This window comes from Gloeocapsopsis sp. IPPAS B-1203 (assembly GCF_002749975.1).
Lineage (GTDB): Bacteria > Cyanobacteriota > Cyanobacteriia > Cyanobacteriales > Chroococcidiopsidaceae > Gloeocapsopsis.
This window is the reverse complement of record NZ_PEIG01000007.1, coordinates 115,344-173,014: the sequence shown is the minus strand read 5'-3', so window position 1 is coordinate 173,014 and position 57,671 is coordinate 115,344. Positions and strand designations below refer to the sequence as shown.

Below are 57,671 nucleotides of genomic sequence, written 5' to 3'. Positions count from 1 at the left end.
GCTGCATCAAGTACTTGATCCTCACGCATTCTTTGTAAGACTAAATTCCGCCGTTGTTGTGCTGTTGCTAAATTTACTGCTGGCGAGTAACGGCTTGGGGCAGGGGCTAAACCCGCAATCATTGCCATTTCTGGTAAAGTCAGCTCGTCTACTGGTTTACTGAAATACACCCATGCAGCATCTGCAACGCCATACGCACCCTCGCCTAAATATACTAAGTTGAGATAGCGCTCTAGAATCTGTTCTTTGGTTAAATTTGCTTCTATTTTCTGCGAGAGCCGAATTTCTTTCAGTTTGCGCCAAATTGTGCGATCTTGATTTAAAAACAGAATTCTGGCAAGCTGCTGTGTAATCGTACTACCACCTTCCACAACGTTGGCAGAGCGCAAGTTAGACAGTGTTGCCCTAGCAATTCCTTGGTAGTCGATCCCATTGTGTTGATAAAAACGGCGATCTTCTGAAGCAATAAATGCTTGCACTAATGGCTCAGGAATTTCTGCTAGCTTGAGTTGTTCGCGAGTTGCTGGTCCAGTTTGTTGCAGAATAGTACCATCGGCAGCTTTAATCGTTAGAGTTTCATCTCGTACCACCGTAAATAGTTCTGCTGTTTGAGGCAAACTTTGCTCAATAGAAAACCAAATTCCGCCTAAGGCGATCGCACTACCCCCAATACCAATAAACCAAAGCGAACGACGATGTTGCGGGTGCTTTCCTGTAGATGAGGACACTAGTTGCTTGATCTGAGTCACAATTTTGGCAATTTTCCGGCGGGGAAGTTGCTGACGACTTGGAGTTGTCTTAGTTTTTTTTGCTGGTTCAGTGTTACGGATTGCTTCTTGTTCCTTAAACCAGGGCATATTTGGCACGTTACTTCCTCGCTTCACTCCATTTCAAATGCAGCCCATTTATTAGTTATTTTATTTTTTGTCTATTTTACGACTTGATGGAAAGCAACGTTGTGAATCGAGCAACTGAAACTGAGTTTTCGCTGGTGGAGTAGAGATCAAGAAATCAATATCAAAACGCACAGCAGCTAAAAATCAGAAATTCATTAGCCCCAACTTTACCGGTGATTAGTGGCATGGTTAGAGTTGAGGTGAATAGATTTGATCTAATGAGTGACAGGATAGTAGAAGTTGAAGACACATGGTTTATGTGCGATCGCACTGGGAAGTAATTTAGGAGACTCTCGCAATACCGTAGCAGCTGCATTAAAAAGTTTAAGCGCTACGCCTCATATCACTTTAATAGCTCAATCAAGCTGGTATCAAACCGCTGCTGTTGGTCCACCACAACCAGATTATATTAATGGCTGTGTTGTGTTGCAAGTACAAATGGCTCCACAGTTAATACTAGAAATTCTATTGGATATTGAAGCTCAATTCGGTAGAATACGGCGAGAACGCTGGGGACCGCGATCGCTCGATCTTGACTTACTACTTTACGACGATTTCATTCTTGATACTCCAACACTGCAAATTCCCCATCCACGTATGCGCGATCGCGCCTTTGTGTTAGTACCTTTAGCAGAAATTGCTCCGAATTGGATTGAACCTGTATCCGGTAAAGCGATCGCCCAACTCGTTCAAGAGGTAGACTGTTCTGGTGTTATTCGTCTTTGAAATCGTATTAACGAGTTAAACATAATTATTGATCCCCTCGCCCCTAACCCCTCACTCCTAGCCCCTCGCTTATGCCCCCAGGTAAAGAACCTCCACAACTACTCAGACAGCATCTCTACTATCGCGGACGCAAATTTGATTTTGAAGTGAGTCGTCTGCGCCTCCCTAATCAAGCAGAAGGAGACTGGGAATGCATTCGTCATCCAGGAGGTGCGCTAGCTGTACCTATCACCCCAGAAGGTAAGCTGATTCTTCTCAAACAGTACCGTTTTGCAGTACAAGGACGACTTTTAGAGTTTCCAGCAGGTACCGTAGAACTTAACGAAGATCCTTTTAAGACAATTCAAAGAGAAATTCAAGAAGAAACTGGCTACCGCGCTCACCAATGGCAAAAATTAGGACAATTTTTCCTAGCTCCAGGGTATTCTGATGAAGTCATTTATGCTTTCTTAGCACAGGATTTAGAATTACTAGAACAGCCACCACATCAAGATATCGATGAGGATATGGAAACTGTACTGATGGCTCCACAAGAATTAGAACAAGCCATTTTAGATGGCGAAGCAGTTGATGCTAAATCAATTTCTAGCTTCTTGCTGGCAAAACCATTTTTGAATCAAATTTAGCATCAATCTTGAGAAACTCGGCACACGACACCGCAGCTATATAGAAAATAGCTTATTTCATTGGGTAAAACCTAATTTTTATTGGTATGAGTCCACGAAGGTGGACTTCGTTTTTAAGCCGCGACTGAAGTCGCCAGGCTAGGCTGTACATAAAGGAGATGATTATGAGCCTCAAGTGGCTGGAATGGTCACAAAAATTGCAGGCGATCGCGCAAAATGGACTTACTTACAGTCAAAGTCCCTACGATAGCGAACGATACCAGCAAATACGTCAAATTGCAGCTGATATCATGGCAACTTACGCTCATGAAATACCAACATATGTCTGCGATTTATTTAGCAAAGAAGAAGGTTACGCAACTCCTAAGATAGACGTTAGAGGTGTTGTCTTTCATAATAATCAAATTCTTTTGGTTAAAGAACGCGAGGATGGCTGCTGGACATTGCCTGGAGGATGGGTTGATGTAGGAGAATCACCCAGCAATGCAGTTGTGCGTGAAGTGTACGAAGAGTCAGGTTATCACACACAAATTGTCAAACTATTAGCAATATACGATCGCAATCATCCGCGTCATCGACATCCACCTCTACGACATCACGTCTACAAACTTTTTTTTCAATGTCAATTAATTGGTGGTAGCCCAGCAGAAAGCACAGAAACATCAGAAGCAGCCTTCTTTGCAAAGCAAAATCTTCCAGAACTTTCACTCACTCGCGTTGTTCCTTCCCAAATTGCGCGTCTGTTTGAGCATTATCGAAATCCTGATTGGCAAGCAGATTTTGACTAGATGTTCGATGTTCTTGCAGCTAGTAAGATACTCATCTCACAACCAAGATCTGAATCAACCCAATTAACTGATGCTAACAGCATTTAAACTATTAGTACAAAAGAACTATTTTTAAATCCTAATGTCTAATTTAACTTTATTCTGGCACCGTCGTGATTTGCGTATTTCAGACAATACCGGACTAGCCGCCGCAAGCAAGCATCAAAAAGTCGTTGGGGTGTTTTGTCTCGATCCCAACATTCTAGAACGCGATGACGTCGCTCCCGTGCGCGTAACTTACATGATTGGGTGTTTACAAGCCCTACAACAGCGATATACAGAAGTTGGTAGTGAATTACTCATTCTTCACGATCACCCCGTACAAGCGATTCCCAGGCTTGCCACAGCGTTGAATGCTCAAGCTGTATTCTGGAATTGGGATGTTGAGCCGTATTCTCAAGAACGCGATCGCGCTGTGATGGAGGCTCTAAAAGAAAAGGGCATTCAAGTTTTACACGAAAACTGGGATCAAATTCTCCACACTCCTGATGAAATTTACACTGGTTCTAACCAGCCTTATACTGTATTTACTCCTTTTTGGCGCAACTGGAGCAGTAAACCCAAAGCTGAACCTGTAGCAACTTTACAAGGTGTCACAGGGTTAACATCAGCAGAACAAGAAACTGCGCAGCAAGCAGGAGTTATTCCACTTCCCACAGCTAAAGATTTAGGATTTATTTGGGATCGCGATTTAATCATTGCCCCAGGCGAAATTGCAGCGCAGGAAAGGCTAGAAGAATTTACCTACAAAGCGATTACTGAGTACAAAGAACAGCGGAATTTTCCTGCCATTGATGGAACATCTCAACTCAGCGCCGCGCTCAAATTTGGTGCAATTGGCATTCGCACAGTGTGGGCGGCAACGATCGCCGTATTAGAAAATAGCCGCAGTGACGAAACTGATACAAGTATCCGCGCTTGGCAACAAGAACTGGCTTGGCGGGAATTCTACCAACACGCAATGTATCACTTTCCTGAATTAGCAACAGGAGCTTATCGCGAAGCTTTCAAAAATTTTCCTTATGAAAACAACGAAGAACTTTTTCAAGCCTGGTGCGAAGGTAGAACTGGCTACCCAATTGTCGATGCAGCCATGCGTCAGATGAACGAAAGTGGCTGGATGCACAACCGTTGTCGCATGATTGTGGCAAATTTCCTTACTAAAGATTTGTTAATCGATCCGCGTTTAGGGGAAAAATACTTTTATCAACGACTCATTGATGGCGATCTCTCAGCAAATAATGGTGGCTGGCAGTGGAGTGCATCCAGTGGCATGGACCCCAAACCTGTACGCATCTTTAACCCTGCAAGTCAAGCTCAAAAGTTCGATCCTGAAGGCGAATATATTCGGCAATGGGTGCCTGAATTACGCTCGGTAGACACCGAGTATTTACTCAGTGGCAATATTTCTGAACAAGAAAGAGAAGCTCTCGGCTATCCGTTACCAATTGTGGATCACAAACTGCAACAAAGACAGTTTAAAGCAATTTACGCACAGCAAAAAGGGTACTCGGTAATTGGTTAAAGGGAGATTAATGATGACTAATGCTCAACTGGCAGTAAACTAAAATGCAGTAAAACAACTACCAATTACCAGTTACCATTTACCATTTACCAAAATGCCACGAGGATTAAAGTGAAAGTCTTAGTTATCGGTAGTGGAGGGCGCGAACACGCGATCGCTTGGAAACTATTGCGATCGCCACAAGTTGAACTCTTTTGTGCGCCTGGTAATGGTGGGACAGCAATGCTAGAACGCTGTCAAAATCTGCCTTTGAGTGTTGAAGACTTTGATGGTATCGGAGAATTTGCGCGATCGCATAACATCGATCTGGTTGTCGTTGGTCCTGAAGTTCCTCTGGCACTGGGAATCACAGATTACTTACAGCGCCAAGGAACGAAAGTGTTTGGTCCAACACGCGCTGGCGCACAAATTGAAGCAAGTAAGGCGTGGGCAAAAGCTTTAATGCAAGAAGCAAAAATCCCCACGGCAAAAGCCGTCATATTTCATCAAGCTGCCGCTGCTAAAGATTATGTAAAATCCCAAGGAGCACCGATTGTTGTCAAAGCTGATGGTTTAGCTGCTGGTAAAGGTGTCACAGTTGCCGAAACTATTGATCAAGCCCACAGCGCAATCGAAGCCATTTTTCAAGGGCAATTTGGTAAAGGGGAATTTGTCGTCATCGAAGAATGCTTAACTGGTCAAGAAGCCTCGGTTTTAGCTCTCACTGATGGTTTAACAATTCGCCCCCTTTTACCTGCACAAGATCATAAACGCATCGGGGAAGGTGATACAGGGGAGAATACCGGCGGCATGGGAGTGTATGCGCCTACACCCATTGTCACCTCAGATTTAATGGCAGAAGTTGAAGCAAAAGTTTTACAAAGCGCGATCGCAACTCTCAAAAACAAGGGAATTGACTATCGCGGCGTACTTTATGCTGGTTTAATGATCAGTCCCAACGGGGAATTCAAAGTTTTAGAGTTCAACTGTCGTTTTGGCGATCCTGAAACTCAAGCAATTTTACCGCTCCTCGAAACACCTTTGGAAGATTTATTACTTGCTTGTGTAGAACAGCGATTAGCACAAATGCCTCCCATCGCTTGGAAAACAGGTGCATCAGCTTGTGTGGTGATTGCTGCAGGCGGCTATCCTGGAACTTATGAAAAAGGAAAAGTCATTACTGGTATTGACTCTGCAGAAGCATTAGGCGCAAACGTTTTCCACGCTGGAACCCAACTTACATCCCTCACCCCTTCCCTCGTCACAGATGGTGGTCGAGTTTTAGGAGTCACTGGAACTGGTGATAACTTTGAACAAGCGATCGCTCTTGCTTATCAAGCAGTTAATTGCATTAAATTTGAGAAAATGTACTATCGGCGTGATATTGGCTACCGAGTCAAATCAAAAGCTGTTAATTTTTAGTTGTTAGGTTTTAACAGAAGCCACCACTAACAACTTACAGAAGATGCTAGCTTTACTGCAGAAAATTCGCGAAGCGATCGCCCATTGGTGGTCAGAGTTTACACTCCAGACTAAGCTAATGGCTGCTGCCACGTTGGTGGTTTCATTGATCATGAGCGGTCTAACTTTCTGGGCAGTCAATACCATTCAACAAGATGCCCGTCTTAACGATACTCGCTTTGGTCGCGATCTTGGTCTGTTGCTGGGGTCTAATGTCGCCCCTCTAATTGCTGAAGATAATTTGACAGAAGTCGCCCAATTCTCACAACGCTTCTATAGTAGTACCTCAAGCGTGCGCTATATGCTCTACGCTGATGAGTCTGGCAAAATCTTCTTTGGCATACCTTTCTGGGATTCGGAGGTGCAAAACTCATTAACTATTGAGCGCCGCATTCAACTGCCAGATGACTACGCTGCCAATGCAGAATTACCAATGGTGCGGCAGCATCGTACGCCTGATGGTATTGTGACTGATGTTTTTGTGCCTTTAACACACAATGGTACATATTTAGGTGTTTTAGCAATTGGTACAAACCCCAATCCTACTGTCATCACATCATCTAATCTCACGCGGGATGTCACGATCGCCGTATTTATTTCAATTTGGGTAATGGTAATTCTCGGTGCGGTTTTCAATGCGCTATATATTACTAAACCAATCAAAGAACTACTTGTCGGAGTCAAAAACATTGCTGCGGGAAATTTTAAGCAGCGGATTGATTTACCAGTTGGTGGCGAACTTAAAGAGTTAATTTTTAGTTTTAATGAAATGGCAGAGCGTTTAGAACGCTATGAAGAACAAAATATTGAAGAATTAACCGCACAAAAAGCAAAGCTTGAAACACTCGTTTCCACAATTGCTGATGGTGCAATCTTGCTCGACACTGATATTCATGTAGTATTAGTGAATCCGACTGCAAGACGAATGTTTGGTTGGGATAGCGCACCTGTAGTTGGTAGTAATGTTTTGCATCATTTGCCGCCAGTACTACAGATGGAATTATCACGTCCCTTGTATCAACTTGCATCAGGCGATCGTGACAGTGCTGAGTTTCGCATTTCTCTCAATCAACCTACAAGTCGCACAATTCGGATTCTTTTGACAACAGTTCTCGATCAATATCGAGAAAGCCTCAAAGGTATTGCTATGACGGTGCAAGATATCACTCGTGAAGTCGAACTTAATGAAGCTAAAAGTCAGTTTATCAGTAATGTCTCACATGAGTTAAGAACACCTTTGTTTAATATCAAAACTTATATTGAAACCTTACACGACTACGGCGAAGATCTCGATGAAGAACAGCGCCGTGAGTTTCTTCAAACTGCTAACAATGAAACTGATCGTCTGACACGTCTCGTTAATGATGTTTTAGATTTATCGCGTTTAGAATCGTGCCGCATTTATCATTTTGATGCAGTAGATGTTGCTCAAGCCATCGATCAAACTCTGCGTAATTATCAATTAAATGCTAAAGATAAAGGTATAGAATTAATTCAAGAAATTGAGCCAAAGCTACCTCCAGTATTAGGAAATTATGACTTATTACTGCAAGTGTTTACTAATCTAGTAGGTAATGCTTTGAAATTTACTAATGCAGGTGGCAAGGTTGTGATTCGCGCTTATTTACTAGAGAGCATTAAATCAAAACACAATGTATCTCTGCTTAACCCTCACCCACTCACAGGGAAAGTTCGTATCGAAATTTCAGATACAGGGATGGGAATTGATCCCGAACATCAAGAGAAAATTTTTGGTCGTTTCTTTCGGGTAGAAAACCGCGTTCATACTCTTGAGGGAACAGGGTTAGGACTATCAATTGTTAGAAACATCATTGATAAGCACCATAGCAGCGTACACTTAGTCAGTGAGGTTGGCATAGGTACAACGTTTTGGTTTGATCTTGCTGTGTTTCAAGAAGCAATTTTAGAAAATTCGTCAACCGTGACAGCAGATGACAATTAGCACGAGGGTTAGGCACGGTGAATACTGAAAATCAAATTAAAGTAGGCTCATTGGAATGGTTTTATCGAGAAACTAAGCCGAGTCAGAGTTTAAACAAGCCACCAGTGCTTTTACTGCATGGTATTCCTGCCCAAAGCTACATCTGGACAGCAATAATGCCTACTCTGGCAGAAAAAGGTTTTCGCGCGATCGCTCCTGATTGGATTGGGTTTGGCTTTTCTGCTAAGCCCGATCGGCGTGATTTTGCTTACACCCCAGACGCTTTTGTCACTGCTTTTACTGAATTCATCCAAGCATTGGAAATTCCGCGCTTTTCCCTAGTCGTGCAAGGTTTTTTAGGTTCTGTTGGTTTACAATACGCCTTACGCCATCCTCAGCAAATTGAACGCTTAGCAATTCTTAATGCACCCGTTTCTCCAAGTGCCAAACTACCGTGGAAGCTAAAGCAATTAGGACTTCCTTTTATGGGCGACATGCTAACACAAGATCCACTTTTAGTTGATCGTACTTTAGAAGGTGGTAGTCGCTATCAAATAGGCGAGAAAGAACTCAATGTTTACCGCAAACCTTTTTTGACAAGTTCTGCTGCTGGGCGATCGCTTTTGGCTACTGTACGCAATCTTCAACTCCAATCATCACTCGCTGAAATTGCATCCGGCTTACAACAATGGCAACAACCAACGATGGTTATCTGGGGAGTAAAAGATCCTTGGCTGTCAATAACTGATGTCCAGGATACTGTCGATTCTTTAAACAATGTCGAACTTGTCCAAATACCTGAAGCAGGACACTATCCCCAAGAACATTGGTCAGAAAAAGTTGGCGATTTACTACAATTATTTTTGCGTCGTGCCACTTGATGTGTCTAGTAGTAGTTCGAGCTTTATTAATAAGTCCACAGAGGTGGACTTATTTTGTTTAGCTGTGAATTTATTTGCTTAGTATTTATGACTAAGTGCTTTGTGGAGAGTTGGTATAACAGCTACAAAGTATTCATTGTAGAGCTTCATTGCTTTTCAGTTACAGTTATTCCATTTTATTCCTATCACTTAGGATAGATTATTTCTTTTTCAAAGTTCTTTTCTTAATCAAATCTTTAAACAATTCATACAAAAAAACAATATTTTTTTATTTTTATCTTCAAAATGCTTGTTAAATTACTATTGATTATATGTATAAGCTTCAATAAAATCTCATTGTAAAGCACACTGATCTCAAAGGTTATCTAACTCAATAGATCGCGCTTACAAGAGTTTGGCGCTAAAAATTCTGTCTTCATACAGGCATTTAACTGTTTGCTATTAGCTTCTCTCATTTTTTTAAAAATTTGAGAAATATTGATCTACCTATCCGAAAAATAAAAGATGTCGTACAACTTAAAGCTATTAGAAAGCTTTAGCTCAAATATTCCTAATAGTTCTCTTACTTCAGAGCCAAACTTATCAGTAATATCGCCCAGTACGACTTCAGAACTGGCTGAGCCATTGATCCGTGCCAATAATAGATCGAGTCGTTCTGTAACTTATTCTCCTACTGACCTCACCAATCCAATCGAGGCAAGCGCCTTTCACAATAATGATTTATTAACTCAGATGAGTGTCAGTCAGGAAGTTCAAGAAATTCCACATTCAACATTTGATAATTATCTATATGCTACAAGTTACCCGCCAGACGGTAGTAGCAATCCATTAAGCACTACAAGCATTAATCCTATTTTTACTAACTTTAGTGTCTTTGATGCTTCTGGAGATAATACTGCCACTAGTGTTTTTGAAAGTGGAGCTTTACGCCTCAGCTATAACTTAGCAAACGCAGTTTCTTTATCAAATGTCCGCTTAGAGGTACTAAGAAGCGATCGCGTTGTCTCGACTCTAGGATCTTGGAATCAAGCTAATTTATCTAATGAGTTAATAAACCTTGCCAGCTTTTCCAACTTTACTGGAGGAATTTATCAACTGCGTGCAATTGTTCGCACTAGTAATGGTCAAGAGTTTTCTTCTGCGTCTCAAGCAATGAAGGTACTGTCTTGGAATCGGACTAATGGCACTTTTGCAGGTGAAACCATAAACTACACAGCAGAGTTGGGCACAGGTGCCGTCATTATAGGACGAGGTGGTACAGACACGTTGAATCTGTCTGGAATTTCTCCCTCTCATATCACAAGTATCAATGGCATGAGCCTTGCTGCTTTTAATCCATTGTCTGGCTCAACGACTAACCAAGCAGTTTTTGGAGGGACAGCCTTCGATTACATAAATCTTGCTGATGGTCGAGAAATTTACTTGCAAGGTATTGAGAGACTGCGCTTTACGGACTCCTCAACCTTTGAACTGGAAGTACGCACTAACGATACCTTCTTTGGCTCTCAATGGAACCTACACATATCTGATGTAAGTAGCGCATGGCGCTTTACTCAAGGAACTAGCAACGTCTTACTAGCTTCTTTAGATACAGGGATTTTAACAGCAGCTGGTGCTGCTGGAGGCATTGCTGATATTTCAACAAATCGCTTGATTACTGATCCTAGTGATGATGACAACTTCAACAATTACGGACATGGACATTCTGCGATTAGTATCATGTCTGCAACTGCCAACAATGCCTCTGGTATTTCAGGAATTAACTGGAATAGCAGTGTGTATGTAAACGATGTATATCGAGGTGTATCTCTACAGCAAGCAATTAGAGATACGATTAGCTATGCGCGGGCTAGGAATCAAAAAGTAGTTTTCCAAGGTGGAATTCAAGGTAATTGGTTTAATAGTGGCGGTACGCGAGAGCAACTTGAACAATTAATTCGAGATAATTCTGATGTTGCTATCTTTGCTATTGCAGCGGGTAATGGTGGTCCTGGTGGAAATCTTTCTGATCCTAGCTATTTAACTAGTGTAAGCGGCGTTGCTCAATTAGAAACGACGCATAATAATGTAATTTCTGTTGGAGCACTTAGGAACACAAGTGCTACGACGACAATTAATGGTTTGACAAATGCTGTCTCAGTAAATATTGCTAGTTACTCTAACCGTGGTTCTAATTTGACACTCATGGCAGCGACAGATTCTCCAGCAATGGACAAGTTGGGTAATATGCGCTTTTTCGGTGGAACATCGGGTGCTAATCCTAATGTGGCTGGAATTGCTTCCTTAGTATGGAGTGTTAATTCAACCTTGTCAGGAGGACAAGTACGTCAAATCTTAATAGACACAGCAATGGACTTAGGAACGCCTGGTAGAAATAATACTTTTGGTTATGGATTAGTCAATGCTGACGCTGCGGTGCGTCGCGCATCAGCACTACAGCGTAGTTCTGACTTAGCTAGTCTTTATTCCGGTCGTTCGATATTTGTGTAAAAGGAAACGCGATCTATGCAGGAGTTTTTGAACGTCCTGGCACTTATACAATATCAACACTCGTAATGTTCGCGTTAGATTAAAACCGAGCAACTGCAACTAATCTTAAGAAAACAACAAGCCCTCTCAAAAGTTAATAAACTCCAGCAATTTGCGACCAAGTTGTCAATATAAAAACACTTAAAGTAACAATTGCTAACGCTCCCTGAATTAAATTTCCTACTAAAGAACCGACAACAATTCCTACTCCAGCTTTAACAGCTAATCGCCAACTACGTTGATAAAAATATTCGCCAATAATTGCACCAAGTAAAGGTCCGAGTAAAATACCAAGTAGAGGTCCGCCGAAAGGTAAAGTTGGTAATAAGCCTAAAAAACCTAAGATTAAACCAATAATTGCACCTATTTGCCCCCACTTGCTTGCACCTGCGCGTTTTGCCCCCCAATAACTTGCTAAAAACTCAATTCCAATACTTGCAAGTAGGACAGCGATCGCCACGACGAGTGGTACAATAATGCTACTTAAAGAGCCTTGTACAACTCCCCAAATAATAATTGCCATTAAAATTAAACTGGTTCCAGGAATTCCTGGAACCACAGCCCCAATTACGCCAACAATCATCAGAGCAATTAATACCCAATACAGAATTAACATAATTCATCCAGAGACAGCAGCGGTGTGGTTTGTATTGTTTTTTAGAGTGACACTCAACTTATCTGCAATTCCAGCAATCCAACTTTCGTCTTGCTTAGTATAACTACGAGGCGCATTAGCCGCTAGAACTAAAGCTCCCTCTTGACCTATTGGTTGTACAATGACACCTTGAGTGTTCTCTGGCAAATAGTCAAACTCAATTTTTCCTGGATATATCTTTAAATCAACCAAGTATACAGGTTTGTGCTTGTCTAGCACTCGTTGTAAAATCGCTCCTGGTTTGACTTCTGATTTTTTGCCTAGAATTCCGCGCCGTAATAACACTTTACCTTGATAGAAGACGATGAGCGATCGCGTTGCTGTATTTGTTAATAGCAAGTGCGATGCCCAAGCTAATTCTGTTGCGACTGCTTCTGGCAATTGTGCTATTTCAAACCCTTCTTGACCGATTAAAGTGACGATATCAGGCGATCGCGGTGTAATTTGCTGCCACAGTAAACCAGTTAGAATTAACCCAGCACTTAAAATTATCCCTAACGCATCTGCGCGTGCTTGTGAACCGTTCAACTCCGGCGTCAGTAAACGGTTGATTAGCAATAATATTCCTCCCAATCCACCAACAATAATTGGTAGCAGCCGGAAAAATCGATGTTGATCTGGTTTAACCATCATACAGCTATTAGCAGTTAGCTTTTACCTTACTCCTCTCCTGGTTCAATGATGCGTTGAAAAAGATAACCTGTCCCCCTAGCAGTGAGAATCAGTTCAGGATTGCTTGGATCGTCTTCTAATTTAGCTCGCAAGCGGGAAATATGAACGTCTACTACGCGAGTATCTACGTGTCTTTCTGGAGTGTAACCCCAAACCTCTTGTAAAATTTCTGACCGAGAAAAAGCTTCTCCCGAACGGCTTACAAGTAGCTCAAGTAGGCTAAATTCCATTCCTGTTAACCGAATTCGTTCGTCTCCTTTGTAAACTTGGCGCTTGTTTGTATCAATACGTAATTGACTAACATGAATCACACCGGAACTTGGGATTCCTGTCACACCTGTTTTATCTACTCGCCGCAATACAGAACGAATTCTTGCTTCGAGTTCTTTAGGAGAAAACGGTTTGACAACATAATCATCTGCACCTAACTCTAGCCCAGTGATGCGATCTGCGACATCTCCTAGGGCTGTTAGCATAATAATTGGGACATCTGATTCCTTACGCAGCTCTTGGCAAACTCCATAGCCATCTAACTTGGGCATCATGACATCAAGAACAACTAAGTCGGGTTGAGCTTTGCGAAATGTATCTAATGCTTCTTCCCCGTCAGCTGCTGTAACAACGTCATACCCAATCATGGACAGTCGAGTTTCCAAAATACGACGTATGCTTGCTTCGTCATCCACTACCAAAATTTTTTCTTTATGACTTTCCAATCTTCTTCGCGCTCCTTAATTGGATTTTATGAAACTTAATTTTTAGTACCATTAATTTAAGATTCTACCTGATTTGTGTATTAAAAAAGAGCGAATTTTCTGCTAAAAATTGATTTTAATTTTTTTTAAACTTTCAGTTTTCTAAACATATTTTAACACTTAGTAAATAGCCAATGCCGAAGCCTCGAACTTATTACGTTTGCAATGAATGTGGTGCAGAGTCTCCTCAGTGGTTTGGTAAATGTCCTGCCTGTGGAACCTATAATTCTTTAGAAGAACAAATTGAGTCAACAACATCAGCAATACCTAGTCGTGCCGGTTTACAAATTAGCCGAAGTCATCACAAATCTGCAGCAAAACCTGCCAAGCCAAGGGCATCACTTACTTTTGCTCAAATTAGCGATCGCCACGTGACACGCTGGATTTCTGGCTATGGTGAACTTGATAGAGTGCTAGGTGGAGGCATTGTTCCTGGTTCTTTAGTTTTGATTGGGGGAGACCCTGGAATTGGTAAATCAACTTTGCTTTTACAAGTTTCAAATCAACTCGCACAAAAGTATCGCATACTTTATGTTTGTGGAGAAGAATCAGGACAACAAGTAAAACTTAGAGCTTCACGTTTAGGAGTATCAAATCTAGTTAATGAGCCAAATAACAAAGAAGCAAATAGCAATTTATCACAACACAATGCCACTGCCACTGAAATAGCGGTTGGTGCAGATTTGTATGTATTACCTGAAACTGATCTTGAAGAAATTTTAAGAGAAATTGACTCGCTTAAACCGAATGTTGCCGTAATAGATAGTATTCAAACAGTTTATTTTCCTACACTGACTTCGGCTCCTGGTTCTGTTGCACAAGTCCGCGAGTGCACTGCGGCTTTAATGCAAGTTGCCAAACGTGACGATGTAACAATGTTGATTGTTGGTCATGTTACCAAAGAAGGAGCAATCGCTGGACCTAAAGTTTTAGAACACTTGGTTGATACTGTTTTATATTTTGAAGGCGATCGCTTTGCTTCACATCGGCTGTTGAGAACTGTCAAAAATCGGTTCGGTGCAACGCATGAAATTGGCATCTTTGAAATGATTGATAGCGGATTGCGCGAAGTTGCAAATCCTTCTGAATTATTTTTAGGTAATCGCGATGAACCTGCACCTGGAACTGCAATTGTTGTTGCTTGTGAAGGTACGCGCCCAATTGTTGTCGAGTTACAAGCTTTAGTCAGTCCTACAAGTTATGCTTCTCCTCGTCGTTCAACAACCGGTGTAGATTACAACCGTTTGTTACAAATCTTAGCAGTATTAGAAAAACGAGTCGGCATTCCGCTGTCTAAGTTAGACACTTATGTTGCTTCTGCAGGTGGTTTGAACGTTGAAGAACCTGCCGTCGATCTAGGAGTCGCAATTGCTGTTGTCGCATCTTTTCGCGATCGCGTTGTCGATCCTGGAACAGTTTTAATTGGAGAAGTTGGTTTAGGTGGACAATTACGGGCTGTTTCTCAAATGGAACTCCGCTTAAAAGAAGCTGCTAAGCTTGGTTTCAAACGTGCCATTGTTCCTAAAGGACAAAATCTTCCAGACGTTAATTTAGAAATTGTTCCTGTCGCTAAAGTTCTCGACGCCATAATTGCGGCTATTCCTCCACAACACTTACAAGACTCTCTGCTACTTGATGATGATGAGCAGTAAATACAAACTTTAGACTCTAAGGAAACCAATGAAGAGTAACTTTGTTACAAAGTCTCCTCCTTATAAGGATAAGGAAAAGTTAACTTTTGGTTATGACAAGGTTAACAAACCTGCAATATACTAAGTAGTACTGGTAAAAATCTAACAATTAGAGTGACGGCGATCTAACAATTTATAGGTGAGATCCGTATTGTTGTTTGCTTGACTTGATGTTAGATAGATAAAGGCGTTTAGCAAAATAGGATCTGCGATGGTGAACCAATCTGATTTTCTCTATCCGCGCAGTCGCTACTATGGCAAAGTCAAGCCGGAGAATTTGATTTTTAATGCCAATCTCCAAGAGTTTGCCCAGCGCGTTAGCTACATATGTAATCTAGAAACTGCTGGGAAAATGTCTCCTGAAGAGTCATACAAACAAATTCATGCACTTTGGAAGGATCTCAAACGCACGAAAAAGCAACTGGGTGTTGGGGAAAATCCTTTTCAAGATGATTCCGAGAATCCTTCAATATAAATTAGTCACGATAGAATGCCAAGGTTTAGCAAATCAAGCTAGCTAAGTTCCGCGACGATACTTTGGTATAATAATCTTGTAATTGGCGCGTAGCTGCTCCCCAGCTCCAGTGTTCTGCTTCGGTACGGGCATTCTGACGAATTATTTCTCTTTGCTGTTGTTGTTCCAGTAAGCGCTTGGTGGCAGCGATCGCTCCTTGATTATCGTCATCAAGATCAAATAAATAACCGTTGACATCTGAAGTGACAATATCTGGAATACCCCCTGAATTAGCTGCTACAACAGGGCATCCTGCAGCCATTGCCTCCAGTAATACTAATCCCAATGTTTCTGTCCGAGAAGGAAAAACGAAGGCATCCGCAGAAGCAAACGCTGCAGCCAAATCTTTTCCAGTTAAATAACCTACAAAATGAGTAGGTGTTTGGGCAAAGTACTTTTCTAAAGCGCAACGATGTGGTCCATCTCCTACTAATGCTAAACGAGCTTCTGGAATCGCCAGTAAGATTGCTTTAATGCGTTCAATTTCTTTCTCTGCTGATAATCGCCCAACATAAAGTAACAAAGGACTTTCTGGATGACCTTGACTGAGATGCGATCGCATTTCTCTGCTTGCCAAGTCAGGATGAAATAATTCTGTATCTACACCTTTTTGCCACAACGCTACTCGCTCGATACCATGTGCAGCTAATTCTTGCATCATAGCGGTCGAAGTACATAAATTAATTTCCGCTTGGTTATGACCTGTTTTGAGTAATTCCCATAAAAAGCCTTCGAGCATTCCTAAACCATAATGCTGTAAATATTGTGGCAAATGCGTATGGTAAGAAGCAACCAAGGGAATTTTGAGGGTTTTGGCGTAAAATAACCCAGCTAAACCTAAAACTGCTGGATTAACAACATGAACTAGATCCGGTTGAAAGTGTTCCAACGCCTGACCAATTGCAGGTCGAGGTAGCGCCAGTTTTAACTCTGGATACAGTGGCAAGGGAAAGCCTGAAATACCGTGTACTTTAGCTCCCTTATATTCCGCAATTCCACCATCAGGTGCAAACACCATGACTTGATTGCCATTACGCTGGAGATGATCAATGGTATGGCTTAAGCGCGTGACAATGCCATCAACCTTAGGCAAAAAGGTTTCTGTAAATAGGGCGATTCGCATATATTAGAGGCTAGGGAGTAGGGGCTATCAGCTAGGGAGAGGCAAGGATTAGTCAGTATTCTGACTTCAGGAAACCTAACTTCTCACCTAGCGTCTATCGCCGCCAAGAAACTTTAGGCAGAATTTGGTTGCGGTCAACACGATGCTGATACTTGACTGCAAAGTTAAGTAACGAGTCCAGCAGTGCTTCTGAAAGGTAATGCGGCTGCAATCCTAGGTTGAGTAAATTTGTGTTTTTAGCATTAAAGTAATGTTCTTCTTTTTCAATTCTGGGATTGTCTATGTTATTGATGTCAACACTCAATCCTAGTGATTGTCCAGCTTTTTTCACCATCAATGCTAAGTCCCCAACACTGAACTGTTCAGTAAATTGGTTAAACACGCGGAATTCTCCCGCTGCTGCTGGATTAGCGATCGCAATTTCTACACAACGTACAGTATCTCGGATGTCCAAGAAACCACGAGTTTGACCTCCTTGACCGTAAACTGTCAGCGGATGACCAATTGCTGCTTGAATGCAAAAACGATTGAGTGCTGTACCAAAAATACCATCGTAGTCTAAGCGGTTAATCAGCAACTCGTCCATACCTGTTTCTTCGGTCAACACGCCATAAACCACACCTTGGTTTAAGTCAGTTGCTCTTAATCCCCAAATTCGACAAGCAAAATGAATATTGTGGCTATCGTGAACTTTACTGAGATGGTACATACTACCTGGTTGTTTTGGATAAGGTAGTGTGTCTTTACGTCCGTTGTGTTCAATTGTGATATAGCCTTCTTCAATATCAATGTTTGGCGTACCATATTCGCCCATTGTTCCCAATTTCACCAAATGGCAGTCAGGAAACTCCCGCATAGCGTACAACAAATTCAGCGTACCGACGACATTGTTGACTTGTGTCAAAACAGCATGTTCGCGGTCAATCATAGAAAATGGAGCAGAACGCTGTTCGCCAAAATGGACAATTGCGTCTGGTTCAAACTGATGCAACGCCTGATTGAGAAAATCGTAATTGTTAATATCGCCAACAAACAAGTCGATGGATTTTCCCGTCAAATCATGCCATCGCTGTAGCCTTTGTTTTATCGGCGCAATTGGAGTCAGGGTTTCCACACCTAGTTCCAGATCCCAGTACCGCCGTACCAGACTATCCAAAATGCCAACTTCGTACCCTCGATTAGAAAGGTATAGTGCGGTTGCCCAACCGCAATAGCCATCACCACCAATAACCAGGACTTTCATCTTCAAACTGTGCTAACTCGCTGATCTTCGCTAAATCTATCAGGTTTGTGACCCCTATAAACCAAATTAATGCGTAACTGACGATCAAAATCGAAAAGTGCCGTTTACATCAGCAGGTTTCTCAACTGCAGCAAGTGCTGTCAAACTGCCATTTGGCGGCTAAGGGTCATGACTTATGATTAAAAGTTTGAATCATCAAACTTTTTTACACATAATTCTCTAACTTTTACCCTAACTATTTCCTTGAGCTTAAATATTAAGATATATAACAATATTGACGTCAAAACGTTTTACTGTCTTGACAACTAATGATAGAGTCGATAACGTGATATACATACCCGGGTAAGACCACTCAAGAGTTATATGCAAGCTAAGCAAAAAGTTACTTTGTATTTGTCGCCGGAATTGCATCGAAAATTAAAAATTCGATCCGCAATAGACTCAGAGCCAATGTCCGATCTTGCAGAAAAAGCAATCGTTTTTTACCTCAATCATTCCGACGTGGTTGAAGAAGTGGAAGCAAAGCATGGTAGAAACTATCGGCTATACCATTGCCCAGAGTGCGAAACACCGCTTGTGATGCGTGACGGTGAGATGGCTCCGGTAGGCGAACAACCTGGGATCAGAGAAGAAATCCCTGTGGAGCAGGTACCTCAAGTAGGAGCGAGTCCACAAGGTGAAGAACTAGTACCCTGTTAGGGGTTTGAAGACCGAGTAGTTAAAATTCCAGATTTTTGTCTGCATCAACTTAAGGTTCCAAGTAGGTCGACGGCAATGAAAGAAGAGCTAAACGTCTTAATACAAGCTCAATACCCTCTAATCTACCTTGTAACCTCCGAGGAAGAACGGGCTGAGCAGGCAATATCGACAATCGCCCAAATGCGACCACAACGGCGAATATTTGTATGGACAGTTACCCACGGTATTGTTGAGTATGGTCAACCCAGGAACATAACACAGCATAATACTGTATCACCTGAAGCAGCTGTTGAGTGGGTAATTCGTCAAAGAGAAGCAAGTATATTTATTTTCAAAGATTTACATCCCTTTGTTGACTCACCAGCAACAACACGATGGTTAAGAGATGCGATCGCGAGTTTCAAAGGCACGCAGAAAACCATTATTTTAATATCGCCGTTACAACAAATTCCTATTGAGTTAGAAAAGGAAGTCGTCGTTCTTGATTTCGCACTTCCGGATATGACAGAACTCAATGATGTTTTGTCACGACAACTAGAACAAAGCCGCAATCGCAGGCTCAGCACCGAAGCTAGAGAAAAGTTACTGAAAGCAGCGCTAGGTCTAACTAGAGATGAAGCAGAAAAAGTTTACCGCAAAGCGCAGGTTTATACTAAAGGTCAGCTAACTGAGAACGAAGTAGATATCGTTCTATCGGAGAAAAAGCAGTTGATCCGCCGTAATGGCATTCTAGAGTTTATTGAAGAAGACGAAACTCTAGAAGCGGTGGGAGGCTTAGAAGAACTTAAAAGATGGTTAAAACAACGCTCTAATGCTTTTACAGAAAGAGCGAGAGAATATGGATTGCCTCAGCCTAAAGGGATGCTGATTCTAGGAGTACCTGGCTGCGGTAAGTCGTTAATTGCTAAAACGACATCTCGGCTTTGGGGCTTACCTTTACTCCGCCTTGATATGGGTAGAGTGTACGATGGCTCTATGGTAGGAAGATCTGAAGCGAACTTACGTAATGCGTTAAGAACAGCCGAATCAATTTCACCAGCTATTCTCTTCATAGACGAACTCGACAAAGCCTTTGCTGGTGGTACCGGTTCTGCTGACTCTGACGGCGGTACATCTAGCCGAATCTTTGGTTCTTTCCTCACCTGGATGCAAGAGAAAACCTCTCCTGTATTTGTAATGGCAACTGCCAATCGAGTAGAACGTCTACCAGGAGAATTCTTAAGGAAAGGTCGTTTTGATGAAATTTTCTTTGTCGATCTCCCCAATGCCGAGGAGCGTAAAGAGATCTTCCAAATTCACCTTGTTAAGCGTAAACGAGATATTTCGCGATTTGATCTTGAGCAACTTGCAAAGGTTGCTGATGGATTTTCTGGTGCAGAAATCGAGCAAGCGTTGATTGCTGCGATGTACGAAGCCTTCGCTCAAGATCGCGAGTTTACGCAACTTGACATTATTGCTGCGATTAAAGCTACGCTGCCACTATCACGTACCATGACTGAGCAGGTAACAGCCCTAAGAGATTGGGCAAGGCAGCGCGCACGACCCGCAGCAGCCTCCGTCGCTGAATACCAGCGTATGGAGTTTTAAAAGCTTTCTCCTGCTACCAACAGGAGGAAAGGCTAGCAATTGCTAGCAGTTAGTTCAAAGCCGCAATGACAACTTCCCAAAACCAAAGCGGCATCTTCTGATCCCAAACGTTGTTTTTCTCAATCCCTTTAGGAGGAAACCAGAATGTCTCACTTTAGCACCCTGCGCACCAAAATTACCGATGTAGAAATCCTCAAAGCTTCCCTGCGCGATCTAGGTATCACCACCAAAACAGAAGCAGATGTACGTGGCTACAATGGTCAGCGCGTCCGTGCTGACTTAGTTGCAGTATTAGAAGGTGAGTATGACCTCGGTTGGTCTCGCAATAGCGATGGTTCTTTCGACTTAATTGCTGACCTTTGGGGCGTTGCTAAAAAGCACAATCAAACTGAGTTAATCAACTCGATTAATCAAAAGTATGCTGTCAACAAGACCTTAGCTGAAGTTAAACAACGCGGCTTACAAAATGCCAATGTTAAGTTGGTACTGCAATAAATTGCACAACGCGTTCCCAAGCATGCGGGTTAACCCAAGAAAACACAGGTTAGCCCTTTTTTGCTGTATATTCCTTTAGCAATAACTAAAAAAGGGTAGGAAGTTTCTACCCTTTTTATATGTCAAGTGATAACCACTAACAACTAAGCTAGAGCTAAATTGACTTAATTGCTATTTTTTCCCTGTCAAAGCTTCTAGGAAACTCTTTGACTTTTCTTCAACTGATGTTGCCTGAGCATTTTCCGGACGACTCATTTTATCGGCATCAGCAGCACCTTGAATTTCATTGAGACCTTCATTGGCTTTAACTTGAGTGTCTTTTCGAGAATAGGGATCGTCCATTGCTGCTTTTTGGGCTTCTTTTTCAATTGATGTAAGATTTGCCTCACCTTGTTGAGGTGCGCTAGGAGCAGCCTTTGGCTGTGGAGTGTCACTTAAAGCAGGTGCAGCGCTTGAGAATACTAAAAAAACGCAAGCACAGATAGCCATCAAAACACGAACTGGACGTAAAGCAGAGAATTTAAAACGAATAGAGCGCATACCAAGTTTCTCCTGGTTGTAGCGATTGACCATTACTAGGTTATTAACAGGATAAGACTAAGCACAATCCTATACAACTACTAGTAGTTGTATCTTGAATTGTTTCTTTAGATACATCTACAGCAAGATAGATATGTTAATCAGCGAGTTGCAGCCTAGAAGTTAGTTAAGAACTCTACTCTAGGCAACAAAGGGTCTTGCACAATACCTACGCCGAAAAAACCCCATCTTTGAAGTAAACTACCGATTTGACTTTCAGCAACTGATTCTACAGCAAATTGGTTCGCTACGTCTGCCCCGTGAGTATTAAGATAGCTGAGTGCATCAAAATCCTCGCGAAACATCAACAAATAACCGTTTTCTGCACTACTTGTACTGGTAACACGGGGGTGGGCGACAAGATAGCGTCCGTCGGCTCTAGAGCGGATGAGATAATATATTTGCGACATAAGCGATACTCAGGAGCTATCTTAGGCTGTCAAAGTATTTTTGACTCTTAACTCTAGATTGGTTTAATTTATATTTTCTAAGCGAATTCTTGGATCTACAGCCTTCAGCAAGAGGTCTGCCATTAAATTACCGACAATTAGCATGACAGCACCCATAGTCAAGCTTGCCATAACTAAATACAAATCCTGTGCTAAAACGGCTTGGAGAATAAGTCGTCCCAAGCCAGGCCAATTGAAGAAAAACTCCGCAATAAATGCACCACTTAATAAACTTGCTAGTTCAAACCCCAAAATTGTAATGAGTGGATTGACTGCATTGCGTAAGGCATGAACATAAATAACGCGGTTTTCTGGAAGTCCTTTAGCACGGGCAGTTTGAATATAGTCTTGTCGCAAAACATCTAATAATTCGCCTCTAGTAATGCGCTGCAAACCAGCAAAACTGGTAATACTCAAGGCAATAGTTGGTAAAATCATGTGCCAACCAATGTCTAAGATTTTTCCCAACGGAGAAAGGTCAGCATGGTTAATACTCGTCATTCCACCAACAGGGAAAAGTGGTGACGTGTTTTGGGCAAGAATTAAAAGTAGCAGAGCAGTAATAAAGCTCGGAAACCCTTGTCCAGTATAACTAAGAACTTGTAAGAGACGATCCACCCAGTGATTTTGTTTGACAGCGGCAATAATACCAAGTGGAATAGCGATCGCCCAAGTCAATATCAAAGAAGCGATTGCTAGTAACAAAGTTGCACCAATACGCTCCCACAATAACGAAGCGACAGACCGCTGATACACAAAACTTGTGCCAAAATCACCTTGCGTAACTATTCGCCACAGCCAGCGCCCATACTGCTCAACCCAAGATCGATCCAAGCCAAATTGCTGGCGTAGTTCTTCAATCCGTTCTGGTGAGATTTGAGGATTTTGCCGCAGTGTATCGAGATAATCACCAGGAGCAAGTTGAATAATAAAAAAAGACAGCGCTGATGCCAGTAATAGCGTTAGTAGTGCCTGTAATAGACGCTTAATAACATAAACAACCGTTTCACTATCAACTAACCTATTCAGCCAGCCCCAGCCTGTAATCGAAGAACCCCTACTCAAAGTCATATCGCAATCCGCAGTTAGTTAGCCTGAGTGAATTTAAAACAATATCGTTCGTGCTATCAATATTCAACGAGTGAAAAGACTGGTACACTATCAGGCAACTGTTTCCGCCCTTGTAAATCTCGTAGCTCGATAATAAACCCAAAGCCAATCAATTGGCAGCCGATTTGTTGTACTAATTTTGCGGTTGCACTTGCAGTTCCTCCAGTAGCCAGTAAATCATCAACGATTAAAACTGGGCTACCTGGCTGTAAAGCATCTTGATGCACCTCAAGCCGATCCATCCCGTACTCTAGTTGATACTCTACAGCATGAACCGAAGAAGGCAATTTACCAGGTTTACGCACTGGAATAAAGCCAGCACCTAATTTATAAGCTAAAGGCGCGCCAATAATAAAGCCACGCGACTCCATACCTACAACATAATTTGCTTTCAGCTCTGCTGCTAGAAACTTGTCAGTTAGGGAGTCAATTGTGTAACGCAATCCATCTGCATCGCGCAAAAGAGTTGTAATATCTCGAAATAAAATTCCAGGTTTAGGAAAATCGGGAATATCACGAATTAGGGACTTGAGATCCATAAGCGTGTTGCCAAGGTAAGTTAATGTAAAGTGGCATTTGAGAATCGTTAACAAGAGCCAACTTCTTTTATTAAGTAGGACGAAGTTGTTAAATATAGGTTCTGCTAGCTTAACGCCATCTACTATGGAGGAGTTCAATCAAAGCTGTAGTCCTGACTTGTAATTCTTCAATAGTGCCTGAAAAATCGTACACTAGATATCTAGATAAATTTGAATTCTTGCTGACATTTGCAGTTTAGTAGACGATTCTAAAACTGAGAGCTACTAAATCTCGATTTAGATTGTGAACTGCAGGAGACAAATCTTAAGTCTCCTATCCAATTGTTGGAAAGTTAGGATCTAATTGACTCAAGATCCGTCAATTCAACCAGTAGGGGAATTTTGCCCCCGTGCCAAAAGTGGACGTTTTGTCCTGTAATTTGGCAATCTAGTGGAGGTTTGTATGCCAAATTTCCTCTTCACCCGAGATCGCTTGTTAAAATGAATGCTTCTGTGAGTGTAGTACCAATAGACACTGCTGCTATCCAGTCAAATCCGTTGATTTTGGATTATTTACCTGAGCCACCTATTGAAGAAAAAGGGTGCCCGCGTCGCACCTGTTTGCAAATTGACTTGATTTTACTAGCAATTGAAGCTTTAGAAATAGGTGGTTCTGAAGCTATTCTGGATGTAGCACGAGAACTAGAACTTCAAGAAATCATCAAAAATCGGGTGAATTTGTGGCGAATGCGCAGTACAAATTCATTACGAAGAGCACATACACGCCGTCCCTTAAGAATTGTTGAGGCAAAAGCTCTTGTTGTCATTGCCTGTCACCTGGCAAGACGCTTGACAGTTCTACTACGGCAATTATTGCTGGCTTATCAACAAATGAGCGATAAGCAAATTCCCCTTGAACAAAACCTGCGCCTATCGCACTATTTAGAACGCTTTCGGGCACATTTTCGTAGTCGCATGAACCCTCGACGCTCAGGAGTCTTAGCTTACAACTCAGATGAAAAATTAAATGAACTCGCGCTAAATTTGTTAGCTCAATTACTCTTTTGTACTGGTACTGCTGGAACTCAAAGACTTTGGATGAGTTTGTTTGATGGGGAAGTAGAATGACGACAATTCGACGTAAGTACAGTTTGCCAAATTGCACTCTATTCGTAGAAGGTTTGGGCGCTCCAAGTGAGCAATCTCCTAGTGTCAGACCTGTCATATCTATGCTTGTGAATGCAGAGTGTCATATAGCAGGTGCTAAACCTTTGACGGGAGGAAGAGATTTCTTTGAGGGATTGGTTAATACTGTCAGCGGTTACGCTCAAGAATTTTTAAGTAAAGTTCCACATCCTGAAGCGCATAGCAACTCAGGTTTAGTGCAATTGCAACAGATTGATCGCAGCCATCATCGGTTAGTCGTCCACTCTAACGAATCAAATCCTAGCTCAGATCCAACTCAAGCCCCTGTCGCAATTGAGTTAACGACAGTGCAACTGTTTGATTTAGTAGAAGCCGTCGATCAATTCTTTGCAGATAGCCAGACTATCCCCACAATGTCATTGCAGCTTGCTCCTGTATCTAAGCGCTACGCTGGACATACGCCACAATTAACTAAACAAGCAGTACCAGCAGCTATCGGAGTTTCGAGTTTGGCGCTGGCTGCGATCGCTTTCTTTTTCGTCCCCATTCCCGAAGTTCGACGTCCCGAAGAACCTCAACCACAATCAAGTTCGAGTAGCAATCATTTAGTGAGTGCGATCGCTGATACTGAACAAATCGCATCTGCACAACAAAAGCTCTACAACCGTATCAATCACCTTTGGAATCGCTCTGTACAGCAAGATTTGGTCTATCGCGTGAGTGCCACAGCTAACGGAACAATTGTAGGATACAGATCTATTGATGCAGTCGCTAATGATGCAATTGAGCAAACTCCACTACCTGATTTACTTATTTATCCTGTGACAACTGCAGATGCAGTTCAAGAAGCGATCGCGCAGTTTCGGGTAGTGTTTGGTCGCAATGGAATATTGCAGGTTACTCCCTGGCAAGGCTAGTACTTACTGTTGACGCATATAGTTACCCCATAACTGAGCCGCTAGCGCACTACTACCTGTAGTTGGTGAACTGTTATCATTACCTAGCCAAACCCCAGTAACAAGTTGTTGGCTAGGAACAAAGCCAATAAACCATAAATCTTTGTTGTCGTCAGTTGTCCCTGTTTTACCCGCAGTAGAGACTCCAATTGCCGCACTTCTTCCTGTACCCCGCTGTACTACACTTCGGAGCATAGAAGCCACAACATCTGCGACATTAGGCTGGATTGCTGGGACATTAGCATCATTGCTCTGCTCGAAAGAATAAATAACTCGGCAAGTTTTTAAGTTTTCGCGATCGCTACAATCACTACTATCCAGAATTCGACTAATCAAGTGCGGGCGATTCCATACGCCATTATTAGCAATTGCCGCAAATGCACCTGTCATTTCAAGAACAGTTGTTTCGCTTTGCCCTAACACCAATCCAGGTACAGGATTTAGTGGAGATTCGACTCCTAACCTCCTTGCCATCCGCACTACCCGATCTAATCCCACATCTTGAGCCACACGCAAAGCAACTGCATTTTCTGATAAAGCTAAACCAGTGTACATATCAACACTGCCACTCGAACGCTCGCAGCCACGATATCTCTGTCCTCTCCACGAAAGTGGCGCACAAGAATAAGTTTTATAGGGAGAAATTCCCTGCTCTACAGCAGCAGTATAAGCAAACAGCTTAAATGTTGAACCTGGTTGTCGCTGTGCTTGAGTTGCACGGTTGAATTGACTCGTTTTGTAGTCAGTACCACCTACGAGGGCGACAACAGCACCCGTATCTGCATCAAGCGTAACAATAGCACCTTGTGAAAAGCGATATGTTCCCCCACTATTACTAATTGCATTGCGCAGTGCAACTTCTGCTTGGGTTTGCTGTTTTAGATCTAATTGCGTTTCGATAATAAAATTACCTTCGCGGGCAAGTTGCTCTCCTAAAATTTGCCGGAGTTCTTGAAACACATAGCTGTAAAAATAGGGTGCAATTGTATTGGCTTGTTCTTCACACACTCTACGACTCACATCTACAGGCGATCGCCGTGCGCGATTTGCTTCTTCAGTACTGATTCGCCTCTGTGCGAGCATGCGATTGAGGACGCGATTGCGGTAATCGATAATAGCTTGATGACTTTGAGCATCGCCACAAAAGTTAAAACTATTAGGAGCTGGTAAAATTCCTACCAAAGTTGCGGCTTCTGTCAGTGTCAAATCTTGCGCAGCCTTATCAAAGTAATATCGCGCAGCATCTTCAAAACCTAGGGTATCTCCGCCTAAGTAGATTCGATTTAAGTAAGTACGCAGTAAAAAGTCTTTACTGTAAAATGTTTCTAATTTCAGCGCAACAATTGCTTCTCTGAGTTTCCGCCCTAAAGAATCTTCTGGTCCTACATAATCGCGAAATAAACTCCGAGCAACTTGTTGCGTAACAGTACTTGCGCCTTGTTGAAACTCACGACCGCGAATATTAACGACGAGCGCTCTGAGGATACCAATCGGATCGACACCAAAATGCCAGTTGTAGCGACTGTCTTCAGAAGCAATGACGGCATCTGGTAAGTAAGGAGAAAAGTCTGATAACCTCTGTAAATCAACGTGGGAAGTTGTTCGCGGCGGACGTAGAGGTGTTTCTCCATCGCGGGCGTAAACGACAACTGGTGCTTGTGTCGCACCTGGTAAAGGCGTAACAGAGAACTTTGTCCATTCAATTCCAATCCCTAGTGCTAGTAGTAGCGTAACTCCACCGATGCCATACACACACCAATTGGCAGCACGGACGTACCAAGGTGGTGGATCGACATACTGTAATCTCACAGCAGCAGCAAGTTCTGGTGGACCGAGTGTAAAAATGTCTCCGTGACGCAGCGATAAAGAGGAGACTCGTCTTTTACCTCGATAAATACCGTTAGTAGAGTTTTCGTCTTTGATGATAAATGGCGATCGCTTTTTAGGATTACGGGTAATTGATAAGTGAATTTGACTGACAACTGGATTGCGGACGACAATATCGCAAGAGCGCGAACTTCGACCGAGAAGATAGCGATCGCCTAACAAGGGATAGACCTCGGCTTTATCCGCTCCTGCATCTTGCAACCAAAGTTCAGGCACTCTTGCGTTCGGTTTGAGCGCGAGTTTAGAAAAATCTACTTTGGCTTGAATTGTTTTTACTGCTTGAGTTACCTGTCCTAAAACGGTTTGCGGTTTACGAGGTGGCTGAGGTAGATTCATCGTCTATTTGCATTACCAGATTGTAAGTAAAAAAAGTTTTGATTCACTTCAAAACTATGAATGTTAAAGATTTTGCCGAAAAGAAAGAAACTTAGCCTTTATAAATGTAGTCAACTTTTTGCCTTCAACAGATAAAGGACTATCACGGGTTTTTGTGAATCTAATTCAGCGATCTCAGATGTACGTACTGAAAACATTTTACTCACAAGCTCATCATGGTTACTGAGTAAAGAAAATTGCGAGGTGCTGTCTTCAGCATTGACGTTTTGCCTTAAAGTAATTTGTTGTTATGGCGATCGCTAATGTATTCTTTAATCTTATTAAGACAATAAAACAATCTTATCTGTTTCCTGAAACCATCATTCTATTAGCATTTCTTCTTATAAAGTACCCTTACATACACAAAAAAGTCTTATATGTATCCGCATTAGGGTAGATTTTTGATACCATTTACTCTGATTTAATGATCCGAAAAATGTGTTGAGGTTAAGTGGTGTGAAAAAGAGATACATAGGTTTATTTGGTACTGCGTTGACTCTGGCATTAACTAGTAATGCTGTAGCTCAAGAACAAACTAGTGAAACTCCAGAAATTGAGCTTTCACCGCAAGGTTTAGAAATTCTATGCGAGCGTTTTCCCCTTAACTCTCGTTGTGAGGGCGGTACACCGCTAACAGGTCCTGCACCTACGGGAACAGTTGCACCTGATGCAACAACTCCTGTTCCAGACGCAACAACTCCTATTCCCCCTACAACTGCCCCTGTAACGCCTGATGGTACAACTCCATTAGATCCTACAGCACCACCAGTAACACCACTGCCAGGACCAGATGGCACAATGACTCCGGACACCATGACTCCACCAGGAGGACCTGCTGAGGGTACAACACTTCCTCCTGAAAGCCCCACCGGAGGTGGTACAAGAGTAGCTCCTGAAAGCCCAGTAAATGCTCCAGATGGTACTTCTCCAGATGCTTTCCCAGGAACACAAGAACCAGGAACAGACATGATGACTCCTCCTGGTGGTATAACACCAACTCCAGGTGCTCCAACTAGCCCAGATGGTATGATGATGCCTGCACCAGGAACACAAGAACCAGGAACAGACATGATGACTCCTCCTGGTGGTATAACACCAACTCCAGGTGCTCCAACTAGCCCAGATGGCATGATGACTCCTACACCAGGAACAGATAGCACTATACCTGGTAGTCCTACAGAAGGTGTTACACCTTAGAAAGTTATGAATGTTGAGTGTTGAGTTAAAAATGTGACAAAAGTCGTTTGATAACTCATAATTCAAAACTCAAAAGTTTAAGATTTAAGGGGATCTGGTCAACAGATCCCCTTATTTTATCGAGTACGAGTAGTGTCTTGTGATTGGGCAAATGTGGCAATGAGTAAACAAATAATACCAATATTAATAGAGACGTCGGCAAAGTTAAAAATTGGAAACTGAATCAGGCGGAAATCTAAGAAGTCAACAACACTTCCAGCAACAAAACGATCAATACCATTGCCTAGCGCACCTCCTAAGATTAATCCATAGCCTAGCTGTTCAAGAGTCCGCATGACTCCTCCAAACCAAGCTAATGCCATTAATCCTAAACTGACAGCTAAAGACAGCCAGCGTAGCCACTCAACTCTACCACTTAACAAACTAAAAGCTGCGCCAGTATTCGTGACATAAGTAAGATGAAATACTCCATTGATTATAGGCTGTGTCTCTGATAAATAAAAATTTTGTACTACCCAAAACTTAGTTAATTGATCTACAACTAGACTAATGACAGCAACAATCCAGAAAAGACGATTTTTTACACGCATGGGAATTGAAAAGCTGAGGTTTTAGAGCAAACCTAAAACCTAGAAAAAATAGTGATTTTTTGAAAAAGTAGCTAGTACAGCATAACGTATCGCAGGCAGTAAGATAAAACTGCTACTGTACAACTAATGACAAGATGTCCTGGAAGCGGGTACACAGAGTACCTTAATACAGCTTCTAAAAGGGGTGTTTGGATTAATCCTGTGCCAATGACGTAGTTCAGAAGAAGATAGCCTAAACCAGACAAATGAATAGCCAGTAAACCACACAAACAACTAAAAGTAAGTGATTCTAGTTTAGTTGAGGTTTGAAAAGCAAGAGAACCACATACCCAAGCTCCTGGAATAAAGCCGAGTAGGTAGCCAAAATAAGGTTGGTTAAGGTAACTTATTCCGCCACCTTGATAAAATACTGGTAGCCAAGTTAAGCCAAGTACCACGTAAGCAATTTGAGAGAGCGCTCCAGCCGTTTTTCCTCCCAAACAACCTACAAGCAATACTGCTCCAATTTGGTATGTTACTCCTAGAGAAGTTGTTTGAACGCCATGTTGGTTCCAACTCCAAGGTGCACTCGTAAAATGTGCTTCAATAAAAGTACCACCAACGGTTAGGAGTAACCCAACTAAAGACCATAAGATGCGATGGGGAACAGCCACTATTTTCTTCACGTTCGTCAGGATAGTAGAGTCTTGATCTTGCGTGTTCAAGCAGCAATCATACATAAAAATGTAATCATTGGCTTGATTCATCTCATTATCTACCAATACCTTAGAAGTGGAATGGCAAAGGGGGAAACAAATTTTATGAATACTAATTATTGCACGTAGTGTTCAAGCTATGTGACAAGACAAAAAGTTTTGGCTTCTTTAGCAAATTATGAAATCTCTATAAAACCTCGCCACAACTGCACAGATTCAGTCGTGGACAAGGCACTGTACTGATTAACCGAATCTACCGCTAACATACTGTCGGGTATACTCTTCTTTGGGATTATTAAAAATCGCTTCTGTTTTGTTGTATTCAACTAAGTAGCCAAAGCGTTTTCCGCCTTCTTCTGCTTCGGCATTGAAAAATGCAGTTAAATCAGCAACTCGTGTAGCCTGCTGCATATTGTGTGTCACAATCACAATCGTGTAATTCTCTTTCAGTTCTTGAATGAGTTCTTCTACTTTTCTGGTAGAGATAGGATCAAGTGCAGAAGCAGGTTCATCCATTAAAACGACATCAGGTTCAATTGCAACTGTCCGCGCGATACACAAACGTTGTTGTTGACCACCAGATAAAGACAGACCACTTTCTTTTAATTTATCTTTAACTTCTTCCCATAATGCAGCTTGACGCAGCGATCGCTCGACAATCTCATCCATCTCGCTTTTCTTGTAGCCGTTAATCTTGGCACCAAAAGCGATGTTGTCATAAATCGACTTAGGAAAAGGATTTGGTTTTTGAAATACCATCCCAATTCTGCGCCGTACCTGTACTGGGTCTACTTTATCACCATAAATATCAACGCCTTGGTAAGTGACTTTTCCACCAACTTTTGTCCCAGGGATCAAGTCATTAAGACGGTTAAAACATCTTAGCAGCGTACTCTTACCACAGCCTGAAGGGCCGATAAAAGCGACAACTTGATTTCTGGGAATATCTAAGCTGACACCCCGTAGGGCTTGAAAGGAACCGTAAGTTACAGAAACATTTTCAGCTCGTAAGATAGCTTCTTGCTTTGTATTAGTACTTCTAGAATTTGGTGTATTGATTGTGTCAGGATTCATGGCTGTGTGGGTATTGTAAAAATTGATAAGATTTAAGCTATGTTTAAATTCAACAAATATTACTCACTTCGAGCATTATTGAAGTCTCTGCCGCGCTAATAGACGCGAAGAAATACTAACAATCAAAACTATGCCTAATAACACCAAAGCTGCTGCCCAAGCAATTTCTTGCTGTGCTTTGTAGGGAATAATTGCGTAAAAGTAAATGAGAACAGGGAGTGTTGCAATCGGTGCCCAAAGATCTGTTGACCAGAAATTATTGTTCAAGGCTGTGAATAATAAAGGTGCTGCTTCTCCGCCAGCACGTGCTAAAGCTAAGGTAACGGCAGTGGCGATAGACGGTAATGCTGCTGGGATCACAATGCGGCTGATTGTTTGAAAATTGGTTGCACCTACTCCGATCGCCGCCTGGCGCATTTCTTGAGGAACAAGTAACAAACCTTCTTCAGTTGCACGTACCACGATGGGCATCATAACAACTGACAGCGCTACGCCTCCTGCAAAGGCTGAAAAACCCCCAGTAGTCAAGACAACAACAGTGTATGCGAATAAGCCTGCCAAAATTGCTGGGACTCCAGCTAACACGTTGGTTGCAAATTTGACTCCATAAGCTAACCTTGTCCCTCTGCCAAATTCTGATAAGTAAACTGCAGCTAAGACTCCGAAAGGAACACTGATTGCCGCAGCAATTCCGAGAGTAATCAATGTACCAAGGATAGCATTACCAAAGCCACCTTCTTCTAGTCCTGGAGGTGGGGGTAATTCAGTAAAAGATTGTATGCCTAGCCGACCAATACCTTGTCGTGCTACATCCCAAACCAGCGCAGCAAGCGGAACGATTGTCAAGATAGTGAAAGCACCAGTCAGGATTGTCATAAAAAAGTCAAAATAACTCCTGAAAGGCGATCGCGCTGAGCGAGTTAAATTTATTTTCTTTCCTCTACCGGTTATTTCTTCAGCAGTAGCCATATTTTCTAACCTCTTTGTTTCTTAATAGCGGGTTACTCAACGTTTTGAAATTTCTGGATGATTACCTCAGCAAGAATATTTACAATCAGCGTCAAAATCATCAGAATGAGACCGCTATATAGCAAAGCAGCTACTTGCTCTCGACCAGCTTCGCCAAATTGAGAAGCAATTAAAGAAGCGATTGTTGCACCAGGAGCAAGCAGTGAAGGGGTAATTTGGTTTGAGTTACCTACGAGCATCGCAGCTGCCATTGTTTCACCCATAGCACGACCAAGCGCCAGCATAATTGAACCAACAATGCCAGAAAAAGCCGCAGGAATTAAAACTCGTAAGATTGTTTCCCAGCGTGTCGCGCCCAACGCTAAAGCACCTTGGCGTAAGTCGCGTGGAAGCGCAATTAAACTTCCTCTTGAAATTGCGATAATTGTCGGCAAAATCATTACTGACAAAACAAGACCTAATGTCAAAAGACTGTTGCCTCTAGGAGGTGTGCTAAATAAGGGAATCCAACTAAAGTTGTCGTAAAGAAAGCTATAGAAGGGGCGCAGAAACGGAATCAAGACAAAAATGCCCCATAGTCCAATTACCACACTTGGTACAGCAGCAATTAACTCGATTGCTAAGGCAATTGGAGTTCTGACAGAATTTGGCAGAAAATCTTCACTCAAAAAGACTGCTACACCAATACCTACAGGAATAGCAATGACAAGGGCGATCGCCGCTGTAACGAGAGTACCATAAATTTGCGGTAGCGCTCCGTATACGTTACGAACGGGGTCCCAGGTTGTTGTAGTTAGAAATTGTATGCCGTAACTTTGGATAGCAGGCCAAGCACTTATTCCAATTTGCACAGCAATCCAAAGTAAAACTGCACCTATCCCTACAGCACCGATTACGGCTAACCAATAAAAGCTTTGGTTAGCTATTTGTACTGTGTCAACTCGCTTTTCTAAAGATTGACTTCTGTGTGGATGTTCAGCTAGTGAACTCATTTACTTACTCTCTACTTCAGCTGTGCTTATATTACGATCAGGGTTTTTTGTAGCTAACAGTAGTAACTACCTACTGCTAGCCATACTTTATAACTACCTAGCCAGCTTTAACCCTTTCGTCAAACACTTGGCGGATACGCTCTACGACACTCTCTGGCATGGGAATGTAACCTAACTCTTCGGCAATTGGTCTGCCTTCGGTTAAAGACCACTCAAATACATTCCGCATCGCTTGCCACTTGTTGGCATCATCATAGGTAGGATACACCATAATCCAAGTCAATCCAGCAATAGGAAAAGCTGCTGGGTTTTCTGGATCTGGTACAAGTAAGGCAAAATCATCAGGGATTTCTACACCGTCAAACACAGCACCAGCAGACTCAGGGGTAGCTGCCACATACTCACCTGATGCATTTTCTAGCACTGCTGTAGGAATTTCATTCAGCTTGGCATAAGCGTACTCAATGTAGCCGATTGTACCTTCATTTTGCTGAATTTGAGCAGCCACACCCTCGTTACCTTGAGCACCGACTCCTACGGGCCAGTCAACTGATGTGCCAACTCCAGCCTGCCAGTTGGGACAAGCACTATCTATGTGATTGACAAAAATAAATGTAGTACCACTACCATCAGAACGACGGGCAAAGATAATCTCTCTGTCTGGTAGATTTAAATTGGGGTTAGCCTGAGCAATGAGCGGATCATTCCACCGAGTCACTTGTCCTGTAACAATCCCACAGTAGGCCTCGCGCGAAAGTCTTAATTCTTGTCCTTCAATTTCTGGCAAGTTATAAGCAAGGGGTACAGCACCCGCAGCCATTGGCACTTGAATTGGCTCAGCATTGTACTTTTGCTGGAAAGACGCCAGGCGATCGCCCTGAATTGGAGCATCACTCGCCGCAAAATCGACTGTGCCATTAATGTATTGCTCTAGACCTGAGCCGCTACCTACTGATTGGTAGCTGACTTGTACGCCTTGATTGACATTTCTGTTATATTCTGTGAACCATCGCTGATACAAAGGCGCGGGGAAACTAGCACCAGCACCGCTAATATTGGCACTAGGACCTTGTTCTGCTGCTGGGCTTGTCCCTGTACCAGGAGTGGTAGTTGTTTGTTGTCCACAGGCAGCTAGACCTAAAGCTAAAGCAGCTAAAGGTGCAATAAAGGCTTTTGACTTAGAAATTTGTAACGGCATATGGCTCTTGACAATTTGCAACAAATTCAACACAAAGTTTCAGAGAAAAGTCGAGAAATAATCGAGGTTGTTTATAGGAAATGTCGCCACAGAGTGGAAACAAACTATCAGTAACTGCTTAATTCACTTCTGCCTGCATAAAATCTGATGCATCTTAATGTTACTTCAGTAGTGAACTCTGATTTACTTCACGTTCAGTATCACCATTTAGATTTGACCTATGTGGGTATACTGATCTTTTCGCTCAGTAAGTTTAAGCACCATAAATAACTTGGCAGATTTAGGTTAAGTGAAGTTTAAGTAGAAGTAGGATCTATTTGCTAGAACGAATACAAATGAAAAAAGTTAGAATTAATCGGGTCTAAATTTTGCAAGGCTAGACATTATACAGCGGTGGCTTAAGCATTGATTAATTTGTTAGATAAGAAAAATATTGAAGAAGCTACTCGCTTGTCATCACAGAAACTCACTTAGAGAAACCAGTCGCAAAAAATTATTTTTCTGTTTCAGCCATGTTAAAAAAAAGCGATCGCGTTTTACCCGCTGTCATTATTACAGGCTGCTTAGTTGGCGTCACAGCAGCGACTTATTGGGTATTAACTCAACAAAATAGATTAACAGAGATGCCTGTGGGAGCAAACATTGTCCCTCAAGAGGCATTACTCACAATATCAGTCTCTACAGATGAAAATCAGTGGCAACAATTGCGTCAATTTGGCACAGTGCAAACGCAAGCCGAATTAGAAAAGAATTTTAGGCAGTGGCGCGATCGCTTACTCACTGCCTATGGTTACAATTACCAGCGAGACATTCAACCCTGGATTGGTAAAGAGGCAACAATCGCTTTTTTGCCTCCTGAAATCAATACCAATACAACTACTAACCCTGCGCCAACGAATCAAAACCAAGCTCTACTGATGGTGTTACCAATCGCCGATCAAGCAGCTGCGCAGCAAGTCTGGGAATCAAAATCTCAAACTCAAAATAAATGGATCTCGCGTAACTATAAAGGCACTCAAATTCAAGAAACGCCAGCTACAGGGAACACAAACTATTCAGCAGCTGTTCTCGATCAACGCTTTATCGTTGTGAGTGATCATTCTCAAGCAACTGAAAAAGCAATTGATACTTATCAAAATGGGCTATCTCTAGCAAAAGTACCAGGGTATATAACAGCAATCAGTAAGATTGCTCAACCAAATCGCTTTGCCCAAGTCTATCTCAATGTACCGATCGCAGCGAGAGTCGCTCAAGCTAATCCGGCACAGACTGCAATTCCCCAAAGTTTAGCTCGCCTCAAAGAAAATCAAGGGCTAGCTAGTACAATTACGATAGAACCAGAGGGATTAAGATTTAGAAGTATTTCTTGGTTAAATCCGAACAGCCAACGCCTGCATCGAGTAGAAAATAGTGCAGGTCAGATGCAGCAACGCTTACCATCTGAAACATTTATGATGCTTTCTGGTGGTAATTTACAACAACTGTGGCAAGACTACGTTACATCCTCACAATCAAATCCCTTAGCGCCGTTTCCACCAGAAAATTTACGTGCAGGCTTTAAATCATTGACCGGTTTAGACTTAGATCGAGATTTACTCGGCTGGATGAACAGTGAGTTCTCTCTGGCAATTGTGCCTGCATCAACGCAAGCGCAACAAGATTTTATGCTTTCATTAGTACTAATGATCGAGACACGCGATCGCGCAGCCGCCAACAAATCATTTCAACAGCTAGAGCAAGTACTACAAAGTCGCTATCAATTCAAAACTCAAGAAACACAGTTAGGTAACAACACAGTCACTAATTGGATCGCACCATTTGGTACTCTAACAGCTACTCGTGGTTGGTTAGATAACAACGTCGCGTTTATCACTTTAGGCGCTCCTATCGTTGAACGTCTGCTACCACAACCTACAAAAAACTTAGCGAGTACAACACAATTTCAAAATACTGTTCCTCAACTCAATCCTAACAACGGTCAGTTTTTCCTAGATATTAATCCTACTGTTAAGGCTTTACCTTTGCCACAGCTAATTCCTGGACAAAACATTTTGCTAGAAGCAACACGCTCAATAGGAGGAACTGCTGCTGTTAGTGATGAGCGCAGTATTCGTTACGATATTTTTGTTTCATTAGAAAAAGAAAAGTCTCAAAGCCAAAGTTCCGAAAACAGAGAAAATATTTTGACAACGAGTTATTAAGTACTTACCTAATTTAATCCGTCTTTATCAGACAACAGGCTACGCTACCAGATAGGATCAGAGTAAGACACAATTAGCGGTTAAAACCGCAGTTACACAGACAAGACCTATGAACAGAGGTTTTGACAACGCTTATATTTTCGTTAGTCTACGGAGGTAAACTTGGGATATTAAGCCGCGACTAAAGTCGCCAGATATTATCAGGTCAAAGTTTATATAAAGATTTGAGAGAACACGAAAAACTATTATGAATCTCGTTTTACTACAAAATTGGTTAGATAATGCTTCCTTTGCAATTTTATTTATGACAATGTTGCTCTATTGGACAGGAGCAGCCTTTCCACGAATGAGCTATCTTCCAGCTTTAGGAACAGCTGGTATGGCGATCGCTAACTTGTGTATTGCGACTCTACTAGGAGCAAGATGGTTAGAAGCGGGTTATTTTCCCATTAGTAATTTGTATGAATCTTTGTTTTTCCTAACTTGGGGCATTACAGCAGTTCATTTAATTGCTGAAAATAATACTCGCAGTCGTTTAGTCGGTGTGGTGACAACACCTGTCGCGATGGGGATTTCTGCTTTTGCAGCACTGACATTACCAAATGATATGCAATCAGCTGCGCCCTTAGTACCAGCGCTTAAGTCCAATTGGTTGATGATGCACGTTAGTGTGATGATGATTAGCTATGCAGCCTTAATGGTAGGCTCTCTCCTTGCTATAGCTTTTCTTGTTGTTACTCGCGGTCAAAAAGTTGCCCTTCAAGGTAGTTCAGTTGGTACGGGTGGTTATCGTAACAACGGTTATGTTTTGCACAAAGCTGGTGAAGTCACGCCAACCGAAATTAATTTAGATAACTCTGTTGCGGCTTTTCAAAGTAATGGCAGCAGCACCGCAGTTATCGAGGCAGTAAAAACAATTCCAACTCCAAATCCTACTCATTCAGAACCCTTATCACCTCAGCGCCTCAGCTTAGCAGACACGCTTGACAATATTAGCTATCGCGTCATTGGTTTAGGATTTCCGTTGCTCACAATTGGGATTATTGCGGGTGCAGTTTGGGCAAACGAAGCTTGGGGTTCTTACTGGAGTTGGGACCCAAAAGAAACTTGGGCGCTGATTACATGGCTAGTATTCGCGGCTTATCTTCATGCAAGAATTACTCGTGGTTGGCAAGGACGCCGCCCAGCAATTCTAGCTGCAACTGGCTTTGTTGTCGTTTGGGTTTGCTATCTCGGTGTTAATCTCTTGGGTAAAGGTCTACATTCTTACGGTTGGTTTTTCTAATTGTGTCTTGTGGCTAATTGTGCTTTCTCTTGATGGCTAAATGCTCAAATTGGAGTTTGTTACACGCGAAAATACATCGGATATTGCGATCGCGTTGTCTTTTGCCACGCTACCAACGCATACTTGTTGCTGTGTCAGGAGGGCAAGATTCGCTATGCTTAGCCAAATTACTTCTAGACTTACAACCCAAGTGGGAGTGGCACTTAGGTATTGCCCACTGTAACCATCAATGGCGTAGTGATGCCGCAGCAAATGCAACTTATGTATCCCAGCTTGCCCAGTGGTGGAATATACCGTTTTACAGTGAAACTACTGATTGCAAATTACACAGTGAAGCAGCCGCTAGAGAATGGCGCTATCAAACCTTAAGCGCGATCGCCCAAAAAAACAACTATAGTCATATTGTCACAGGTCATACGGCAAGCGATCGCGCCGAAACGCTACTTTATAACTTAATTCGCGGTAGTGGTGCTGATGGCTTGCAAGCACTCACATGGCACCGCCCACTAACAGCAGAAATTATCTTAGTGCGTCCTTTATTGGAAATAACCCGAGTTGAAACTGCACAATTTTGTCAGGAAATGCAACTGCAGGTTTGGGAAGATTCAACTAACCAAAACCTCAAATATGCAAGGAATCGGATTCGTCAAGAACTGCTACCATATTTGTATCAATTCAATCCTAAAGTCGAGCACAATTTAGCTCAGACGGCAGAAATTTTACAAGCAGAGGTAGAATACCTAGAATCAGCGGCTCAACAACTCCAGCAAAATGCAACAGTAACGACCAATGAAGCAACTATTCAGCTCAATTGTCTTGTCTTACGTACTGCACCGCTAGCGTTGCAACGTCGCGTCATCCGTCGAGTTTTGCAACAAACGCTGGAAACGGCTCCTAGCTTTGAACACATCGAAAAAGTTGTTGTTTTGATTGCAGCCCCTAACGGTTCTCAAAGCGATCCTTTACCTGGAGGAGCGATCGCCCAAGTTAAAAATGGCTCGATATGGATTTACACAAATTTAGCACCCCAAGTAAGTGGGTAAAAATAAAATTAAAGGTCAATAGTCAATAGTGAACTGATGACTTTTTAAGGCACTGCCGTTTCAATTTGAGGAATGAGGCTTTCTAAAACTTGACAAAGGCGGGCGATTTTCTGATGCTCGTCGCTGTCATTAAGGCTAGCGGCAATCTCTTCTAATGGTTGCTGCAGGGAGTTCCAATTTTCTTGCATTGGTTGCAATACCTCTTGTGACAAATTCACTCTTCCCCAAGCTTCTGCTACAGACACTTGTAAGGAATGTAAATTTTGCTCTAGATTGTGCCATTCTTGCTGTTTGACAGTGCGGAGCTGAGTTTGAGTATCGACTAAGCTTTGTAGATGTTCAATACTCGATTGTAGCTGTGCAAGCTCTTGTTCTAGTTTTTGCAGTTCCTCAACTTTTCGGTGCTTATGTCTCTCAAGCTGTGCTAATACAGGCTTTAAATCTAGGCTAGGTTCATCAGTAAGCGCCATAAAATAATTGACACCTTGCTGACGCCATAAAATCTGTAAATGCTGCTGCAAAACTGCTTTACGTAGTCGGAGGTTTTGGCGTTGTCCGACTAAAGTTTCATTTAGCATTTGATAGCGATCGGATTCTTCAGCTAATTCAGTCTCTACTTGCCCTCTTATTGAAGCATCACCATCATTCAGTTTTGCTTGCAATTCTTCTACAGTTTGCTTTTGAAATTTTAGTTCTTCCTCTTGATCGTTCACAAAATGAGAGTTTTTATTCAAGTCTTCTTGCAAATCATGTACAAGTTGTTGCAACTGCTCTAATGGCATTTGTTCTAACTCAGTTACATTTACTTGATGACTAACATCTAACTGAGTATTAATTTCAGTCATTTGAAATATTGCTTGCTGTAATTTATCGTGTTCTTGTAACTGTAACTTCAACGATTGAGTATATTCTTGTTTATAATTTAAGACAGCAGTTTTTGCTTTCAACTCAGACATTGACTGTTCTAATTGTTGCTGAATTTGTTGCCACTCTGCAAAGGTTTCTTGCCATGCTTGAGCTATATTTTCAAATTCTTGTTGTTGTCGACTTGCAGAAGTCTGCTGCTGTTCTATTTGCTGCCAATGCTGACTTAATACGGTCTGTTCATTCGTAAGATTGTCTAGCACAACAGTTAGTCGTTCTTGGAGTACTTTAGGTAACGCGTTATCAGACAAGTGTGCTATCAATTGCTGAATTTGCTCTATTTGAAATCCATCTAGCCCTGAATGCTGTAATTCTGTCAGACGATGCTTTTCCCTTTCTAGTTCTTGCCAAGCCTTAGCTAAACTCTGGTGGCTAGATTCAATTTCCTGGCGCAACATTTCTGCCTCTTCTTGCCCAGTTTTTAGTTCGTGGTGACGTGCTTCTAATTGTTTAAACTCTGCCTCCATTTGCTGAAGTTGTTCCAAACGCGCTTCCATTTCCATATTGCGACGATTCATTTCCTGACTTTGATAAGTCAAAGATTGTTTCCACTGCTCAATCTCTTCTTCCTGACGCTTAAATTTTTCGAGTAAGCGAGAGAAGTTTTGCAAAATATTAACTAAAGGGCGTCCTGCTTCTTGAATACGTTGCACTTGTCGATTTGCATTTACATCAGCCAATACCAATGCCCCTGTAGCAAGATTGCTAGCTTCTTCAACAGGAATAACTTCTTCCCCTGGTACAGAATTCCAACTTTGGTCACTTCGCTGAAAGGCTAGCAATTTAATTTCAACTTTTCCAGCACCCATAAATCCGCTTTTCTGCTTTTGAACTTCTGCTAAATACAGCACACTAATCGTCCTCTTAGTTTATATAAATTTATTAAATTATTTTAAGATTTTTAACTAATATAATCACATTGACTAAAAGCATTTATCAAAAATATTACGCACACAATCTTAGTTTATGTATGTAAGTCTATTTTTCTATTATTGAGGCAATCAGTTGAAATTGAATATTAATGACTCTCTTAAACAAATCATATTTAATAGTTTTCTAAACAGATTCAAATTACCTAACTTTTTTTAAAAATAACCTTCTATACACAACAAACGTCAGTTTTTTTAGCAAGCAAAAAAGCCTCTAAATACTAGCAGTATCATAACTTTCTAAAATCTACCACCGTGTATTTACCGAAAGGAGAAATTTTCGGGTTGTGAGTGTATTAGAGCAATCAGTAAATTCTCGCTTGGTTACTTATTTAGTTAGCGTTAACTTGGTTTTGTAGTTAAGAATTTTCTGTGACAGTATAACAAATTATTTTTGAATTCATTATCACAACAAGTTTATTTTTAATTGTATATGCGACGTTAAAGCCTTAAGAGCTAATTCATATTTTCTAGAAAATTAAACAGTAGTTAATTCCTGAACTACCAAATTTTATACAGGAGATAAGTTAATAAATATGGCAACAGTTTTAGTTGTGGAAGATAGTCCTACACAAAGGGAAATTATTATACAACTCTTACAAAGGAGTGGTTTACAAGTCACTGTAGCTCATGATGGAGTTGAAGCTTTAGAACAGATCCAGGTATCTTGTCCCTCAATCGTAGTGCTTGATGTTGTTATGCCAAGGATGAATGGTTATGAGCTTTGCCGCAAGCTAAAAACTGACCCAAAAACTCAAAATGTCCGAGTTATTATGTGTTCGACAAAAGGTGAAGAATTTGACCGTCATTGGGGAATGAAACAAGGCGCTGATGCATATATTGTTAAACCTTTTCAATCAAATGAATTTTTAGGAACGGTTAAACAATTACTGCAAGGATAAATTAACCTCATGGTCGGTAATCTAGAATTATTAACAAGTAGTACTCCAGAGCAAGCTTCAACTCAGCTTCAAGAATTAGAAAGACCAGAGGGAGAGCTACATTTACGCTTTTATCTTACATCTGGTCAAGAGTTAGCCTTCAGTGCAATGGCAATTAGAGAAGTACTTTCTGCACCGCCAGATCGGATTACACCTATTCCTAATGCTTCTCCATTAATGCTAGGGACATTAAATTTACGTGGAAGAGTTCTGTGGGTAGCTGACTTAGGGCAATTTTTAGGCGAAACGTCTGCTGTCAATACAGATCGGGCAGAAATTCCGATTATTGCGGTTGAAGATCAAGAAACAATCGTGGGGTTAGCAGTAGAACAAATTGTCGGTATGGAGTGGTTAGATGTTGAGGCAATTCAGCAACCGACAGCAACAACAGATAGTATAAATCCCTATTTGCGGGGTGAGTGGCTATTAGGCGATCGCACCCATCAGTGTCTCCGACTGCTCGACCAAAAAGCAATCTTACGGAGTAATCGATGGGCAGCAGTATGAAATTAAGGCAAGCGGAGACGGCAAATGACATTAAGTATCAATCAAGATCAGGAATACCAAGAGGCACAAAAAGCATACATTCAAGGAAACTATGAAATAGCAGTAGCTATTGTCGAGCGATTACTACAAGAGTTTCCTGATGATGCGAATGCTCATCTGTTACGAGGTCATATTTACTGTGTATATCAACAGTACGATCAAGCTCAACAAGAGTATCGCACCGTTTTAAATCTTACAGAAGATTCAGACATAGTTGATTGTGCCAATGAAGCTATAGAGACTATTCTTCAACACGAAAGCTCACAGCTATCAAGTGGCTATACAAATTATTCAGAAAAAGAGTTTGAAGATACTTATTTATTAATGGATACTGCTGGCGATCAGATGAACTTCAACAGCGAGCAACATCAAGAAAACGAAGCAACCTTTGAAGACGCTGATCCTGGCAGTTCTGATTTTGAACATTTTGACTACAATACACCTGCTATTTCAGAATTTGAGCAACCCTTTGAGAATACTTTTACTAACTCAATAGACAATCGCTCCGATGATGCCACATCAATCGATGCTTTCATCGATCCTTTTGTAGAACCGCAATCAGACCGGTCGTCGATTGGTAAAACAACGCTACAAGATGATAATTTACCAAATGAGTCCTACTTGTCGTTTGCAACTACTGAAGAAGCTTGGAACACAGATCCTGCAGTACAACCGACATCAATCGAGGATTTTCCTAATCTAGAAGAAGTAGAAACCTCTGAAATTGAAGATACTTTCGGTTACTCAACTGCACAGAATTTTGATGCAGATGAGTCGCGCCTGTTATTTGCAGAGGAGGTTGAAGATCAAACTCTACTGTTGTCTCCGACAAAGCTTCAGATAGAAGAAATAGAACACCTCAGTTCTGCTGCAGACAGAACAATTGAAGATACCTTTGGCTCAAGAATTCCTGTAAATAACTCGGACCATCCTAGCGCAGATTCTGTTATGACATCAATTCAGGACATTGAGGAATTCAGCATTGCAGAATTTGATGCCTTTGAAGATCTAGGCAATGTTTCTGAATTTGGTTTATCAGCAAATGAGGTATCTAATGATATAAGTAGTGCAGTTGATGCTATTCCAACTTCTGATGCGATCGCCGATGTACCTGTCTTTCACGATACTTCAGCAACGCCTCAAAGTAATGCTCCTAAATGGCGTCAGCAGTTTGAGAGTGCCTCTTTAGAAAAAAAACAATGGCTAACTGCGAGTAGTGTAGGGGTTGTCTCTGCGGTTGTTGTGGCAGCACTCAGCTTGGGTAGCTCGTTTATGTCGCCTGTACCGAGTCGATCAGCAGTGAGAAATACTGGTTGGATGCTTGCTGCTGCTGCTGGAGTTGCAGGTTTTGCAACAACACGCTTTCTCGGACAAATTACAACTAAACAAATTAAACGCACAACCGCAGATTTGTATCTACAGTTTGATGCTTTAAGAGAAGGTAATTTCACTTCCCAAGCAGCCTCTCAAGACGAGTTGGGTCAACTTGTTGCTAAGTTTAATGAAATGGCACATGTCATTCAAGCAACAACAAGAGAAGCGCAGCATAAAGCTCAAGAACAAGAAGAAGAAAAAGAAAATCTACAACGTCAGGTAATGCGGTTACTTGATGATGTTGAAGGAGCAGCGCGTGGAGATTTGACTGTGCGTGCTGAAGTCAGTGCTGATGTGATGGGTGCTGTTGCTGACTCGTTTAATTTGACTATTCAGAGTCTTAGAGAAATTGTACAACAGGTAAAAATTGCTGCCAAGCAGGTTAGTAAAGGTGCAACGGACAGTGAAACGTTTGCTCAAAGTCTCTCTTCTGAAGCATTACGCCAAGCTGAAGAACTCGCTGTTACACTCAATTCAGTGCAGGTAATGACAGAAGGAATCCAAAGAGTTGCAGAAAGTGCCAGAGAAGCAGAAACAGTAGCACGCTCAGCATCAACAACAGCTTTAAAAGGTGGAGAGGCAGTAGAAAGAACGGTTGCAGGTATTTCAGAAATTCGCCAAACAGTTGCAGAAACAACACGCAAAGTCAAGAGGTTGGCCGAATCATCTCAAGAAATTTCTAAGATTGTGGCATTGATTTCTCAAATTGCTTCGCGGACGAATTTATTAGCACTGAATGCAAGCATTGAGGCTGCTCGTGCAGGTGAAGCAGGAAGGGGTTTTGCCATTGTAGCTGATGAAGTTCGCCAACTAGCAGATCGAGTAGCTAAAGCATTACGAGAAATTGAACAAATCGTGAAGCAAATTCAGAGCGAAACGGGTTCAGTTATGACAGCAATGGAAGAAGGTACGCAACAAGTTATTCAAGGAACGCACTTAGCAGAACAAGCTAAGCGATCGCTAGAAGATATTGTTCAAGTTTCTAATCGCATCGATACACTTGTTGGCTCTATTACTGCAGAAACAGTTGCACAAACTGATACTTCACTTGCAGTCGCCTCTGTCATGCAATCTGTAGAATTAACTGCTCAAGCTAACTCTCAAGAAGCACAGCGAGTTTCTGGCTCTTTGATCAATCTTGTGAAAGTAGCAGGCGATCTACTCAACTCTGTAGAGCGATTCCGCGTAGAGACAACAGAATCTAATTAAATATTAGGTGACTCGTATCTAGTTACTGACTCAATAGCGTAAGTATATTTTTGTTCAATTAATTACAATAAAACTCTTATGGTACAAGAGCAAGAACAGCGAATTTTAGGCTATTTTATTGATGAGGCTAACGACCACTTAAACACCATTGAGCAAGGGTTGGTTAATCTTCAAGATACACTCTCAGACTCAGAAATGATTAATGCACTTTTTCGAGCAGCTCATTCTGTAAAAGGTGGCGCAGCTATGCTGGGGTTTGACAGTATCCAACAGACAGCACATCGCTTAGAAGACTATTTCAAAATTCTTAAAGAAAACCCAACAATTCAAATTGATCAAAAACTAGAATCACTACTTCTTAAAGTATTTGATACTTTGCAAGAACTCATTAAACATTTGGAAAGCTCATTATCGCTTCCTCATGAAGTTGTTAGCGATCTCATGGTACAAACTGAACCAATATTTACTGAACTCAACAATCATTTGCAGCTACTTGTACAAAACTCTGATCGTAACGCTGATTCGCAAAATCATAATTCTACATTCAGTCGCGATTTGCTCCCAGTTTTTCAAAGTCAAGTTTTGCAAAGATTACGAGAAATGCTGCAGTTATTCAAGCAGCCTGAGACATCACAGAGCCGTCAACAGTTACAAGAACATTGTCAACAACTATTACAATTAGGCGAGCAATTTCAGCTATCTGGTTGGTCTAAAGTGTGTGAAGCTGCATCAAGAGCGATCGCTAATTGCGATAACAACTACCGTACACTAGCACCAGTTATTATCAAAGATCTTAAGCAATCACAAGAATTAGTCTTAGCAGGTCGTCTCAATGAAGTTGCAACAACAGATCAACTGAAAGCGCTTTCTGCTAATAAGTTACATCGATAATGATCGTGTCATAACTTCTGTATCTTACAGGTAAAAAATGGCAGTGGGAAACAACAGTCTCACTTGCCATTTTTAAAAAACTTCATTTTCAGTTGAGTTTTTCGCATAAGAAATTTCAGCATTATTAAAATTAGTTATTAACTTTATTTGTATAAATATTATGCTGCCGGAATCAGAACAGCACATTTTAAATTTCGATGAGATATTTGCTCAGCAAAATGTTGAGGCAAAAAAGCATGAAAATATAGAGGAATCTCATTTAGCTAGTGAGGAGTGCAGCAACTTATCAGAGCCGAGCTTAGTAGATGAATTATCACTAGATGGGTTAGACCTAGGTTTACCTGCTGAGCATCAAGCTTTAGAAGAATCTAATCGTTTTAATGTAGATAATAAAATAGATACTGCCTTATCTAATGAATTCAATTTTAATGATTTTCTTCATCCCCTGGATGAAGAAATTATCTCTTCATCCGAAGCAGAAATTGAATTTAATAACTTATTTTCTAGTTTAGAAACTTTTGAGATTGCCAAGGAGTTAGAAGATATAGCAAAAAGCAAGCCAGAAGAAAATCAACAAATATCATTAAAAAATAGTACTAAAGATTATCAAAATAAAGAGCAAATTGATTTAGGAGATTTTTGGTTTCAAGACAGTAATTCCTCCAACAATATAGATTTAGAAACTGATTTGAAAAATAGTTTGAGTGAATTTGAGTTAGATAATCAAGATACTGTTATTTCTACAGAAGTAATTATATCTGAACTAGATAGCATTTCATCAAACCTGAACTTAGAAAATCACTCAATAATTACTGCTAGTTCCGAACAGCCTGAGATGCAAACTGTTATCCAATCTTTTTCTGAGGAAGCAGATTTTACAGACTTAGAAGCTTTGTTAGATGAAGATGAGTTTGATATACCAGAAGTTGTGCCAGATGCAGAAACCAGCAATGAATTTGATGAGTTAGAAGCATTGCTTGATCCAGATGTAACACAAGTAACCGAGAATACAGATGATTTTGCTGATCTGGATGCTCTTTTGGATGCAAATATTGATGCAGCAGAGAACGCTTTAGGAGAAAATAACTTTGCTGACCTTGATACACTACTTGAAGAGCCACCTAAGCAAAACAAATCCATACCAGAACCAATAGCTAAAACATCTGGAAATGTGTCTCGCAAAGTCGCATTTGAACAAACAATGCGGGTTTCAGTGAAGCAACTAGATGGCATTAGTAACTTAGTGGGAGAACTGGTTGTCAATCGCAACAGCTTAGAACAAGACCAACAGAGAATGCGTCAGTTTACAGAGAATCTCCTACATCGAGTGCAACAGCTCAATGAGTTAGGAATTAAGATGCAGGAACTGTACGAGCGATCGCTGCTAGAAGCTTCTTTGCTGAGTAGCCGTTCGCCTTCTCGTTCTGAGGTTGAGAATACGGAGAAAACACCTGAACGTCATGCCACAGGGATGGATTTTGATGCCTTAGAAATGGATCGTTTCACGGGCTTTCATACGTTATCCCAAGAAATGATTGAAATGATCGTGCGAGTGCGCGAGTCAGCTTCAGATATTGAGTTTGTGACAGATGAAACCGAACAAGTTGCCCGTCAATTTCGTCAGGTGACAACTCAATTGCAAGAAGGTATTACGCGATCGCGGATGATTCCCTTTTCACAGATTGCCGATCGCTTACCTCGTGCTGTTAAAGAAATTACACTCAAATACGGCAAACAAGCCGAACTCAAACTAGAGGGTCGCGACACCTTAATTGATAAGGTAATCCTAGAGCAACTCTACGACCCCATGACACACTTGGTCAATAATTCGATTACGCATGGTATTGAAACTCCTGAAGAACGTATTGCCAAGGGTAAACCACCTATAGGAACAATTACGATTCGTGCCTTTCATCAAGGAAACCAAACTGTCATTTCTGTCGCTGATGATGGTGCTGGGATTGATCCTGACCGCGTATTGACCAAAGCAATTCAAAAAGGATTAATCACGGTTGCTGAAGCCCGAACAATGTCACCAGGGGATGTGTATGATTTACTATTTCATCCTGGTTTTAGTACCAAAGACCAAGTTGATGAATTTGCAGGTCGTGGTGTGGGAATGGACGTTGTACGCACCAGTTTGCAAGAAATGCGGGGAACGATTAATACTGATTCAACCCTGGATAAAGGAACAACGTTTACAATTCGCTTACCACTAACTCTAAGCATTTGTAAAGCACTGTGCTGCTTGAGTGATAAAGCACGAATTGCGTTTCCGATGGATGGTGTCGAAGATATGATGGACATCCCAACATCGGCGGTACTGCAGTTAGAGGACGGTCAACCTGGCGTTGGCTGGCGGGATTTTCTACTACCATTGCGACCATTAAAAGAGTTATTGAATTACAACCGTGTCCTAGGTCGTGGTAACGTCTACGGTAGCAATCGCGAAGATGACTTGGTTTCTGTTGTCATATTGCGTTCTGCAGAAACATTTATGGCACTGCAAGTAGACCAAGTTCTGGGCGAACAGGAAATTGTTATTAAGCAATTTGAAGCCCCAGTGTCAAAACCAGTTGGTATTGCTGGGGCGACAATTCTTGGAGATGGTCACGTTATGCCTATTGCAGACGTATTAGAGTTGATCGACCTGTCACTTGGACGTATTCAACAACGCAGCAATAAGCTGTGGACTGCTAGTGCGACTCCTATCCAGCCAGTTACAGCAGATGTCAAGTCTGAACCTACCGTTTTGATTGTTGACGACTCAATTACAGTACGCGAACTACTCTCCCTTACCTTTAATAAAGCTGGCTACCGCGTCGAACAAGCGCGTGATGGTCAAGAGGCTTGGGATAAGCTGCGTGATGGTTTACCATGCGATCTCATCTTCTGTGATATTGAAATGCCAAGAATGGATGGCTTGGAATTATTGTCACGCTTGCAGCAAGATGTTACTCTCAATGAGATTCCGATCGCCATGCTAACTTCACGAGGTGCGGAACGCCATCGTCAAATGGCAATTCAACTCGGTGCTAGTGGCTACTTTACCAAACCCTATCTAGAAGAAGTTCTACTTGATGGTGCAGCTCGTATGCTTAAAGGTGAGATGCTAGTAGCTAGTAGCAGTTAATATGTACATTGTTCCCTTACCCCTCTAGATTATTAGCTATCATCAGCTATGAGAATCATTAAAATGACTTGAAATGACAACTGACGAACTGCTGAATCAACCTGCGTTTATTCATGTACCAGTATTAAGTCGAGAGTTGCTTGCAGGTTTAGCAGTTCGTCCTGGTGGACATTATCTTGATGCAACAGTGGGTGGTGGTGGTCACAGTCGCTTAATTTTAGCAGCAGCCTCAGATGTGCGCCTGACAGCAATTGATCAAGATGAACAAGCGATCGCCGCAGCGCAAGCGACACTTGCACCTTATCAAGAACGCGTCCAATTTTGGCATGGGAATTTTGCTGAATATCAACCTAATTATCAATTTGATGGTGTAATTGCTGATTTAGGCGTGAGTTCGCATCATTTTGATGTACCGGAACGGGGCTTTAGTTTTCGCCATGAAGCGCCTTTAGATATGCGGATGAATCAACAGCGATCGCTTACCGCTGCTGAGGTGATCAATCATTGGGATGAGTCGCAACTTGCAGATGTTTTCTTTAAATATGGTGAAGAACGACTATCGCGCCGCATTGCGCGTCGGATTGTTGAACAGCGTCCGTTTCACACAACTACTGCACTAGCAGAGGCGATCGCTTACAGTGTTCCTCGACAATACCGCTATGGCAGAATTCATCCTGCTACCCGTGTTTTTCAAGCTTTGCGAATTGTTGTCAATGATGAGTTAAATGTTTTAGAAACTTTCTTAAAGTGCGCACCTAACTGGTTACTACCACAAGGCAAAATTGCGATTATCAGTTTTCATAGCTTAGAAGACCGCATTGTTAAACACAGTTTACGCAATTCACCTTCATTGCAAGTACTAACAAAAAAACCTATTACACCTCAAGAAGATGAGTTAGTAACTAACCCGCGATCGCGTTCAGCAAAGCTGCGAATTGCCGTAAGAGATATAAACCTGTAATTTAAGTCGATGTCAATAAGCGGATATGGGAAGTAGTCTAAAATATTCGTAACAGGTAGTTGAATGAAAATCAGTCTCCTGCCAATGAGGCGATTGCTTTTCCCTATTGCAGGAGAATTTAAAAATGTTTGGACTATATACCGAATTTAGTAATGATAAATCCATTAAACTGGCACCCGCAACCTTGCTGTGGCTCAATCAACAACTTGATGCCAGTGCAGCTATTAACAACTTAATTTATCAAGAACTAGAGCATAATATAATTTGTTCTGCTGTTGAAGAAGAACTGGAAATATCGCGCGAACAAGTCATCACATTACAACAACAACTAGATATTGAACAGCACAACAAACAAATCTTTTACTATCAACAATTACAATGCGAAGAGCAATTAGAAATATCGCAAGAACAGATACGAGGTCTACAGCTTCAAATTCAGAAAAACCAGCAAGAGATAGCAGAGCATCGCCAACAAACTGATCAAGTAAAGAGTGCATTAAAAAACTTACTTTGGCAACTAGAAGTTAATCAGAGTGCTATCTGTATGCTGTAACTAATTTAGAGCTTAGCAAATGTAATTTGCAGCTATAGAACAAAGCTCACCACCGTGGAATCACCCATAAAACTCTTACCAATAGTGTGCGGGGGCACATGTCGTTTACGTAGCCTCAACTTCAGTCGCAGGGCTGATTCATAATTATGATAAAGTCACTCTTCGCGGTATCTCAACTTGAAAAGTAGAACCTTGACCTAACTCGCTGGTGACAGTAATTGAACCGTGCATCATTTGGACTAGTCTATTAGCAATTGATAGCCCTAAACCAGTACCGCCGTGTTGGCGAACAAGTGTTTGATTGGCTTGACGAAATTCTGTAAAAATATCTTTGAGATCTGCTTGAGCAATTCCAATTCCTGTATCTTCAACTGCGATCGCAATTCGTTCAGTAGACGGTTCCCATGCTTCAATTGTAATGCTACCAACATTTGTAAATTTAATCGCGTTGGAGAGCAAATTGACCAACACTTGGCGTAAGCGATATTTGTCGTTGACAACAAGAGGGTTTTCTAAATTTAATTTTACTTGTAGCTTTAAGTTTTGCTGCTCAATGAGAGAATGCATTTCTGCTGTCGTATCACTGATGAGTTCTGCCAAATTAAACTCTTCGGGTTGCAGTGCGAGACAATTTGCTTCTAACTTAGAAAAATCTAAGATTTCGTCGATTAAGCGCAGCAAGTGTTTTCCACTGTTGAGAACGCGCTGTACCATGCTTTCTTGCTGGGAATTTAGGCGATCTTGTTGGTTGCGCAATAGCAGTTGTGAGAAGCCAATGATAGCATTCATTGGACTGCGCAATTCGTGGGACATTATCGCTAAAAAATGCGATCTGATGCGTGTAGTTTCTTGAAGTCGCAAGTTTTGTAATTCAATCTCACGTAGTTTTGCTTCAACTTGTTTGCGTGCTGTAATGTCTCGCATCAACCAACGCCAACCTGCTACATCACCGTTATTGTTGCGGATTGTTACTACAGTTAAAGTAGCATCAAATTCAGTAGTGTGACGTGGAAACAAGCGTAATTCCCATTCTTGTACGCGCTCAGTATTGTGTAATTGTTGTAGTTGCAAGCGAAATGCGCTGCGTTCCTCATAAGGAATAAAATTCACGAGGGGCTTGCCTATGAGAAATTTTTGCGGAACATTTAGCATTGTTGCCGCAGCGCGATTAGCTTCTCTAATTATGCCTAGTACATCAGTTACTAGATAGCCATCGGGAGCAAAGTCAAATAATTCTTGGTAGCGTTTACTTTCTGCTTCAAGTTGATTGCGGATACTAGTTAACTCTTCGTTTTGCTGAAGTAGCTCTTCTTCTGCGACGTGTAACTCTTCTAAAGCTATGCGGAGTTCTTCTAAGGAGTCTGCTGCTAATTCTGGAGATTGGCAAGAAGTTAAACTTGTTTTCTGATACAGTTGAGCAGCCCGCTGATACATAAATCGAAGGTGGTAGGAAAATTGTTCCGCATTCACTTTGAATTTTTGTTTTTAAAGTTTTTTACTAATACTTAAGATTTTATCTATCTCTCACGACAAGAAAATGTACTGAAAGTATGAAAATAATTGTTAGTTGAGTTTTCTTAACAAATAAACTTGTTACATAAATAACAAATACCCTATGACTTTCTGTGGAGCTACTTAAATGAGGTGTCTAGTAACTAGTCACTAGCAACTAACCACAAAGAAAGGTTATTTAACTAAAGATGATATTATTATGTATCTTCATTACTAGCGTGTTCCTCCATTAACAAAATTACACCTTGAATCTCTTGAGTTCTACTTAATAACGGCGTACAAGTCACTTGACATTGAATAGATTTGCCACGACGATTTACTGCTTCTACGGTAATTTCTATATAATCAGATTCTGCCATTAGACAGGTGCGAATTGGCTGCCTGATCTGCTCTACAGGTAAACCAATATCTAAGTTGAGAAAATGTTGTCCTTGAACTTCGAGTGCGCGTAAACCCCATAAGTCCTCTGCTTTATCACTCCAAGCTTGAATGAGCAAGTCTCGGTCTAAAACGACAACACCACAACGGAGACTTGTTAAGATTGACGCTAGAAAAGCGTTAGCGGAGTTGAGTTCTTCGCTACGCAGGCGAAATTCTTCATTAATTGTCTGGAGTTCTTCATTAGAAGAGTGTAATTCTTCGTTCATTGTTTCTAACTCTTCATTTGTAGATTGAAGTTCCTCGTTAGTTGTCTCTAATTCTTCATTAGAAGATTGAAGTTCTTCGTTAGTTGTCTCTAGTTCTTCGTTGGTGGATTGTAATTCTTCATAAGCCATTTCTAATTCTTGATTAGAATGCTCAAGTTCGTCTTGTAAGGATTTGGCACGAGTGACATCGTTAAAGGTGATACTGATACCAAGCAGAGTATCATTGACATCTAATAGTGGTGCTACTTGAACATCAAAATATTGCAGTTCACCACCAATAATCCACTCTACATCTTTATGCAGATTAGAACGGCGATCGCGATACACTTGATCAATACACGAACGTAACTCAATCGGGCGGTAAGATATTTCTAAGTCTTGTAGTAAACGACCAATATCTTGATATCTCAGACCACATAAACTCCGCGCTCGTTTGTTAGCCAACGTCAAAGTCCCATTAAGATCTAATATCAGTTGTGCTAGTGGAGCCGTGTCAAAGGCAGCATCACGGAGATACCCATAACGCGTTAGATTATTCGTGTCTGTATCATTGTTTGGCATCATTGGCAAAAAGCGATCGCGGTTATTTGTCATTGCCAGCTTGCTAAAAATGCGTCGTTTGAGGTCTACTGGAGAGAAACTACTACCATGACTGAGCAACATTTCCGCTTTACCCAACAACAAAAAGCTACCATCGTTTAGCGCAAAGTGAAAACGACTAACAATTCGTGCTTGAGTCTCGGCATTAAAATACATCAGCGTGTTGCGACATACTAGTAAGTCAATTCGCGAGATGGGTGCATCTTGTAATAAATCGTGACGACCAAAAATCACAGAACGCCGCAAGTCTTTACGAAAGGTATAAAGATTTTCGTAACAATCAAAATACTGTTCTAAGAATTCGGCAGAAAGTCCTGTCACTTCTCTAGCGTTGTATGTAGCATGACGTGCTTGATTGAGTGCCTCTTCATCAACATCAGTCGCATAAATTTTGACTCGCGAACGAAATTGTTCAACTCCAAGCGCTTCGGCTAAGATAATGGCTAAAGTGTAGGCTTCTTGTCCTGAAGCACATCCTGCACTCCAAACTCGAATTGGTTCAGACAGTTCTTTACGAGTAATTACACGAGGAATAATGTCAGTATGTACATATTCCCACACTGTTGGATCGCGAAAAAAAGAGGTAACGTTAATTAAAATTGTGTTGAACAGATGCACAAATTCTTGGGGATGCACCTCCAAGTAATCGACGTAGTTGCTGTAGCTATCAACTTCGAGGGCTTGCATTCGTTTTGTGACGCGGCGGATTAAGCTTGGTCGTTTGTAGCCAGTAAAGTCAAATCCACGGTTACGCTTAATATAGTTAAGTAAAGCTTCAAATTCTGGGTTCATTTGCGAACTAATCTACAAATTTTGCGGTTGTTCACCGTGCATCACTAAATGCATCAAAATAACAGCAATTTCTTGCAGAGGAACCACAAAATCAACAGTTCCTGTATCAATCGCTGCGCTTGGCATCCCGAAAAATTCTGAACTAGCGCGATCTTGCGCGATCGCTTTACCACCCATTTGTTTAATAGCACGGACTCCCATGGCACCATCACTTCCCATCCCTGTTAAGACTACCGCGATCGCCTGCGCTTGAAAACTTGCTGCTACTGATTCAAATAGTAAATCTGCTGAAGGACGCACGAAATGGACTAGTTGAGCATCTGATAGGCACAGCGTATTGTCGGCAGTCACGAGTAAATGCTGATTCGGCGGTGCAATATAAACTTGACCTGGTTGTATTTGATCGCCTTGTTCTGCCTCTTTCACAGGTAAATCTGTGCGATGACTCAAGAGGTTTGCCATTTGGCTAGGATGATGCGGGTACAAGTGCTGCACTATCACAATTGCCGCCGGAAAATCTGTGCCTAAGTGAGATAGTACTTCAATCAGTGCTTTGAGTCCACCTGCTGAAGCACCAATTGCAACAATAGGAAAGGATGCAGTAGTAGGAGCAATTTCTTGTTCTTCTGGAGTTGGTGAGGCAGTTCCAGAAGCAACGTCGCTGTTGATTGTTGACGCTTGACCATTACCTTCACCTTTGAGGAGTAGGTTACGTACAAGTGTTGCTCGTGCTTGGGCATCGTCTCCTTGAGACTGAAAGCGCTGTGCAGAATATGGTCGATTGCGATCGCGGGCTTGTGTTGCCAATCGTTGCGAGAGTGCTGCTTTTTCTTCTAATGCCCGCAGTGCATTCCACAATGCTTCTTCTAATGCCTCAGACTGTTCAGCAAGCAAGGTATTAACCGAGTAAGCATGACCTGTACGACAACGAAAGCGGATTAAATCTCCTTCGTTAAGTTCCCACAGTACGCCTCCACATTCTGGACAGCCGAAGGCTGAGGGTTTGCCTGGGCGATCGAGGTTTTGCATTGCTCCTAACTCCAATTCCGCCATATCAGCTTCTATTGCCATGTCGCGCGACACGCTTTCTTGTTCTGCTGCAATTGGTTTGTTTGCTAACTCAACCAAGACTGATGCGATTTTAGATACGGGCAAAATATGGTCAACTGCTACATTTTCAATCGCACTGCGCGGCATTCCTGAGTAAAGTGCTTCTTGGGGATCTTGAGCGATCGCAATTCCTCCTTGCTGCTTGATCGCGACTAAACCTGCCGTACCATCATCAAGCGTACCTGACAAAACGACACCTACAACTCGTTGCCCATAAGTTCTTGCTGCTGTGCGAAACAAGGGATCGACTGCGGGACGATGACTATTTTCTTTGGGACCGCGTGCTAGGTGAATGCAGCCCTTTTTAATAAGTAGATGTTGGTCGGGTGGAGCAATGTAAATGTGATTGTGCTGAATTTCTGCGCCATCTTGAGGATGAACCGCTGTAAGTAGAGATTGATTTTTATGCTGCTTTTTTAAACAACGGTTCAGAATACTTGGCAGTAAACTCGGTCCGTGTGATGGTATGTGAAGCACTACAAATATGGCGGCAGGCAGGCTAGGAGGTAAATTCCGAATAAGTTGCTCTAGCGCTTCAACTCCGCCAGCAGAGGCTCCAACGACGACGATGTCGCATCCAGACATTTTTTTGTTTTTAGAGGAAAATATTATTTTAATTACAGATAGTTTGATGAACGCTCAATTCGTTTACTGTACTAACCCAAGAATATCAGAAATTCAGCAGCTTTACTCTCTTTCCTTTGAGGTGACTTGTCGAGGCAAACTTATCCGAAAGGTAGAGCCTTGACTGAGTTTGCTTTCAACGGAAATTGTTCCCTGCATCATTTGGACTAAAGAGCGAGTAATTGCTAGTCCTAAACCAGTACCGCCATGCTTGCGGGTTGTTGTTTGGTCGATTTGCCGGAATTCCTCAAAAATATTAGGTAAGTCAGCCTCAGCAATGCCAATACCAGTGTCTTTAACACTAAGGAGTAGCTGCATTGGTTCTGGTTCGCAAACATTAATTTCTACTGAGCCAGTTTCAGTAAATTTAATTGCATTAGAGAGCAGGTTCACAAGGACTTGACGTAAGCGAACGCTGTCATTAATAACTTGAGGGTTATCAATGTTAACAACAGCATTCAATTTTAACTGTTTTTGTTCAGCGAGTGGTTGCAATTCAGCTATGGTAGCGTTAATTAATTGAGCAAGATCGAATTCTTCTGGCACAAGTTCCAAGCGCCCAGCTTCAATTTTGGAAAGATCGAGAATATCGTTAATTAGTGCTAATAAGTTTTTGCCATTATTAAGAATGCGTTCTACCATTTCGACTTGTGTGGTGCTCAGTGATGCAGTGCGTTGTCGAAGTAAAACTTGGGCAAAGCCAATAATGGCATTCATTGGAGTGCGTAATTCGTGCGACATTGTCGCTAAAAATTGTGACTTAAGCCGTGCCGCTTCAATCAATTGTAGGTTTTGTTGTTCAATGCGCTGGCGGTTAAGTTCGAGTTCGCGGTTTTGCCGTGCTAAGATTTGGTTTTGAATCGCTAGGCGTTCTTCGCGTTCTTCTAAAACACCAATCATGCGGGCATTATTAATAGCGATCGCTGCTTGTTCGCCGACAGCCGTTAATAGATTTTGGTCTTCGATATCAAAAGCTTCGGGATTTTCCCAGTTACCAATTGCTAAAACTCCTAATCTTCCTGCTGAGGCTGATTCGATTGCGACAGCCTGAATAGCAGCTGGTAAATCAACTACTTGGGGTTCTTCTGTGCCACCAGAGGTTTTGTATTTGCGATCTTGTTGTCTTGTTGCTTTAAATAGTTGCGATTCACCTGTTAGAAAGACATGGTTAAGTAATCCATCTCCACTATCAAACAACTCCATTAACAGCAACCTTTCTCGACCAACACCTGCTGTAGCAGTTAATTCGAGTTGGCGACTTTCTGAGTTATACAGCAAAATCAACGCAAACTGAGCATCACTAATACCGTCATAAACTGCCCTTACCATAACTTGTAGCAATCCTGGTAAGTTTGTCAAACGCTGGTTGAGGAGATTAGTAATTCGCTGCAATACTCGTAGTTGTTGCTGCTGTTCTCCTAGAATGATTAATGCTTGGCGCAAGTTTTCACCAATTTCATTTGCCTGCTGAAATAATTTAGCATTGTCTACGGCTAAACCTGCACGACGCCCAAGATCTTCAGCGAATGTTAGATCTGCTTGTGTATATGTTTTGCCCGATTCTACCGAGTAAAAGGCAATTGTCCCCAAAGTGCGTTCTCGTGCTTTCATGGGCACACACATAAATGATTTGATGCCAACCTGACGCAAGATCTCTAGATGTTCTGTATCGCGGGCAAGTCCAGCTAAGACAAAATCAGGAATTTCTGAATATAACTCTGACTTGCCAGTCCGAATAACTTGGGGTGTGCCGATCAGTGCATCAGGATTAAGAGGGTAACGCTTAAAGACTTCTTTTGCCCACTCAACTTTTTCGGGATCGGGGTGTGTTAGTG

Annotated in this window: 47 protein-coding genes and 1 pseudogene (2 of these 48 cut by a window edge); 26 read left to right on the top strand and 22 right to left on the bottom strand. The window is 41.8% G+C overall.

The genetic code is table 11. The features are described from left to right. A protein-coding gene (locus tag CSQ79_RS14465) for a transglycosylase domain-containing protein (RefSeq protein ID WP_099701877.1) crosses the window boundary here: on the bottom strand, positions 1–857 show its 5' portion. 1,447 nt of this gene lie to the left of the window's left edge; the window shows 857 of its 2,304 coding nt (coding positions 1–857); the start codon lies at positions 855–857; its stop codon lies beyond the left edge, outside the window. A 279-nt stretch (positions 858–1,136) separates the two neighbouring features. Here CSQ79_RS14465 and folK point away from each other — a divergent pair, with 279 nt between their 5' ends. From folK to CSQ79_RS14425, 8 genes are all read left to right on the top strand, one after another. Beyond that, complete coding sequence (gene folK / locus CSQ79_RS14460; protein ID WP_099701876.1) at positions 1,137–1,622, top strand: 2-amino-4-hydroxy-6-hydroxymethyldihydropteridine diphosphokinase; 486 nt, start codon at positions 1,137–1,139, stop codon at positions 1,620–1,622. A gap of 71 nt (positions 1,623–1,693) precedes the next feature. Continuing rightward, a complete protein-coding gene (locus CSQ79_RS14455) occupies positions 1,694–2,248 on the top strand; it encodes an NUDIX hydrolase (RefSeq protein WP_099701875.1) in 555 nt (184 codons plus the stop codon). A 164-nt stretch (positions 2,249–2,412) separates the two neighbouring features. Further along, entirely contained in the window at positions 2,413–3,036 is a 624-nt protein-coding gene (locus CSQ79_RS14450) for an NUDIX hydrolase (RefSeq protein ID WP_099701874.1), read from the top strand. A 121-nt stretch (positions 3,037–3,157) separates the two neighbouring features. Beyond that, positions 3,158–4,600: a cryptochrome/photolyase family protein gene (locus CSQ79_RS14445; protein ID WP_099701873.1), complete on the top strand. Its 1,443-nt coding sequence runs from the start codon at positions 3,158–3,160 to the stop codon at positions 4,598–4,600. Between the two features lie 111 nt (positions 4,601–4,711). Further along, positions 4,712–6,001: a phosphoribosylamine--glycine ligase gene (gene purD, locus CSQ79_RS14440; protein ID WP_099701872.1), complete on the top strand. Its 1,290-nt coding sequence runs from the start codon at positions 4,712–4,714 to the stop codon at positions 5,999–6,001. Positions 6,002–6,044: 43 nt separating this feature from the next. Continuing rightward, on the top strand, positions 6,045–8,003 hold the full coding sequence (gene nblS / locus CSQ79_RS14435; RefSeq protein ID WP_099701871.1) for a two-component system sensor histidine kinase NblS: 1,959 nt from the start codon (positions 6,045–6,047) through the stop codon (positions 8,001–8,003). A gap of 17 nt (positions 8,004–8,020) precedes the next feature. After that, the gene (locus CSQ79_RS14430; RefSeq protein ID WP_099701870.1) at positions 8,021–8,863 is read left to right on the top strand and encodes an alpha/beta fold hydrolase; all 843 of its coding nucleotides are present in this window, start codon (positions 8,021–8,023) and stop codon (positions 8,861–8,863) included. Between the two features lie 504 nt (positions 8,864–9,367). Continuing rightward, positions 9,368–11,353, top strand: a complete 1,986-nt coding sequence (locus CSQ79_RS14425; protein WP_099701869.1) for a S8 family serine peptidase — start codon at positions 9,368–9,370, stop codon at positions 11,351–11,353. Between the two features lie 133 nt (positions 11,354–11,486). On the opposite strand, the gene CSQ79_RS14420 is transcribed toward CSQ79_RS14425, so the two are convergent. Genes CSQ79_RS14420 through rpaB form a run of 3 tightly spaced genes read right to left on the bottom strand, consistent with a single transcriptional unit; the run spans position 11,487 to position 13,435 of the window. After that, positions 11,487–12,008, bottom strand: coding sequence for a DUF456 domain-containing protein (locus CSQ79_RS14420; RefSeq protein WP_099701868.1), 522 nt, complete (start codon positions 12,006–12,008; stop codon positions 11,487–11,489). A 3-nt stretch (positions 12,009–12,011) separates the two neighbouring features. Further along, entirely contained in the window at positions 12,012–12,677 is a 666-nt protein-coding gene (locus CSQ79_RS14415; protein ID WP_099701867.1) for a cofactor assembly of complex C subunit B, read from the bottom strand. A gap of 29 nt (positions 12,678–12,706) precedes the next feature. Continuing rightward, positions 12,707–13,435: a response regulator transcription factor RpaB gene (gene rpaB / locus CSQ79_RS14410; protein ID WP_099701866.1), complete on the bottom strand. Its 729-nt coding sequence runs from the start codon at positions 13,433–13,435 to the stop codon at positions 12,707–12,709. Positions 13,436–13,608: 173 nt separating this feature from the next. On the opposite strand from rpaB, the gene radA reads away from it, so the two are divergent. Further along, positions 13,609–15,126 carry a DNA repair protein RadA gene (gene radA, locus CSQ79_RS14405; protein WP_099701865.1) on the top strand — a complete coding sequence of 506 codons (1,518 nt, stop codon included), beginning with the start codon at positions 13,609–13,611 and terminating at the stop codon, positions 15,124–15,126. Between the two features lie 250 nt (positions 15,127–15,376). Then, on the top strand, positions 15,377–15,640 hold the full coding sequence (locus CSQ79_RS14400) for a DUF7219 family protein (protein WP_099701864.1): 264 nt from the start codon (positions 15,377–15,379) through the stop codon (positions 15,638–15,640). Positions 15,641–15,665: 25 nt separating this feature from the next. Here the strand turns inward: CSQ79_RS14400 and CSQ79_RS14395 are convergent, their stop codons facing one another. Next, the gene (locus CSQ79_RS14395; RefSeq protein ID WP_099701863.1) at positions 15,666–16,802 is read right to left on the bottom strand and encodes a glycosyltransferase family 4 protein; all 1,137 of its coding nucleotides are present in this window, start codon (positions 16,800–16,802) and stop codon (positions 15,666–15,668) included. A 94-nt stretch (positions 16,803–16,896) separates the two neighbouring features. Beyond that, on the bottom strand, positions 16,897–18,045 hold the full coding sequence (locus tag CSQ79_RS14390; RefSeq protein ID WP_099701862.1) for a UDP-sulfoquinovose synthase: 1,149 nt from the start codon (positions 18,043–18,045) through the stop codon (positions 16,897–16,899). Positions 18,046–18,408: 363 nt separating this feature from the next. On the opposite strand from CSQ79_RS14390, the gene CSQ79_RS14385 reads away from it, so the two are divergent. From CSQ79_RS14385 to CSQ79_RS14375, 3 genes are all read left to right on the top strand, one after another. Then, complete coding sequence (locus CSQ79_RS14385) at positions 18,409–18,744, top strand: slr0373 family blue light stress response protein (protein ID WP_099701861.1); 336 nt, start codon at positions 18,409–18,411, stop codon at positions 18,742–18,744. A gap of 75 nt (positions 18,745–18,819) precedes the next feature. Beyond that, positions 18,820–20,331: a stress-responsive protein Ycf46 gene (gene ycf46 / locus CSQ79_RS14380; protein WP_099701860.1), complete on the top strand. Its 1,512-nt coding sequence runs from the start codon at positions 18,820–18,822 to the stop codon at positions 20,329–20,331. A 144-nt stretch (positions 20,332–20,475) separates the two neighbouring features. Beyond that, positions 20,476–20,826 (top strand): DUF1257 domain-containing protein, encoded by a 351-nt coding sequence (locus CSQ79_RS14375; RefSeq protein ID WP_015187595.1) that lies wholly within the window; start codon positions 20,476–20,478, stop codon positions 20,824–20,826. 171 nt (positions 20,827–20,997) lie between these two features. Here the strand turns inward: CSQ79_RS14375 and CSQ79_RS14370 are convergent, their stop codons facing one another. The 4 genes from CSQ79_RS14370 to CSQ79_RS14355 form a co-directional block, all read right to left on the bottom strand. Then, positions 20,998–21,366, bottom strand: a complete 369-nt coding sequence (locus tag CSQ79_RS14370; protein WP_099701989.1) for a low temperature-induced protein — start codon at positions 21,364–21,366, stop codon at positions 20,998–21,000. A 155-nt stretch (positions 21,367–21,521) separates the two neighbouring features. After that, complete coding sequence (locus CSQ79_RS14365) at positions 21,522–21,815, bottom strand: hypothetical protein (protein ID WP_099701859.1); 294 nt, start codon at positions 21,813–21,815, stop codon at positions 21,522–21,524. A gap of 63 nt (positions 21,816–21,878) precedes the next feature. After that, complete coding sequence (locus tag CSQ79_RS14360; protein WP_099701858.1) at positions 21,879–22,925, bottom strand: ABC transporter permease; 1,047 nt, start codon at positions 22,923–22,925, stop codon at positions 21,879–21,881. Positions 22,926–22,981: 56 nt separating this feature from the next. After that, entirely contained in the window at positions 22,982–23,503 is a 522-nt protein-coding gene (locus tag CSQ79_RS14355) for an adenine phosphoribosyltransferase (RefSeq protein ID WP_099701857.1), read from the bottom strand. A gap of 480 nt (positions 23,504–23,983) precedes the next feature. On the opposite strand from CSQ79_RS14355, the gene CSQ79_RS14350 reads away from it, so the two are divergent. Together CSQ79_RS14350 and CSQ79_RS14345 are read left to right on the top strand one after the other, a co-directional pair. Continuing rightward, positions 23,984–24,610 carry a DUF3038 domain-containing protein gene (locus CSQ79_RS14350; RefSeq protein WP_099701856.1) on the top strand — a complete coding sequence of 209 codons (627 nt, stop codon included), beginning with the start codon at positions 23,984–23,986 and terminating at the stop codon, positions 24,608–24,610. Continuing rightward, positions 24,607–25,545: a DUF4335 domain-containing protein gene (locus CSQ79_RS14345; protein ID WP_099701855.1), complete on the top strand. Its 939-nt coding sequence runs from the start codon at positions 24,607–24,609 to the stop codon at positions 25,543–25,545. The genes CSQ79_RS14350 and CSQ79_RS14345 overlap by 4 nt, the downstream gene beginning before the upstream one ends. Positions 25,546–25,548: 3 nt before the next feature. Here the strand turns inward: CSQ79_RS14345 and CSQ79_RS14340 are convergent, their stop codons facing one another. Next, positions 25,549–27,807, bottom strand: coding sequence for a transglycosylase domain-containing protein (locus tag CSQ79_RS14340; RefSeq protein ID WP_099701854.1), 2,259 nt, complete (start codon positions 27,805–27,807; stop codon positions 25,549–25,551). 495 nt (positions 27,808–28,302) lie between these two features. Here CSQ79_RS14340 and CSQ79_RS14335 point away from each other — a divergent pair, with 495 nt between their 5' ends. Then, positions 28,303–29,043 carry a hypothetical protein gene (locus CSQ79_RS14335; RefSeq protein ID WP_289501133.1) on the top strand — a complete coding sequence of 247 codons (741 nt, stop codon included), beginning with the start codon at positions 28,303–28,305 and terminating at the stop codon, positions 29,041–29,043. 116 nt (positions 29,044–29,159) lie between these two features. Here the strand turns inward: CSQ79_RS14335 and lspA are convergent, their stop codons facing one another. The 6 genes from lspA to pstS all read right to left on the bottom strand — a co-directional run bounded on the left by lspA (position 29,160) and on the right by pstS (position 34,561). Continuing rightward, entirely contained in the window at positions 29,160–29,633 is a 474-nt protein-coding gene (lspA, locus tag CSQ79_RS14330; protein ID WP_099701853.1) for a signal peptidase II, read from the bottom strand. Positions 29,634–29,704: 71 nt separating this feature from the next. After that, a complete protein-coding gene (locus CSQ79_RS14325) occupies positions 29,705–30,289 on the bottom strand; it encodes a biotin transporter BioY (RefSeq protein WP_099701988.1) in 585 nt (194 codons plus the stop codon). Between the two features lie 282 nt (positions 30,290–30,571). Next, positions 30,572–31,402 (bottom strand): phosphate ABC transporter ATP-binding protein PstB, encoded by an 831-nt coding sequence (gene pstB, locus CSQ79_RS14320; RefSeq protein ID WP_099701852.1) that lies wholly within the window; start codon positions 31,400–31,402, stop codon positions 30,572–30,574. Between the two features lie 75 nt (positions 31,403–31,477). Beyond that, positions 31,478–32,371 carry a phosphate ABC transporter permease PstA gene (pstA, locus tag CSQ79_RS14315; RefSeq protein ID WP_099701851.1) on the bottom strand — a complete coding sequence of 298 codons (894 nt, stop codon included), beginning with the start codon at positions 32,369–32,371 and terminating at the stop codon, positions 31,478–31,480. Positions 32,372–32,403: 32 nt separating this feature from the next. Continuing rightward, a complete protein-coding gene (gene pstC, locus CSQ79_RS14310) occupies positions 32,404–33,363 on the bottom strand; it encodes a phosphate ABC transporter permease subunit PstC (RefSeq protein ID WP_099701850.1) in 960 nt (319 codons plus the stop codon). A 97-nt stretch (positions 33,364–33,460) separates the two neighbouring features. Next, the gene (gene pstS / locus CSQ79_RS14305) at positions 33,461–34,561 is read right to left on the bottom strand and encodes a phosphate ABC transporter substrate-binding protein PstS (RefSeq protein ID WP_099701849.1); all 1,101 of its coding nucleotides are present in this window, start codon (positions 34,559–34,561) and stop codon (positions 33,461–33,463) included. Positions 34,562–35,073: 512 nt separating this feature from the next. On the opposite strand from pstS, the gene CSQ79_RS14300 reads away from it, so the two are divergent. The 3 genes from CSQ79_RS14300 to tilS all read left to right on the top strand — a co-directional run bounded on the left by CSQ79_RS14300 (position 35,074) and on the right by tilS (position 39,090). Then, positions 35,074–36,762, top strand: a complete 1,689-nt coding sequence (locus CSQ79_RS14300) for a DUF3352 domain-containing protein (RefSeq protein ID WP_099701848.1) — start codon at positions 35,074–35,076, stop codon at positions 36,760–36,762. Between the two features lie 247 nt (positions 36,763–37,009). Beyond that, a complete protein-coding gene (gene ccsB / locus CSQ79_RS14295) occupies positions 37,010–38,047 on the top strand; it encodes a c-type cytochrome biogenesis protein CcsB (RefSeq protein ID WP_099701847.1) in 1,038 nt (345 codons plus the stop codon). Positions 38,048–38,079: 32 nt separating this feature from the next. Beyond that, positions 38,080–39,090 (top strand): tRNA lysidine(34) synthetase TilS, encoded by a 1,011-nt coding sequence (gene tilS, locus CSQ79_RS14290; protein ID WP_099701846.1) that lies wholly within the window; start codon positions 38,080–38,082, stop codon positions 39,088–39,090. Positions 39,091–39,134: 44 nt separating this feature from the next. Here the strand turns inward: tilS and hmpF are convergent, their stop codons facing one another. After that, on the bottom strand, positions 39,135–40,865 hold the full coding sequence (gene hmpF, locus CSQ79_RS14285) for a pilus motility taxis protein HmpF (RefSeq protein WP_143755456.1): 1,731 nt from the start codon (positions 40,863–40,865) through the stop codon (positions 39,135–39,137). A 614-nt stretch (positions 40,866–41,479) separates the two neighbouring features. Between hmpF and CSQ79_RS14280 the strand changes: the two genes are divergently transcribed. From CSQ79_RS14280 to CSQ79_RS14250, 7 genes and pseudogenes are all read left to right on the top strand, one after another. Beyond that, the gene (locus CSQ79_RS14280; protein ID WP_099701844.1) at positions 41,480–41,845 is read left to right on the top strand and encodes a response regulator transcription factor; all 366 of its coding nucleotides are present in this window, start codon (positions 41,480–41,482) and stop codon (positions 41,843–41,845) included. Positions 41,846–41,854: 9 nt separating this feature from the next. Next, entirely contained in the window at positions 41,855–42,391 is a 537-nt protein-coding gene (locus CSQ79_RS14275; RefSeq protein ID WP_099701843.1) for a chemotaxis protein CheW, read from the top strand. A gap of 24 nt (positions 42,392–42,415) precedes the next feature. Beyond that, positions 42,416–45,013 (top strand): methyl-accepting chemotaxis protein, encoded by a 2,598-nt coding sequence (locus tag CSQ79_RS14270; RefSeq protein WP_099701842.1) that lies wholly within the window; start codon positions 42,416–42,418, stop codon positions 45,011–45,013. A gap of 78 nt (positions 45,014–45,091) precedes the next feature. Further along, on the top strand, positions 45,092–45,904 hold the full coding sequence (locus tag CSQ79_RS14265; protein ID WP_099701841.1) for an Hpt domain-containing protein: 813 nt from the start codon (positions 45,092–45,094) through the stop codon (positions 45,902–45,904). Between the two features lie 736 nt (positions 45,905–46,640). Next, positions 46,641–49,037: pseudogene (locus CSQ79_RS14260) on the top strand (hybrid sensor histidine kinase/response regulator); the annotation flags it as partial. A 73-nt stretch (positions 49,038–49,110) separates the two neighbouring features. Further along, the gene (gene rsmH, locus CSQ79_RS14255) at positions 49,111–49,998 is read left to right on the top strand and encodes a 16S rRNA (cytosine(1402)-N(4))-methyltransferase RsmH (protein WP_099701839.1); all 888 of its coding nucleotides are present in this window, start codon (positions 49,111–49,113) and stop codon (positions 49,996–49,998) included. Between the two features lie 124 nt (positions 49,999–50,122). Then, complete coding sequence (locus CSQ79_RS14250; RefSeq protein ID WP_099701838.1) at positions 50,123–50,551, top strand: hypothetical protein; 429 nt, start codon at positions 50,123–50,125, stop codon at positions 50,549–50,551. Between the two features lie 144 nt (positions 50,552–50,695). On the opposite strand, the gene CSQ79_RS14245 is transcribed toward CSQ79_RS14250, so the two are convergent. The 4 genes from CSQ79_RS14245 to CSQ79_RS14230 form a co-directional block, all read right to left on the bottom strand. Next, complete coding sequence (locus CSQ79_RS14245) at positions 50,696–51,985, bottom strand: PAS domain-containing sensor histidine kinase (RefSeq protein WP_289501132.1); 1,290 nt, start codon at positions 51,983–51,985, stop codon at positions 50,696–50,698. Positions 51,986–52,260: 275 nt separating this feature from the next. Beyond that, positions 52,261–54,102 (bottom strand): CheR family methyltransferase, encoded by a 1,842-nt coding sequence (locus CSQ79_RS14240; RefSeq protein ID WP_099701836.1) that lies wholly within the window; start codon positions 54,100–54,102, stop codon positions 52,261–52,263. A 12-nt stretch (positions 54,103–54,114) separates the two neighbouring features. Beyond that, positions 54,115–55,797, bottom strand: a complete 1,683-nt coding sequence (locus CSQ79_RS14235) for a chemotaxis protein CheB (RefSeq protein ID WP_099701835.1) — start codon at positions 55,795–55,797, stop codon at positions 54,115–54,117. Between the two features lie 102 nt (positions 55,798–55,899). Then, positions 55,900–57,671, bottom strand: the 3' portion of a protein-coding gene (locus CSQ79_RS14230; RefSeq protein ID WP_099701834.1) for a PAS domain S-box protein. 1,750 nt of this gene lie beyond the right edge of the window; the window shows 1,772 of its 3,522 coding nt (coding positions 1,751–3,522); its start codon lies beyond the right edge, outside the window — the gene reads right to left on this strand; the stop codon is at positions 55,900–55,902.

Bases quoted from the DNA above. Each gene is read 5' to 3' on its own strand.
- CSQ79_RS14455 (WP_099701875.1), top strand. From the start codon at position 1,694: ATGCCCCCAGGTAAAGAACCTCCACAACTACTCAGACAGCATCTCTAC.
- CSQ79_RS14450 (WP_099701874.1), top strand. From the start codon at position 2,413: ATGAGCCTCAAGTGGCTGGAATGGTCACAAAAATTGCAGGCGATCGCG.
- CSQ79_RS14445 (WP_099701873.1), top strand. From the start codon at position 3,158: ATGTCTAATTTAACTTTATTCTGGCACCGTCGTGATTTGCGTATTTCA.
- nblS (WP_099701871.1), top strand. From the start codon at position 6,045: ATGCTAGCTTTACTGCAGAAAATTCGCGAAGCGATCGCCCATTGGTGG.
- CSQ79_RS14425 (WP_099701869.1), top strand. From the start codon at position 9,368: ATGTCGTACAACTTAAAGCTATTAGAAAGCTTTAGCTCAAATATTCCT.
- CSQ79_RS14420 (WP_099701868.1), bottom strand. From the start codon at position 12,008: ATGTTAATTCTGTATTGGGTATTAATTGCTCTGATGATTGTTGGCGTA.
- CSQ79_RS14415 (WP_099701867.1), bottom strand. From the start codon at position 12,677: ATGGTTAAACCAGATCAACATCGATTTTTCCGGCTGCTACCAATTATT.
- radA (WP_099701865.1), top strand. From the start codon at position 13,609: ATGCCGAAGCCTCGAACTTATTACGTTTGCAATGAATGTGGTGCAGAG.
- CSQ79_RS14400 (WP_099701864.1), top strand. From the start codon at position 15,377: ATGGTGAACCAATCTGATTTTCTCTATCCGCGCAGTCGCTACTATGGC.
- CSQ79_RS14395 (WP_099701863.1), bottom strand. From the start codon at position 16,802: ATGCGAATCGCCCTATTTACAGAAACCTTTTTGCCTAAGGTTGATGGC.
- CSQ79_RS14390 (WP_099701862.1), bottom strand. From the start codon at position 18,045: ATGAAAGTCCTGGTTATTGGTGGTGATGGCTATTGCGGTTGGGCAACC.
- CSQ79_RS14385 (WP_099701861.1), top strand. From the start codon at position 18,409: ATGCAAGCTAAGCAAAAAGTTACTTTGTATTTGTCGCCGGAATTGCAT.
- ycf46 (WP_099701860.1), top strand. From the start codon at position 18,820: ATGAAAGAAGAGCTAAACGTCTTAATACAAGCTCAATACCCTCTAATC.
- CSQ79_RS14375 (WP_015187595.1), top strand. From the start codon at position 20,476: ATGTCTCACTTTAGCACCCTGCGCACCAAAATTACCGATGTAGAAATC.
- CSQ79_RS14370 (WP_099701989.1), bottom strand. From the start codon at position 21,366: ATGCGCTCTATTCGTTTTAAATTCTCTGCTTTACGTCCAGTTCGTGTT.
- CSQ79_RS14365 (WP_099701859.1), bottom strand. From the start codon at position 21,815: ATGTCGCAAATATATTATCTCATCCGCTCTAGAGCCGACGGACGCTAT.
- CSQ79_RS14360 (WP_099701858.1), bottom strand. From the start codon at position 22,925: ATGACTTTGAGTAGGGGTTCTTCGATTACAGGCTGGGGCTGGCTGAAT.
- CSQ79_RS14355 (WP_099701857.1), bottom strand. From the start codon at position 23,503: ATGGATCTCAAGTCCCTAATTCGTGATATTCCCGATTTTCCTAAACCT.
- CSQ79_RS14350 (WP_099701856.1), top strand. From the start codon at position 23,984: ATGAATGCTTCTGTGAGTGTAGTACCAATAGACACTGCTGCTATCCAG.
- CSQ79_RS14345 (WP_099701855.1), top strand. From the start codon at position 24,607: ATGACGACAATTCGACGTAAGTACAGTTTGCCAAATTGCACTCTATTC.
- CSQ79_RS14340 (WP_099701854.1), bottom strand. From the start codon at position 27,807: ATGAATCTACCTCAGCCACCTCGTAAACCGCAAACCGTTTTAGGACAG.
- lspA (WP_099701853.1), bottom strand. From the start codon at position 29,633: ATGCGTGTAAAAAATCGTCTTTTCTGGATTGTTGCTGTCATTAGTCTA.
- pstB (WP_099701852.1), bottom strand. From the start codon at position 31,402: ATGAATCCTGACACAATCAATACACCAAATTCTAGAAGTACTAATACA.
- pstA (WP_099701851.1), bottom strand. From the start codon at position 32,371: ATGGCTACTGCTGAAGAAATAACCGGTAGAGGAAAGAAAATAAATTTA.
- pstC (WP_099701850.1), bottom strand. From the start codon at position 33,363: ATGAGTTCACTAGCTGAACATCCACACAGAAGTCAATCTTTAGAAAAG.
- pstS (WP_099701849.1), bottom strand. From the start codon at position 34,561: ATGCCGTTACAAATTTCTAAGTCAAAAGCCTTTATTGCACCTTTAGCT.
- CSQ79_RS14300 (WP_099701848.1), top strand. From the start codon at position 35,074: ATGTTAAAAAAAAGCGATCGCGTTTTACCCGCTGTCATTATTACAGGC.
- ccsB (WP_099701847.1), top strand. From the start codon at position 37,010: ATGAATCTCGTTTTACTACAAAATTGGTTAGATAATGCTTCCTTTGCA.
- tilS (WP_099701846.1), top strand. From the start codon at position 38,080: ATGGCTAAATGCTCAAATTGGAGTTTGTTACACGCGAAAATACATCGG.
- CSQ79_RS14280 (WP_099701844.1), top strand. From the start codon at position 41,480: ATGGCAACAGTTTTAGTTGTGGAAGATAGTCCTACACAAAGGGAAATT.
- CSQ79_RS14275 (WP_099701843.1), top strand. From the start codon at position 41,855: ATGGTCGGTAATCTAGAATTATTAACAAGTAGTACTCCAGAGCAAGCT.
- CSQ79_RS14270 (WP_099701842.1), top strand. From the start codon at position 42,416: ATGACATTAAGTATCAATCAAGATCAGGAATACCAAGAGGCACAAAAA.
- CSQ79_RS14265 (WP_099701841.1), top strand. From the start codon at position 45,092: ATGGTACAAGAGCAAGAACAGCGAATTTTAGGCTATTTTATTGATGAG.
- rsmH (WP_099701839.1), top strand. From the start codon at position 49,111: ATGACAACTGACGAACTGCTGAATCAACCTGCGTTTATTCATGTACCA.
- CSQ79_RS14250 (WP_099701838.1), top strand. From the start codon at position 50,123: ATGTTTGGACTATATACCGAATTTAGTAATGATAAATCCATTAAACTG.
- CSQ79_RS14245 (WP_289501132.1), bottom strand. From the start codon at position 51,985: ATGTATCAGCGGGCTGCTCAACTGTATCAGAAAACAAGTTTAACTTCT.
- CSQ79_RS14240 (WP_099701836.1), bottom strand. From the start codon at position 54,102: ATGAACCCAGAATTTGAAGCTTTACTTAACTATATTAAGCGTAACCGT.
- CSQ79_RS14235 (WP_099701835.1), bottom strand. From the start codon at position 55,797: ATGTCTGGATGCGACATCGTCGTCGTTGGAGCCTCTGCTGGCGGAGTT.